Source organism: Synechococcus sp. PCC 7336 (assembly GCF_000332275.1).
In the GTDB taxonomy this organism is placed as follows: Bacteria; Cyanobacteriota; Cyanobacteriia; order Thermostichales; family PCC-7336; genus PCC-7336.
This window is the reverse complement of the sequence record NZ_CM001776.1, coordinates 2,432,043-2,489,713: the sequence shown is the minus strand read 5'-3', so window position 1 is coordinate 2,489,713 and position 57,671 is coordinate 2,432,043. Positions and strand designations below refer to the sequence as shown.

General features: G+C 54.6%; 52 protein-coding genes (2 of these 52 cut by a window edge). 24 read left to right on the top strand and 28 right to left on the bottom strand.

Annotated features, from left to right (window positions below):
* Window positions 1-726 carry the 5' portion of a hypothetical protein gene (locus SYN7336_RS11850; protein WP_017326160.1) on the bottom strand. Its footprint begins 45 nt before the window's first position, so the window shows 726 of its 771 coding nt (coding positions 1-726); its start codon is at window positions 724-726; the stop codon falls past the left edge of the window.
* A 118-nt stretch (window positions 727-844) separates the two neighbouring features.
* Here SYN7336_RS11850 and SYN7336_RS11845 point away from each other — a divergent pair, with 118 nt between their 5' ends.
* Window positions 845-1,315, top strand: coding sequence for a bis(5'-nucleosyl)-tetraphosphatase (locus tag SYN7336_RS11845; protein WP_017326159.1), 471 nt, complete (start codon window positions 845-847; stop codon window positions 1,313-1,315).
* On the opposite strand, the gene SYN7336_RS11840 is transcribed toward SYN7336_RS11845, so the two are convergent.
* A complete protein-coding gene (locus SYN7336_RS11840; RefSeq protein ID WP_017326158.1) occupies window positions 1,302-1,616 on the bottom strand; it encodes a hypothetical protein in 315 nt (104 codons plus the stop codon). The two genes, SYN7336_RS11845 and SYN7336_RS11840, sit on opposite strands and share 14 nt — an antisense overlap.
* A 169-nt stretch (window positions 1,617-1,785) precedes the next feature.
* Between SYN7336_RS11840 and pglW the strand changes: the two genes are divergently transcribed.
* The 7 genes from pglW to pglZ are packed head-to-tail and all read left to right on the top strand — an operon-like array spanning window position 1,786 to window position 16,641.
* A complete protein-coding gene (gene pglW, locus SYN7336_RS11830; RefSeq protein ID WP_017326156.1) occupies window positions 1,786-5,973 on the top strand; it encodes a BREX system serine/threonine kinase PglW in 4,188 nt (1,395 codons plus the stop codon).
* Between the two features lie 12 nt (window positions 5,974-5,985).
* A complete protein-coding gene (gene pglX / locus SYN7336_RS11825; protein ID WP_017326155.1) occupies window positions 5,986-9,624 on the top strand; it encodes a BREX-2 system adenine-specific DNA-methyltransferase PglX in 3,639 nt (1,212 codons plus the stop codon).
* Between the two features lie 34 nt (window positions 9,625-9,658).
* Window positions 9,659-9,958, top strand: a complete 300-nt coding sequence (locus SYN7336_RS11820) for a nucleotidyltransferase family protein (RefSeq protein ID WP_017326154.1) — start codon at window positions 9,659-9,661, stop codon at window positions 9,956-9,958.
* Window positions 9,955-10,326: a DUF86 domain-containing protein gene (locus SYN7336_RS11815; RefSeq protein WP_017326153.1), complete on the top strand. Its 372-nt coding sequence runs from the start codon at window positions 9,955-9,957 to the stop codon at window positions 10,324-10,326. The genes SYN7336_RS11820 and SYN7336_RS11815 overlap by 4 nt, the downstream gene beginning before the upstream one ends.
* Window positions 10,323-10,490 carry a hypothetical protein gene (locus SYN7336_RS30830; protein WP_017326152.1) on the top strand — a complete coding sequence of 56 codons (168 nt, stop codon included), beginning with the start codon at window positions 10,323-10,325 and terminating at the stop codon, window positions 10,488-10,490. The genes SYN7336_RS11815 and SYN7336_RS30830 overlap by 4 nt, the downstream gene beginning before the upstream one ends.
* 44 nt (window positions 10,491-10,534) lie before the next feature.
* On the top strand, window positions 10,535-14,275 hold the full coding sequence (locus tag SYN7336_RS11805; RefSeq protein ID WP_017326151.1) for a hypothetical protein: 3,741 nt from the start codon (window positions 10,535-10,537) through the stop codon (window positions 14,273-14,275).
* On the top strand, window positions 14,272-16,641 hold the full coding sequence (pglZ, locus tag SYN7336_RS11800; protein ID WP_017326150.1) for a BREX-2 system phosphatase PglZ: 2,370 nt from the start codon (window positions 14,272-14,274) through the stop codon (window positions 16,639-16,641). The genes SYN7336_RS11805 and pglZ overlap by 4 nt, the downstream gene beginning before the upstream one ends.
* Window positions 16,642-16,705: 64 nt before the next feature.
* Here the strand turns inward: pglZ and SYN7336_RS11795 are convergent, their stop codons facing one another.
* The 3 genes from SYN7336_RS11795 to SYN7336_RS11785 all read right to left on the bottom strand — a co-directional run bounded on the left by SYN7336_RS11795 (window position 16,706) and on the right by SYN7336_RS11785 (window position 20,191).
* Window positions 16,706-17,905: a ZIP family metal transporter gene (locus SYN7336_RS11795; protein WP_017326149.1), complete on the bottom strand. Its 1,200-nt coding sequence runs from the start codon at window positions 17,903-17,905 to the stop codon at window positions 16,706-16,708.
* Window positions 17,902-18,996 (bottom strand): multicopper oxidase domain-containing protein, encoded by a 1,095-nt coding sequence (locus SYN7336_RS11790; protein ID WP_017326148.1) that lies wholly within the window; start codon window positions 18,994-18,996, stop codon window positions 17,902-17,904. Before SYN7336_RS11790 ends, SYN7336_RS11795 begins: the two co-directional genes overlap by 4 nt.
* Window positions 18,997-19,294: 298 nt before the next feature.
* On the bottom strand, window positions 19,295-20,191 hold the full coding sequence (locus tag SYN7336_RS11785; RefSeq protein ID WP_017326147.1) for a LysR family transcriptional regulator: 897 nt from the start codon (window positions 20,189-20,191) through the stop codon (window positions 19,295-19,297).
* Window positions 20,192-20,333: 142 nt separating this feature from the next.
* Between SYN7336_RS11785 and SYN7336_RS11780 the strand changes: the two genes are divergently transcribed.
* Window positions 20,334-21,068: an SDR family oxidoreductase gene (locus SYN7336_RS11780; RefSeq protein ID WP_026100933.1), complete on the top strand. Its 735-nt coding sequence runs from the start codon at window positions 20,334-20,336 to the stop codon at window positions 21,066-21,068.
* A gap of 246 nt (window positions 21,069-21,314) precedes the next feature.
* Here the strand turns inward: SYN7336_RS11780 and frr are convergent, their stop codons facing one another.
* Window positions 21,315-21,863, bottom strand: a complete 549-nt coding sequence (frr, locus tag SYN7336_RS11775; protein WP_017326145.1) for a ribosome recycling factor — start codon at window positions 21,861-21,863, stop codon at window positions 21,315-21,317.
* Window positions 21,864-22,010: 147 nt separating this feature from the next.
* Between frr and SYN7336_RS11770 the strand changes: the two genes are divergently transcribed.
* Window positions 22,011-22,352 carry a hypothetical protein gene (locus SYN7336_RS11770; RefSeq protein WP_017326144.1) on the top strand — a complete coding sequence of 114 codons (342 nt, stop codon included), beginning with the start codon at window positions 22,011-22,013 and terminating at the stop codon, window positions 22,350-22,352.
* Between the two features lie 109 nt (window positions 22,353-22,461).
* Here SYN7336_RS11770 and SYN7336_RS25570 read toward each other — a convergent pair whose 3' ends face one another.
* The 9 genes from SYN7336_RS25570 to SYN7336_RS11720 all read right to left on the bottom strand — a co-directional run bounded on the left by SYN7336_RS25570 (window position 22,462) and on the right by SYN7336_RS11720 (window position 30,298).
* Window positions 22,462-23,448: a glycosyltransferase family 2 protein gene (locus SYN7336_RS25570; protein ID WP_017326143.1), complete on the bottom strand. Its 987-nt coding sequence runs from the start codon at window positions 23,446-23,448 to the stop codon at window positions 22,462-22,464.
* Window positions 23,449-23,702: 254 nt separating this feature from the next.
* A complete protein-coding gene (locus SYN7336_RS11755; protein ID WP_017326141.1) occupies window positions 23,703-24,341 on the bottom strand; it encodes a hypothetical protein in 639 nt (212 codons plus the stop codon).
* The gene (locus SYN7336_RS25565; RefSeq protein WP_017326140.1) at window positions 24,338-25,981 is read right to left on the bottom strand and encodes a glycosyltransferase family 39 protein; all 1,644 of its coding nucleotides are present in this window, start codon (window positions 25,979-25,981) and stop codon (window positions 24,338-24,340) included. Before SYN7336_RS25565 ends, SYN7336_RS11755 begins: the two co-directional genes overlap by 4 nt.
* Entirely contained in the window at window positions 25,978-26,145 is a 168-nt protein-coding gene (locus tag SYN7336_RS30825) for a hypothetical protein (RefSeq protein ID WP_017326139.1), read from the bottom strand. Before SYN7336_RS30825 ends, SYN7336_RS25565 begins: the two co-directional genes overlap by 4 nt.
* 15 nt (window positions 26,146-26,160) lie before the next feature.
* Window positions 26,161-27,549 carry a DUF4157 domain-containing protein gene (locus SYN7336_RS27970; protein ID WP_017326138.1) on the bottom strand — a complete coding sequence of 463 codons (1,389 nt, stop codon included), beginning with the start codon at window positions 27,547-27,549 and terminating at the stop codon, window positions 26,161-26,163.
* 84 nt (window positions 27,550-27,633) lie between these two features.
* A complete protein-coding gene (locus SYN7336_RS11735) occupies window positions 27,634-28,044 on the bottom strand; it encodes a DUF309 domain-containing protein (RefSeq protein ID WP_017326137.1) in 411 nt (136 codons plus the stop codon).
* Window positions 28,044-28,394: a ferredoxin-thioredoxin reductase catalytic domain-containing protein gene (locus SYN7336_RS11730; RefSeq protein WP_026100932.1), complete on the bottom strand. Its 351-nt coding sequence runs from the start codon at window positions 28,392-28,394 to the stop codon at window positions 28,044-28,046. Before SYN7336_RS11730 ends, SYN7336_RS11735 begins: the two co-directional genes overlap by 1 nt.
* 150 nt (window positions 28,395-28,544) lie before the next feature.
* Window positions 28,545-29,501 carry an NAD(P)/FAD-dependent oxidoreductase gene (locus SYN7336_RS11725; RefSeq protein ID WP_017326135.1) on the bottom strand — a complete coding sequence of 319 codons (957 nt, stop codon included), beginning with the start codon at window positions 29,499-29,501 and terminating at the stop codon, window positions 28,545-28,547.
* 170 nt (window positions 29,502-29,671) lie between these two features.
* On the bottom strand, window positions 29,672-30,298 hold the full coding sequence (locus SYN7336_RS11720; protein ID WP_017326134.1) for a Uma2 family endonuclease: 627 nt from the start codon (window positions 30,296-30,298) through the stop codon (window positions 29,672-29,674).
* Between the two features lie 129 nt (window positions 30,299-30,427).
* Between SYN7336_RS11720 and SYN7336_RS11715 the strand changes: the two genes are divergently transcribed.
* Together SYN7336_RS11715 and SYN7336_RS25555 are read left to right on the top strand one after the other, a co-directional pair.
* The gene (locus SYN7336_RS11715; RefSeq protein WP_017326133.1) at window positions 30,428-31,294 is read left to right on the top strand and encodes a DUF72 domain-containing protein; all 867 of its coding nucleotides are present in this window, start codon (window positions 30,428-30,430) and stop codon (window positions 31,292-31,294) included.
* 111 nt (window positions 31,295-31,405) lie between these two features.
* Window positions 31,406-32,308, top strand: a complete 903-nt coding sequence (locus SYN7336_RS25555; protein ID WP_017326132.1) for a TraB/GumN family protein — start codon at window positions 31,406-31,408, stop codon at window positions 32,306-32,308.
* Window positions 32,309-32,365: 57 nt separating this feature from the next.
* On the opposite strand, the gene SYN7336_RS11705 is transcribed toward SYN7336_RS25555, so the two are convergent.
* Complete coding sequence (locus tag SYN7336_RS11705; RefSeq protein ID WP_026100931.1) at window positions 32,366-35,215, bottom strand: cyclic nucleotide-binding domain-containing protein; 2,850 nt, start codon at window positions 35,213-35,215, stop codon at window positions 32,366-32,368.
* A 739-nt stretch (window positions 35,216-35,954) separates the two neighbouring features.
* On the opposite strand from SYN7336_RS11705, the gene SYN7336_RS11700 reads away from it, so the two are divergent.
* A complete protein-coding gene (locus SYN7336_RS11700; protein WP_017326130.1) occupies window positions 35,955-36,788 on the top strand; it encodes a hypothetical protein in 834 nt (277 codons plus the stop codon).
* On the opposite strand, the gene SYN7336_RS11695 is transcribed toward SYN7336_RS11700, so the two are convergent.
* Window positions 36,785-37,996: an NAD(P)/FAD-dependent oxidoreductase gene (locus tag SYN7336_RS11695; protein ID WP_017326129.1), complete on the bottom strand. Its 1,212-nt coding sequence runs from the start codon at window positions 37,994-37,996 to the stop codon at window positions 36,785-36,787. The genes SYN7336_RS11700 and SYN7336_RS11695 overlap by 4 nt on opposite strands.
* Window positions 37,997-38,062: 66 nt before the next feature.
* Window positions 38,063-38,806 carry a 3-oxoacyl-[acyl-carrier-protein] reductase gene (gene fabG, locus SYN7336_RS11690; protein WP_017326128.1) on the bottom strand — a complete coding sequence of 248 codons (744 nt, stop codon included), beginning with the start codon at window positions 38,804-38,806 and terminating at the stop codon, window positions 38,063-38,065.
* Between the two features lie 112 nt (window positions 38,807-38,918).
* Here fabG and SYN7336_RS11685 point away from each other — a divergent pair, with 112 nt between their 5' ends.
* Both SYN7336_RS11685 and SYN7336_RS11675 read left to right on the top strand, forming a co-directional pair.
* On the top strand, window positions 38,919-39,416 hold the full coding sequence (locus tag SYN7336_RS11685) for a gluconokinase (protein WP_202951157.1): 498 nt from the start codon (window positions 38,919-38,921) through the stop codon (window positions 39,414-39,416).
* A 306-nt stretch (window positions 39,417-39,722) separates the two neighbouring features.
* Window positions 39,723-40,640, top strand: coding sequence for a histone deacetylase (locus SYN7336_RS11675; protein WP_017326125.1), 918 nt, complete (start codon window positions 39,723-39,725; stop codon window positions 40,638-40,640).
* Here the strand turns inward: SYN7336_RS11675 and SYN7336_RS11670 are convergent.
* Both SYN7336_RS11670 and sodN read right to left on the bottom strand, forming a co-directional pair.
* Window positions 40,620-41,033, bottom strand: a complete 414-nt coding sequence (locus SYN7336_RS11670) for a S26 family signal peptidase (RefSeq protein WP_227498646.1) — start codon at window positions 41,031-41,033, stop codon at window positions 40,620-40,622. The two genes, SYN7336_RS11675 and SYN7336_RS11670, sit on opposite strands and share 21 nt — an antisense overlap.
* A complete protein-coding gene (sodN, locus tag SYN7336_RS11665; RefSeq protein ID WP_369791874.1) occupies window positions 40,999-41,466 on the bottom strand; it encodes a superoxide dismutase, Ni in 468 nt (155 codons plus the stop codon). The genes SYN7336_RS11670 and sodN overlap by 35 nt, the downstream gene beginning before the upstream one ends.
* A 98-nt stretch (window positions 41,467-41,564) precedes the next feature.
* On the opposite strand from sodN, the gene SYN7336_RS32690 reads away from it, so the two are divergent.
* The 3 genes from SYN7336_RS32690 to SYN7336_RS32685 all read left to right on the top strand — a co-directional run bounded on the left by SYN7336_RS32690 (window position 41,565) and on the right by SYN7336_RS32685 (window position 42,893).
* Entirely contained in the window at window positions 41,565-41,696 is a 132-nt protein-coding gene (locus SYN7336_RS32690; protein WP_255346716.1) for a hypothetical protein, read from the top strand.
* A 43-nt stretch (window positions 41,697-41,739) separates the two neighbouring features.
* On the top strand, window positions 41,740-42,414 hold the full coding sequence (locus SYN7336_RS11655; protein WP_017326121.1) for a hypothetical protein: 675 nt from the start codon (window positions 41,740-41,742) through the stop codon (window positions 42,412-42,414).
* A gap of 344 nt (window positions 42,415-42,758) precedes the next feature.
* Window positions 42,759-42,893 (top strand): hypothetical protein, encoded by a 135-nt coding sequence (locus SYN7336_RS32685; protein WP_017326119.1) that lies wholly within the window; start codon window positions 42,759-42,761, stop codon window positions 42,891-42,893.
* Here SYN7336_RS32685 and SYN7336_RS11640 read toward each other — a convergent pair.
* The 3 genes from SYN7336_RS11640 to SYN7336_RS27965 form a co-directional block, all read right to left on the bottom strand.
* Window positions 42,890-43,156, bottom strand: coding sequence for a BolA family protein (locus SYN7336_RS11640; RefSeq protein WP_017326118.1), 267 nt, complete (start codon window positions 43,154-43,156; stop codon window positions 42,890-42,892). The genes SYN7336_RS32685 and SYN7336_RS11640 overlap by 4 nt on opposite strands.
* A 73-nt stretch (window positions 43,157-43,229) precedes the next feature.
* Window positions 43,230-43,646: a DUF1818 family protein gene (locus SYN7336_RS25545; RefSeq protein WP_017326117.1), complete on the bottom strand. Its 417-nt coding sequence runs from the start codon at window positions 43,644-43,646 to the stop codon at window positions 43,230-43,232.
* 11 nt (window positions 43,647-43,657) lie between these two features.
* Entirely contained in the window at window positions 43,658-44,272 is a 615-nt protein-coding gene (locus SYN7336_RS27965; RefSeq protein ID WP_051039806.1) for a hypothetical protein, read from the bottom strand.
* Window positions 44,273-44,676: 404 nt separating this feature from the next.
* On the opposite strand from SYN7336_RS27965, the gene psbD reads away from it, so the two are divergent.
* The 3 genes from psbD to SYN7336_RS25535 all read left to right on the top strand — a co-directional run bounded on the left by psbD (window position 44,677) and on the right by SYN7336_RS25535 (window position 48,985).
* Entirely contained in the window at window positions 44,677-45,735 is a 1,059-nt protein-coding gene (gene psbD, locus SYN7336_RS11620; RefSeq protein ID WP_017326114.1) for a photosystem II D2 protein (photosystem q(a) protein), read from the top strand.
* A 95-nt stretch (window positions 45,736-45,830) separates the two neighbouring features.
* Window positions 45,831-47,207 carry a photosystem II reaction center protein CP43 gene (gene psbC, locus SYN7336_RS11615; RefSeq protein ID WP_017326113.1) on the top strand — a complete coding sequence of 459 codons (1,377 nt, stop codon included), beginning with the start codon at window positions 45,831-45,833 and terminating at the stop codon, window positions 47,205-47,207.
* 257 nt (window positions 47,208-47,464) lie between these two features.
* Window positions 47,465-48,985 carry a hypothetical protein gene (locus SYN7336_RS25535; protein ID WP_017326111.1) on the top strand — a complete coding sequence of 507 codons (1,521 nt, stop codon included), beginning with the start codon at window positions 47,465-47,467 and terminating at the stop codon, window positions 48,983-48,985.
* A 113-nt stretch (window positions 48,986-49,098) separates the two neighbouring features.
* Here the strand turns inward: SYN7336_RS25535 and groL are convergent, their stop codons facing one another.
* The 4 genes from groL to dapA all read right to left on the bottom strand — a co-directional run bounded on the left by groL (window position 49,099) and on the right by dapA (window position 54,445).
* Entirely contained in the window at window positions 49,099-50,727 is a 1,629-nt protein-coding gene (groL, locus tag SYN7336_RS11600) for a chaperonin GroEL (protein ID WP_017326110.1), read from the bottom strand.
* A 93-nt stretch (window positions 50,728-50,820) separates the two neighbouring features.
* Entirely contained in the window at window positions 50,821-51,132 is a 312-nt protein-coding gene (gene groES / locus SYN7336_RS11595) for a co-chaperone GroES (protein ID WP_017326109.1), read from the bottom strand.
* Window positions 51,133-51,473: 341 nt separating this feature from the next.
* Window positions 51,474-53,315, bottom strand: a complete 1,842-nt coding sequence (locus SYN7336_RS25530; RefSeq protein WP_038025917.1) for a ribonuclease J — start codon at window positions 53,313-53,315, stop codon at window positions 51,474-51,476.
* A gap of 212 nt (window positions 53,316-53,527) precedes the next feature.
* On the bottom strand, window positions 53,528-54,445 hold the full coding sequence (dapA, locus tag SYN7336_RS11585; protein WP_017326107.1) for a 4-hydroxy-tetrahydrodipicolinate synthase: 918 nt from the start codon (window positions 54,443-54,445) through the stop codon (window positions 53,528-53,530).
* A gap of 456 nt (window positions 54,446-54,901) precedes the next feature.
* Here dapA and SYN7336_RS11580 point away from each other — a divergent pair, with 456 nt between their 5' ends.
* Window positions 54,902-55,552, top strand: coding sequence for a pseudouridine synthase (locus tag SYN7336_RS11580; RefSeq protein WP_017326106.1), 651 nt, complete (start codon window positions 54,902-54,904; stop codon window positions 55,550-55,552).
* A gap of 67 nt (window positions 55,553-55,619) precedes the next feature.
* Window positions 55,620-55,790, top strand: coding sequence for a hypothetical protein (locus tag SYN7336_RS30820; protein WP_017326105.1), 171 nt, complete (start codon window positions 55,620-55,622; stop codon window positions 55,788-55,790).
* Here the strand turns inward: SYN7336_RS30820 and purF are convergent.
* The gene (purF, locus tag SYN7336_RS11570) at window positions 55,787-57,277 is read right to left on the bottom strand and encodes an amidophosphoribosyltransferase (protein WP_017326104.1); all 1,491 of its coding nucleotides are present in this window, start codon (window positions 57,275-57,277) and stop codon (window positions 55,787-55,789) included. The genes SYN7336_RS30820 and purF overlap by 4 nt on opposite strands.
* A gap of 292 nt (window positions 57,278-57,569) precedes the next feature.
* Here purF and patD point away from each other — a divergent pair, with 292 nt between their 5' ends.
* A protein-coding gene (gene patD / locus SYN7336_RS11565) for a heterocyst frequency control protein PatD (RefSeq protein WP_017326103.1) crosses the window boundary here: on the top strand, window positions 57,570-57,671 show its 5' portion. Its footprint extends 237 nt past the window's final position; the window shows 102 of its 339 coding nt (coding positions 1-102); the start codon lies at window positions 57,570-57,572; its stop codon lies beyond the right edge, outside the window.

The window sequence follows — 57,671 nt, the reverse complement described above, 5'->3', positions numbered from 1 at the left end:
ATACTCCGGCTGCGACGGATCGAGCAACACTGCCACCTCCAAACTTTGCAATGCTCCCTGCAGATCGCCACTTTCCAACAGCCGCAACCCATTCGTAAACTTCTGCTGTGCCCGCCCCTGAAAAACCTCAATATTTTCAGCATAGATGGCGGGATAGTTTGCCCGAATGAACTGGGCTTCCAATTCAGAGGTGCGATTGCCGGGGGAGGCTCGAAATCGCCGCAACGCAATCCAGCCCTCGATCTCTTCAAAAAACCGCAAATTGCTACTGCTATCCAACTGCAACTGCACGGCTTCATCTGCCTCTAAGGCAGTCGACAGATAGTTTGCCAGCCATTGCACGGTTTGACCTAGGCGGCGCGCCCGCGCATATTGTCGCTCTTCGATAAATTGTTTGGCGGCGTCGATCGGAACTGCGCTTTGCAACTCAAACGCTAATTCTCGCTGTTCCTGTGCCAACTGCACGCCCAAGGTCTGTTTTGCTGCCTGCGAGGTCAAGCGATCGCGCAACTGATTGGCCTGCCGCAGCGCATCGCCAATCGGCGTTAAGTCATCTCCCGTCAGGGCTGTATCCAATCGCCGCACGACAGCGTCCACCTGTCGCAGCTCGGCAAAATCCAATGCCACGCGCACGGTTGCCCCAATTGAAAGAGCGATCGCCCCTAATGTCAGTACGATCCGAGCGACTTGGCGGGGTTGGGAGGGCCACAAGCGCAGGTGCTGCATCGCATCCGGTTGCAAAAAAGTTGTATCGATAAGCTAAGCTTAGCCCTGTCTCGCTATCCTCGCGAGCGATCGCCCCTCGCAGGATCTCTGCCATTCCTCCCATCCATTGATTGCCACTATGCTAGCCATCCAAGACACCGCCTACGGTCTCGTGCCCATTTGTGCCACCCCCGACGGCCTGCGCTATCTGCTGATTTTGCACAACAAAGGCCACTGGGGCTTTCCGAAAGGCCATAAAGACGAAGGAGAGAGCGATCTGGAAACCGCCTGCCGCGAGTTTCGCGAAGAAGTTGGAATTGACGTTTACGAGATCTTGAGCGAAAAGGTGTCTTTCTCGGAGACCTACCGGTTTGTCAGCAAATCGGGGAATGAAGTGCATAAAACGGTGAAATACTTTTTGGCCCGCATTCCCATCGGACCCGAGGGAGCGCTACCCAACGTCACTATTCAGCCCGAGGAGCTAGCCGACTCTCGCTGGTGTCTGTTTGAGGAGGCAGAGGCATTGATTAGCTTCGATGCAGCAAGGGGGGTACTGCAAGACTGTCAGCGCTATTTGCAGGACAATCCGCTAGAGCTCAAAACGGCGTGATCGCCCGCAGCAGCTTGCGTAGTTTGAGCAGTAGGATCAAGCGCTGCAGTTTGGGGGAAACGCGGGGCCGCGTGGCTTGAGCCTCAATTAGGGTTGCCCGCAGCTCTTCGTATTCACTCGGGGACAAGGCCGTATTGTCGAGGGGCGATCGCCCCCCCCAGATGGGCTGGTTGCGCAACACCTCTTCGGGGATGTCGTCGGGGGGAGGCAGGGCTCTGGCGATGCCCGTCCAGACGCAGGTCATGGCGATCGCCACTGCAGGCAACAGTAGTTTGGGAATGGGACGGCGATCGCGTTGCATAGCAGAATCCTCGCTCTAGCACTAGTGTATAGCTGGATTTGGATGCCAATTATACTCTGGAAACTGCTCTATGACAGCGAAAAAATTGGGCAGCTTATGAAAAGCTGCCCATCAGAATTTAAGATCGGGATTGCGCCTAGCGAAACCCTCCTTTGATTAAACATCTCTTATGCCTGCCCCCTCAAACTGGATTACGGTTGCCGAATCAAATTTCGATCATGAGCGGGAAGCGCTTGAGTTTGTGCGTAGCCAGTTTCCGAGCCATGAGCCCTATCGAGCCTGGTCCAATTTTGAATTTATTGCGTCCGATGGCAGCATCAATGAGGTGGACCTATTGGTCTTTACACCTCAGGGATTTTTTTTGATTGAGATCAAGAGTTGGCCGGGGAAGCTTTCTGGGGATGCGGGTACCTGGATTTTGGAAAGGCTAGATGGGAGGCGTCGCACCTACGATAATCCGATCAAACTGACAAATCTGAAAGCTAAACGGTTGAAGTCTTTGTTAGGACGGCAACGCGCATTTAAGGGCAGAAAAGGGTTACCTTTTATTGAACCATTGGTGTTTCTATCGTCAGATCGATTAACGCTAAGTTTACCGGTTGAATCACGTCATGGAGTTTGCTTGAAGGATCGCCCCAGAGAAGGAAAAAAACCGGCTCGAACTGGTATTATGTCGGCGATTATGCGGCGAGAATGTCAGGGCTTAAGACCGCTGAGAGATACCTATAGCCGCCCGATTGCCAAGCTGATCGGTCAGGCGATGGAGCAGGCGGGGATTCGTCCATCCCAGAAATTGCGGCAGGTTAGCGACTATGTGCTGGAGAAAATTATTGATAGTGGACCCGGGTATCAAGATTGGTCGGCAACCCACACACAAATAGAGAAAACGAAACGACGAATTCGATTTTATCTGGTGCGGCGCGAGGCGTCTGCAGATGATAAGGCGATGATTGAACGGGCGGCGAAGCGGGAATTTCAGTTGCTGGAGTCGTTGCAGCATCCAGGCATTTTACGGGCCTACGGTTTGAGTGAGCACGAGCTGGGACCAGCACTGGTACTGGAACATGACCCTACGGCAATTCGCTTAGACCATTACCTGGCGCAACGGCAAGAGCCTTTGGGTATTGATGTGCAGCTAGATCTGATGCGTCAGATTGCTGAGGCCATGCGGTTCGCCCATGAGCAGCGGGTGATTCACCGGGGGATAAATCCTAGAAGCATTTTGGTCAGAGAGTCTCGGGCGGGCTACCCCAAGACTCAGATTATCAACTGGCAACTGGGCTATCGGGCGGGATCGGCCTCGATGGGGGCAAGTCATGAAGTCACGGCGACAGACCATGTGGATCGGCTGGTGGAGGATGTGAATACGGCCTATTTGGCACCAGAAGCCCTGAATGATGCGGACTTTATTGGCGAGCATCTGGATATTTTTTCCCTAGGGGCGATCGCCTTTTACTTATTCTCGGGTCTGCCGCCAGCCGCCAATGGCTTAGAGCTGAGCCAAAAACTGCGAGAAACCAACGGCTTACAAATTAGTTCGGTGTTGAATGGTGCGCCGGAAAGTTTGCAGCATTTGATTTTGGATAGCACCCATCCGAATGTGGACTACCGGACAGAGACGGTGGCTGATTTCCTGGCGAAGTTAGATGAGGTGGAGGAAGCCCTGACTGAGCCAGAGAATTCTTTAGTAAACAACCCGAATGATGCACGGCAGGGGGATGTTCTGGCTGGTCATTTTAAGGTGCTGAAACGGTTAGGCCAGGGGGCCTGCTCGGTGGGCTTCTTGGTTACTAAGGATGGCAAAGAAAACGTTCTGAAGGTGGCCAATGACCCAGAGCATAATGGGCGGATTCAGGATGAGGCGGAAGTGTTGGCTCAGTTACGGCACTCTCACATTGTAGATTTTGAACACAGGGTGGAAGTCGGGAATCGGCTAGGGATTTTAATGCAACCGGTACTGGTGGAGCGCGACAAGTACCGAATTGAGACCCTGGGACAACGCTTGCGCAAGGAAGGCCCCCTGCGGATCGATCTGCTCCAGCGGTTTGGCGAAGACCTGTTAGATGTGGTGAAATTTTTAGACGAGCAGGGTATCAGTCACCGAGATATTAAACCGGACAATATTGCCATTGGACAGGTGGGGCGCGGAGATAAGCTGCACCTGGTACTGTTTGACTTTTCCCTGTCTCGTGCTCCTAGAGACAATATCAAGGCAGGCACCCCAGGTTATCTAGACCCGCTGTTGATTTTGCGGCAGCCACCCCAATGGGACTCTTACGGAGAACGGTATGCGGCGGCGGTGACCCTCTACGAAATGACCACGGGGACGCTGCCAGTGTGGGGCGATGGGGTCACCGATCCGTCTTTTGTGGAGGGTGAGATTACGCTGGAGCCAGAGCGGTTTGAGGCAACCCTGCGGGAGCGACTGACAGCGTTTTTTGAAACTGCCTTTAGGCGCAAAATCGAGGAGCGGTTTGACAATGCTGAGGAAATGCTACGAGCTTGGCGACAATGCTTTGAAGGGATTGAAGAACCTGGGGCGTTGCTGGAAACAGAGGATGAATCGGCCCTAAAGACATTGTTGGCAGGAGCAACCTTTGACACCCCGATTTTAGAGCTAGCACTAGGCACCCGCTCGACCAATGCTCTGGATCTGGCCAATATTTTAACGGTGAAGGATTTGCTGAAAACGCCGCCTCGCAAATTGCAGCGGCTCCGGGGGGTAGGCCATAAAACCCGCCGGGAAATTTTGGCGGTGACCAGGGTGCTGCGGGCAGAGTTGGGTACCCCAACTCTGAGCGATCTGGGTAGCGACACGGCAGAAGCTGACTTAGCAGCTCAGGAAGCTTCGGGTAGCCTCAGTGTCGATCGGTTAGTCCAGCAAATTGCCAAGCCTAGTAGTAAGGATGGAGCGTCGGCCCAACGGACTTTGGAGGCCCTGTTGGGACTCAATGACACGTTTGATGACTGGCCCAGCCAGACGGATATGGGCCGATCGCGGGGACGCATTGGCCAGTTGACCAGCAAGTTTCAAAAGCGGTGGTCAAAGATGCCAGCGGTGACCCAACTACGAAACGATGTGCTGGATATTCTGAAGCAGGCCGGAAGAGTCATGACGGCTGGGGAAGTTGCGCTGGCTTTGCTGATTGCCCGAGGGTCTTTGACGGACGATCCCCAGTTGCGGACGCGGCAAGCGATGGCTCTGCTGCGGGCTGCAGTCGAAGTAGAACGCTGTATGGTTAACCCGCGATTTGTGGTGCAGCGAGGGGGGAAAAGTATTGTGGTGGCGGTAGATGTGGACTGGGCGACCTATGGCAGTAAGCTCGGCGAAGAGGCGGATCGGTTGGCCCAAGAAGATCCGCTGGTTTCTCCAGATCGGGCCATTCAAGCATTACAGGAGATTGCTCCACCAGCCGAGGCTACCCCCTTACCCGAGCGACGCTTGTTGCAACTAGCGGCAGCGGCTTCTCAGGGGGCGGCGCTATCGAGTCGTCAGGAGTTATATCCCAGGGATATGGAGGCTGAGCGGGCCTTACGGCTATCTCAGGGGGCGTTGTATGGGGTGCCGTCATTGACGGTGCAGCAGGTGAAGGCTCGCGTTAGTGGCCGCTACCCGGAGGCCGCTAAATTACCCGAACGGCCAGATCTGGATGGGCTCTTGCAGCAGTTTATCCCTGCCCTGACCTGGGATGCTAGGGCGGGGTGTTATGTGAACCGAGCTAGGGAACATCTGTCTCTGAGTAGCAGCACCAGTTTTGCTCGGCTGCCTACTGGTGCTTTTTCTGAGGATGGGCAGGAGATGACACCGGAGGAAGCTGATGCCCGATTGCTGGAGGATAGACTCAAGCGGGGAATTAAGGAGGGCTCGTTCCTGGCGTTGTTGGTCAACCCCAAGTGCTATCAGCGGGCTCAGCAGGAGCTATGCGATCGCTTCCCGGTGCAGTTGGTGGACTATGAAGCATTGTTTCTTGACGCCTTGAAGCGGGTGGCGGATCGGGCCAAGGTGAAGTGGGATCTGGTGTTGCAGGCGGATGCCAATCCGAATGAAGGGGATTGGGACAAGCTAATGCTATTGGTGAGGAGGGCGATGCCTTTGGTGGAGGCGGAACTGCTGAAGGCAACCCAGACGATTGTGCTGATCTATCCGGGGTTGTTGGCGCGGTATGACCAGATGACGTTGCTGGAGCGGCTGCGGGAGAAGGTGGGCCGGGAGGATGGCATACCGGGGGTGTGGTTGCTGTTGCCCAATCAGCAGCAGGCCACGATTGATGGCAAGGCTGTGCCGTTGTTGAGTCCGGGGCAGCGGGCAAAGATTACGGATGAGTGGTTAGAGAATCGCCATCGGGCAAAGATTTAAGGGGATAACATCATGGTCGATCGCGGACTGTTGCTGAGTGGCTTGCAAAGGGTTGTGTCACTGCTAGAAAAGGATTTAGCAGAGCGGAGTGACTTAGCGGAGGTGCCGGAGGTCGGTGAAACTCTGAGGGTGGAGTATGACAGGGCACAGAGGGCTGAGCGGACTGCGCTGAGCTATGGGCAGTGGCGTGCGGATTATGCCACTCAAGTGGCGGTGGCCTGGGTGTTGGGGGCGGTGTTTGCTCGGTTTTTGGAAGATAACGGCTTGGTGGAGTCACCTCGACTGGCTGGACCTGGCGACGGTTTGCAACGGGCTCGGGACGAGCATGAGCTGTACTTTCGGGCACATCCGACGGAGACGGATCGGGACTATCTGCTGGCGGTGTTTCGGGAGCTGGGTCGGTTGCCGGGGATGGGGGCAATTTTTCTGGATCGTAACCCGCTGTTTGAGTTGCCTAACTGGTTGAGTGGGGATGCGGCTGGGGTATTGCTACGGTTTTTTCAGACGATTGATTCAGCAACGGGCACTCTGGTTCATGATTTCACTGACTCGGCTTGGGATACGCGGTTTTTAGGGGATTTGTATCAGGACTTGTCGAAGGCGGCGCGGAAGAAGTATGCGCTGTTGCAGACGCCAATTTTTGTGGAGGAGTTTATTCTAGATCGCACTCTGGACCCAGCCATTGAGGAGTTTGGGTTGCAGGATTTTCGCACGATCGACCCGGCTTGTGGGAGTGGTCACTTTTTGTTGGGGGCGTTTGAGCGGATTTTGGATCGGTGGCAAAGGAAAGAGCCTGGGACTTATGTGCGGGCGTTGGCGCAGCGGGCGTTGGATGCTGTGCATGGGGTGGATGTGAATCCTTATGCGATCGCCATTGCTCGGTTTCGGTTGTTGTTGGCGGCGATGAGGGCGAGTGGAATTACGAAGCTGAAGAATGCGCCGGGGTTTAAGTTTAATTTAGCTTGCGGGGATTCGTTGTTGCATGGGGAGGGGAGTCAGTTGGTGCTGGGGGATTGGGCACCGATGTCGCATCATTTTCAGACGGAGGATATTGCGGCGCTGAATGGGATTTTGCGAGGGGAATATTACCATGCAGTGGTGGCCAATCCGCCGTATATTGTGCCGAGGGATAAGGCATTAAATGCGGCCTATCGGGAGCGGTATGAGGCTTGCCATCGTCAGTACTCACTGGCTGTGCCGTTTATGGAGCGGATTTTTGGTTTGGCGGTGAAGGGTGGGTTTACGGGGCAGATTACGGCGAACTCGTTTATGAAACGAGAGTTTGGTAAGAAGTTGATTGAGACATTTTTTCCTAAGGTGGATTTGACCCATGTGATTGATACGAGTGGGGCTTATATTCCAGGGCATGGGACACCAACTGTAATTTTGTTTGGGCGGAATCGGGCTCCGGTGGCGAGTGTGATTCGCACGGTGATGGGAATACGGGGGGAGCCGAGTACACCGGAGGATGCGGCGCAGGGGTTAGTGTGGTCTGCGATTACTGAGCAAGTAGATGTAGAGGGTTCGGAGAGTGAGTTTGTGAGTGTGGCAGATTCGCAGCGGGAGTTGTTTCATAAGCACCCGTGGAGTATTGGAGGTGGAGGAGCAACTGAGTTAAAAACTGCCATTGAGAAATTAAACATCAAAAGACTAAAAGATGTGATTGAGACTATATGTTCTTTATGCCTCACTCGTGCTGATGACACTTACTTGATGCCGAATGGCGTACTTCCTCGACGAGGAATTAAACCTGAGCATCAATTAGTAATGATTCAAGGTGAGCACGTCCGAGACTGGGGCATCTATGAACCAGAGCATGTCTTATTTCCATACAATGAGGAATTGAAGCCTGTATCTGAAGAAGATGGTCTAGCCGTTCATCATTTCCTGTGGCCTCATAAGGAAAATCTCTGGAGAAGACGTGAACTTGGTGGGGATCATCGAGAATTGAATCGAACTTGGTGGGAGTGGAATCGTTTTCTAACTCATCGGTTTAGAAATCCAAGATCGATCGCATTTGCCTTTGTCGCTACCCACAACCACTTCGTCCTAGATCGCGGTGGCAAAGTCTTCAAGCAATCAGCGCCTGTGATCAAGCTGCCGGAGGGGGCTACTGAGGATGAGCATTTGGGGTTGTTGGGGTTGCTCAATAGTGCGATCGGCTGCTTTTGGATGCAGCAGGTCTTTCATAATAAAGGTGGACCTGGTGGCGCATCCTCTAAAGATGAAAAATGGCATGATTTCTATGAATTTGATGGAACAAAACTAAAACAGTTTCCTATTCCTAAGCAATATTCTTTAAGGATATCAAGTCAAATAAATGAACTTGCAGGTCTTCTTGATTGTTATACTCCTGCTCAAGCCTTAGGCTTGTATAGTAAGCATAAGGATCTATTGAAGGATTATCGAGAAAAAAGAATTCTCATACTCCAGAAGATGATTTCACTCCAAGAGGAACTGGATTGGGAAAGCTATCAGTCATATGGACTATTGCAAGAATCGCCCACTAGTCGATCAGAACCACCTCCAATTGATATTGGACAAAGAGCCTTTGAAATTGTTATGGCTCGACAAATGCGAGATGGAAAATTACAAACTAAATGGTTTGAGCGACTAAATGCGGTATCAATTATAGAGCTGCCAATTGATTGGCCTGAGAGCTATAAAAAAGTTGTTCAGGAGCGTATCAGTCTCATTGAGAAAAACAAGAATATTCGGCTAATCGAACAAACAAATTATAAGCGCCGCTGGAACACCGAACCCTGGGACTCCCAACTCGAAAGAGCCCTCCAAACCTGGCTTCTCAATCGCATCGAAAGCTACTTCGACTTCGATGGCCGCATGAACGATGACGGCATCCCCACCGCCAAACTCCCCGATCCCACCCTCATCTCCACCGCCAAACTCGCCGACATCACCCGCCAAGACCCCGACCTCCTGCAAGTCGGCGAACTCTACCGCAACGACCCCGCCTTCAACCTCCAAAAACTCATCGACGAACTCATCGACAAACAAACCGTCCCCCTCCTCCCCATCCTGCGCTACAAAGACTCCGGCCTGCGCAAACGCCAAGACTGGCAACACACCTGGGCACTGCAACGCCAAGAAGACACGATCGACGCCCGCACCCACCTGTCCAAAAACGACCCCAACCACCTCGACAGCACCGCCGCCAAACGCCAAAAAGAGCAAGACATCGGCACCATCCCCGTCCCTCCCAAATACGCCACCAAAGACTTCACCAAAACCCACTACTGGAAACTGCGCGGCAAACTCGACGTCCCCAAAGAACGCTGGGTCAGCTTCCCCCACTGCGAAGGCCCCGACAGTTTCCCCGTCATCGCCTGGGCAGGCTATAACCACCTTCAACTCACCCAGGCCATCAGCATTTACTACATCGAAGTCAAAGAAAACTTCGGTGGTCGCGACGACCCGCGCCTACTCCCCCTGCTCAGCTGCCTGCTCGAACTGCTACCCTGGCTCAAACAATGGCACAACGACCTAGACCCCACCTATAACCTCAAAATGGGCGACTACTACGAAGGCTTCATCCAAGACGAAGCCCGCCAAATGGACAAAACCCTAGATGAGCTCCGCGCCTGGAAGCCACCTAAAACCCAAGGCAAACAGAAGCGTAAAAGACAAAAGTAATTCTGCTCCACAATGGAAAATAAAATCGACCCCTATGGACCCCCTGGAAACCCTCAAAACCCAACTCACTCAACTGAAGCCAACCCTTCAGAAGGACTACCATATTAGCCAGCTCGGTATTTTTGGCTCCTATGTACGGGGCGAGCAAACCGACGACAGCGATGTCGATGTCTTAGTCGAATTCGATCCCAACTTTCGATTTGGGCTATTTACCTTCTGCCATCTCGAAAACCAACTCAGCGATACCCTCGGCAAAAAAGTCGATCTAGTGATGAAAGATGCCCTCAAAGCCAACATCGGCCAAAGGATTTTGCAGGAGGTTATCTATCTATGACTAGACGAGATAGTCGCGACTATCTGCAAGATATCTTGACGCATATTGCCGCAGCCGAACGATTCGTAGACGGTATGGCCTTCGACGAATTTGAAGCCGATGAAAAAACCATCTTTGCACTCACCCGCGCCATTGAAGTCATCGGCGAGGCCACCAAGAAGCTTCCGACCTCCCTCACAGAGCCGTACCCAGACATTCCCTGGAAAGGCATCACTGGTATGCGAGATAAGCTAATCCATGCCTACTTCGGCGTCAAGCTAGACGTCCTATGGACCACCTGCCAGCAAGATTTACAACGACTAAAACCTATCATTCAGGCCATGCTCAACCAGGCAGAAAACGACGCTCAGGAGTCAGACAAATCATGACATTAGAGCCATTCATTCAAAACGTTCAACCCTTGAGCCGTACCGAAAAACTACTGCCGATGCAAGTGTTAGTCAATCAACCGCTTGCGGAGGAAAGCATTGCCCAGTCCCCAGAAGAATACCTGACACAGCAGGATATCAATAAGCCAGAACAGAGTCCATAGACTTACATCACCTTTTATCCTAAACGACTAGCTGTAGCCCTCCCATGACACTCATCAAAGACCTGATCGACATTCCCGAGCGCGTCCAAAAAGGCGACTTCGTTCTCAAACTCACCGAAGGCGTCATCCACCCCGAAGCCACCTTGCGGGACTACGTCGTCACCCCCGAACTCAAAGACTGCTTCGATAACGCCCTCAGCTTTATTCAAAGCGCCATCCAAAGCAACAGCAGCAAAGCTAGCTACCTCCACGGCAGCTTCGGCAGCGGTAAAAGCCACTTCATGGCCGTCCTCAACCTAATCTTAAAAGGCATTCCCGAAGCCAAAAGCATCAGAGAACTAGCCCCGGCTATTACCAAACACAACGACTGGATTACCGGCAAGAAATTCCTACTGGTGTCCTACCACGCGATCGGTGCCCGCGATATGGAGTCGTGCATCCTGGGTGGCTATGTAGACTTCATTCGCCGCAACCATCCCGATGCCCCTATCCCCGGCGTCTATCTGGCCGAAGGGCTCTTTCGGGATGCCCAAAACCTGCGGGTAAGCATTGGCGACGAAGCCTTCTTCAGCCAACTTAACGAAGGGTCCAGTAGCGACAGCGGCTGGGGGGAGTTAACCGATGGCTGGAATGCCGATCGCTTTGAATCTGCCACGATCGCGGGTCCTGGCGATGAAGAACGGTCTCAACTCATCAGTGCCCTAGTCAAGCAATTCTTTAGCTCCTACGACGTACAAGCCGGTGCCCAGGGCGAAGCCTTTGTCTCCCTCGATCGGGGATTATCGGTCATTAGCAAACATGCCAAAGCCCTTGGCTACGATGCCTTAATCCTGTTTCTGGATGAACTCATCCTCTGGCTGGCCAGCCGCGCTACCGACCTGGCATTCATTCACCAGGAAGGCCAAAAACTCTCCAAACTGGTTGAAGCCCAGCTAGCCGATCGCCCCATCCCCATCATCAGCTTTGTAGCCCGTCAGCGCGACCTCAGCGAACTGATCGGCGACTCTATCCCCGGTGCCGAAAAGCTTAACTTTAGCGATGCCCTCAAACATTGGGAAGGCCGCTTCCATCGCATCACCTTGGAAGACCGTAACCTGCCTGCGATCGCCGAAAAACGAGTCCTCAAATGCAAAAGCAAAGCGGCCCGCGAAGAACTCGATGCCGCCTTCGCACAAACTGCTAAGGTGCGCGAATCGGTGATGAATACCCTGCTTACCAGCACAGGCGATCGGGAAATGTTCCGCAAGGTGTATCCCTTCAGCCCCGCCCTGGTGCAGACCCTAATTGCCGTCTCCAGTGTGCTGCAACGAGAACGCACCGCCCTAAAGGTGATGATGCAGCTCCTAGTCGATCGTCGCGAGAACTTAGCCGTTGGCGATATCGTCCCGGTAGGCGACTTGTTTGACGTGGTGGCCCACGGTGACGAAGCCTTTAGTCCCGAAATGGCGATTCACTTTAACAACGCCAAACGGCTCTATCAGCAAAAGCTACTGCCCGAGCTAGAGAAAACCCACGGTCGTCTGGAAAACCTTGAAAAACTGCCCCTCAACGCTCCTAAATGGCTCGCCTTTCGCAATGACGATCGCCTGGTGAAAACCCTCCTGCTGTCAGCCCTAGTCCCTGAAGTAGAGTCCCTACGAGGGCTCAACGCCGAACGGCTGGCCAACCTCAACCACGGTACGATTAAATCCCCCATTCCCGGACGAGAAAGCCATGAAGTGCTGCGACGTTGCCAAAGCTGGGCTGCCAGCATCGGCGAGATTCGCATTGGCGAAGAACTGTCTAACCCCAGCATTTCGGTGCAGCTTTCTGGGGTAGATACCGACACCATCCTCAAGCAAGCCGAACGGGAAGATAATCGAGGCAACCGCGTGCGCCTGGTTCGAGACCTGGTCTATGCCCAGCTCAACATTCAGGGAGAATCTCAGTTCGAGCAATACCACGAGTTCACCTGGAAACATACCAAGCGCTCCTGTGTGGCGATCTTTGGCAATATTCGGGAACTGCCCGAAGCCTCTCTAGAAAACCTGGACGAATGCTGGAAGATCGTCATCGACTATCCCTTTGATGAACCAACCTTTTCCCCCAAGGATGACCGCCAAAAGTGTGAATCCTTCAAAGAGAGCCATCCCGAAGGAGCCAAAACCCTCTGCTGGATTCCCTCATTCTTTAGCGAAGATGCCCAGAAAGATCTCGGTACCCTGTTGATTCTGGAATATGTGCTCGCGGGGGAACGGTTCTCAGGATATGCCAACCATCTCTCTCCCCAGGATCGACAAACCGCTAAATCCCTGCTTGCAAACCAGCGCAGTGTACTGCGACAGCGGGTCAAGAACCACCTGGATGCTGCCTATGGCATTAGCAAAGTTCATGAGTCTTTAGATACTTCCGCCAGTCTGGAATTGCATGAGCAGTTTGTCTCTTTACAGGTAGGGTTCGACCTGCAACCCCCAATGGCAGCTAACCTAGCCGCTGGCATGCACCATCTGCTAAAGCAGGCCCTCACCCACGAGTTCCCAGCAGCACCGGACTTTGAAGCAGATGTTAAGACCAGCAACCTACAAAAGATTTACCCGTACTTGATTCAGGCTGCTCAAACCGCCGATGGTCGTGTGGAGGTCGATCGGCCAGTGCGTCCCCTGCTACGCCAGATCGCCAATCCTCTGATGCTCGGTGAAATGGGCACCGACGCCACCCATTTTGTGCTGGGGCAGCATTGGAAGCATCACTTTACGAAAAAGATCGCTGAATTAGGGGGCATTCCACAAGTGAGCCAGCTTCGCCAGTGGATGGACCAACCCAAACCCATGGGCCTTGCCAAGGAGTTGCAAAACCTGGTGATTCTCACCTATGCAGAGCAAACCGGACGCAGCTTTTTCCGCCACAATACCCCTATAGATGTCACCCTCAAAGAGATTCTCAACGACTGCGAACTGCGGGAGCAAAAGCTCCCGGACGAGGCCGATTGGACCGTTGCTATCCAACGGGCAAAGGAGATCTTTGGCATCTCTGTCGCCACCTTGCGCAAGGCCAGTACAGTCTCTGAGCTAGAGACTAAAGTGCAAGCTAAGTCCGCAGCTGCTTTGGACAATTGTCAGGGCTATGTGCAAGCCTTGCAAGATAGTCTGGATACCCTAAATTTCGATAAGACCTGTGACCGAATGTCCACCGCGAATACCACCCTAGCGATGCTGGAACGTCTTCATGCAGCAAAGCCTGAGGATGTGATAGAGGCGTTGGCCGAAGCGGCGATCGCCACTTCGGCATCCGCTATGGCTGAATGTCTGAAAAAAGCCGCCACCCTCACCGGCACCTTAGAGAGCGTAAGCTGGGATATTTTCCAAGGCATTGACGCCCTCACGGACGAGCGTCAGACTCAAGCGCAAACCATTCTAGATAATCTAGCTAAGGCTCTCAGCAGCGACGAGCATGCAATGGGATTAGGGCTACAACTCAAGCAATCCCAAAACCAGGCCGTTAGGCTGCTGACCCAGCAGCCCTCAAAACCACAGCCGCCAACACCTCAACCAGTCTCCCCCCAACCCGTAGCACCACCGCCAGTGCTGCCAGTAACCCCATCCAAGCCTCAACCCATAGAGGGTAATCAAGGCGCGACCCATCCGGTAGAACCCATTCCCCGGATAGTCAGTGAGGAGAGTCAAACGGATCTGGGGCTTAAAGCAGCGGAAGAACTCTTGATCGAATTAGGCACAAAACTCAAAGCAGGTCAAACTGTGCGATTGAGTATCAGTTGGATGATTGAGGAGGGCGATCGCAACGCATGATATCTGCTCCTACCTTCAGCCAAATCAAAGCCCAGGTCACCGCCATTTTGCAACGGTCACCGAATAGTCAGGTCATCGGCATCCATGCCCAAGGCCGCTGGACGGGCGATCGCCAGCAATTTGACGGCGATCGATGCTATTCGATCGATCGATGCGACTCCCCTCTGGCAATGCGCATCGCCCTCCAAAAAGGACACCGAGAACGAGAAGCGGACGGCACTTGTAAGCACGCCGTCCAAGTTTTAGTCACTCCACTGGCAGAGCAAGATCTAGCAGAAGATATCCTCATGCGCTTAGCCAAACAGCGCCTGTTTGCGATCGACCCCTGGCAAATCGTCAAATCCCTCTTCCGCGCCACCAATATCGACCCCCGCCTCATCCCGCATCAGTGGATTCCTGAAGCTCTAATGGAGTGGATGCCCGCCAACCGCTATTCCCCTGTTATGGGAGGCTTCCTCGATGCCGAAATCGTTTGGCCCCTCCTGCTTCAACAGAGCCTTCACCTGCAAGCTAATCGGCCTGACCTGGTGGCTATTCTGCAATGGTCAGCCAATCCAGACCATGTGGCACGATATCAGCAGGCTTCTGAAGAATTTCAGAGCGCTGCCTGTAAATGGCTGATCGGCTTGGCAGGCTCCACCACTGAGACGATCCTTCACTGCGTGGCCCACAACCCAAGACCAGACGCCCTCCCTCTGGGACTGGCCGCTGAGGTGATGTATCACCCCGCCACCCAAAATAAGCTAGATAAAGCCATTGGCAAACTCGAAGAACGGTTCCTGGCGGGGCTTGCCCCTCAGCCTAGTGCTATGCAAATTTGGAGCACCGCTGCCCAGAAAGCCCTGAAATTATTGCCTACCGATGCCCAACAGGCCGCGATCCAACGTAGCGATGCTATTCTCACAGAAATTGGAGCAGAGGACTTTGCCTATCTGAGTACTGTCTCTGAGCAAGGGCTTAATCAACACCTAACAAACCTGAGTCAATATCTGTTCGCGCTGATCGAAAGGCCCACCCAAGCAACTCTGGATAAGCTGAGCCAGACGTATCACACGATCAAGAGCCATCAACGAGCCATTGAAGATCTCAATAGTCGTCGGTTACAGCGCCTCGATATGGCTCTGCGTCTAGCTCAGTGGATAGTTAATGCCAAAGCATCACCTCCAAGCGAGCCAAAATCTCTAGAAGATGCGATCGCCTATCACCTTAGAGAAGGTGGCTTCATCGATTGGGCCAGATTAACCTTGCCTTTAGCCGAAACCCACCGAGAACTCTCCACAGCCTACGGCAAACTGTTTGACACCGTCACCACGATTCGAGAAACCCAATCCCAACGATTTGCCAAACTGCTTAAAGATTGGACAGCCATCGGCTCCACCCGCAAGTCGGTCTTACCCGTTGAACAGGTTCTTGAAACGATTGTCGCTCCCTTAGCTGAGACAAATCCCGTCCTATTCATTGTGATTGACGGTATGAGTCTCGCCGTTGGTTATGAGTTATTGTCTGACCTCACCCAACGGAACTGGAACCTGATTCACCCTGAAGCTCAAGACACCCCCATACAAGCAGGGTTAGCCACCATCCCCTCTGTAACAGCTGTATCCCGCACCAGTCTTTTTTGCGGTCAACTACAACAAGGGCAAGCCAACCAGGAAAAACAAGGCTTCACCAAACATGCCACCTTGCTTAAACATTGCAAACGCAGTGCCCCCCCACTCCTGTTTCATAAAGCTGCTCTCCGGGCAAGCGACAATCCTATCCTCTCTGAGGAGCTACATAGCGCAGTGGAGTCCGATAAGCATCAGATTGTAGGCGTGGTCATCAACGCCGTCGATGACCTGCTGAGCAAAGGCGATCAGGTCGATACTGCCTGGACGTTTGCTCGTATCAAAGTACTGCAACCCCTTTTGCAGGCAGCCCAGAATGCTAAGCGACTGGTCATCTTAACCAGCGATCACGGCCATGTGTTGGACAATGGAGCCCAGTACCAATCAGCTAAGGGCGGTGAACGCTGGCGTATCGATAACGGTAACCCTAGCGACCAAGAGCTTCAGCTCGCGGGAGAGCGTGTCATCGCCTCAGATACCACTTCGGTAATCGTGCCCTGGACAGAAAAACTCCGCTACTGCCGCGAAAAGAAAAATGGTTATCACGGCGGAATTACTCCCCAAGAAACGATCGTCCCCATTGCAGTGTTAGCTCCTACAGGCACTTGCCCTCAAGATTGGCGAGAAACAACCATACTCCCACCATGCTGGTGGGACACTACTCCGATCGATACACCGGAGCCAACACTGTTTAAGGACTCACAATCAACACAAAAAAATGCTGACCTTGGGCCTCTATTTAACGTGAATTTGGTTTAAGGTTGAGATCCGAAAGAGAGCGTATCAAATCATTGTGATAATCTGCTCTCGCACGAGTTCGCCATCAAACGCTGACTAATAAGGCCGTGCCGTACATGACCGCTAACCCCATCGTAAAGCCTGCCAAGCTCGCCCCCGACAGCCAAGCATTGTTGGATTTTCGAGCCGATCGCCCCAGATAAGCCCCTACTTCCAGCATGACCTGAAGAATGGCCCCGGCACCAATGCCGAAGAACAGAGCTGCCCAATGGGGAGAAAACGCAAAGACACCAATCCAAGTGCCCAAAATGGCGGGTCCGCCCGCCAGCGCTGTCAGACCGAGAAAGCTACCCAGACGAGTTTGCAACTGAGCTAGAGGCGCAACAATGCCGATCCCTTCCGACACATTATGGAGGGTAAAACCAATCACCAATAAAGAGCCTAACGCCGCTTCGCCCGAGGCGAATGCGGCCCCAATTGCCAGCCCTTCGCCAAAATTGTGCAAGCCGATGCTAAAGGCTAAGTAAGTCGCCATGGGCATCCCTGTCGGCGGCTGACCGCGCCTTCTGCCCAAGGCAATCAGCCCTAAAAAGGTTACCCCTGCTGAGAGCCACACTAGGGCACTGCCCTGAAAAACACTGGCGGCCTCTGTTGCCAGCTCTAACCCCTCTGCCAGCGTGTCCAAGAGCAGAAAAGACAGCAATCCCACCGTCAAAGCCAGAATGAACTGCATTCCCCGAGCCCCCAAGGTACGGAGGTAGGGGTAAAACAGCATCCCCAGACCGACGGGGACAATGCCGACATAGATGCCGAGCAGGGCATAGTTCGCCAACTGGTTCAGAGAAATTGAGGGAGTCGGGACTGCCACCTCAATCTCGTAGTCGAAGGTGACTCCCGAGGCTGTGACGAGGAGGATGTGATGGGTTTCGTCCTGCACCCACGGATAAGGAATCTCGACGTTGACTTTAGACAAGCGAGAGATTGGCCCTGCCGGATCTTGCTGAAACTCCCAGTACGCTCCGTCCACCTGGACTTGAGCAATCTGCATGGGTTCGGAACCGGCAGCTCTGACATTGAGCGAAATACCGTCGTCGTGCAGGATGGCAGTTTCGATCGCCAGTTCCTCAATCGGCGGCGCAGAAACATTCAAAGGTCCCAATGGGTCCGTTATGCCAAACAGCCCTACGACAGCCGCGAGCAAGAGCAGGGGTAAAACCAAGCCCAACAGAATGCGACGCCAATCGAACTTCGTCCAGATGTTCTCGCGCAATGGTTCGGAATTCATGCGACTACCTCAAAAAGACTCATCCAGCCCAGCTCGGCAAACTCTGCTTGGTGGGCGTGAAACATGTAACGACCCGGTTCGTGCTCGGCAAACGAGAGTTCTATAATTCCCCTCTGGGCTTGGCATTGGGTGATGACATCCACCGTTTGGGAGGTGGGGGTGAGGGTGGTGCCGTGGTCGTAGTAGTTGAAAAAGTTGCCGTGCAGGTGAAAGGAATTAATTGGGTCGAACTCGGTGACGTTGACGAGATAAATCCGCACGGGGCGATCGCGTTCGATCCGGATGGGACGTTTGGTGTAGGCATGGGCGATCGTGTTGACGGCATAGAATTCATTCTCTTCGTCAAAGTTGGTGTCGAAACCATTCATGACCATGAACAGCTCTTGCCAGCGATTGTTTTCAGGCGTGCCCAACTGTCGCGATCGCGCTACATCGGCGGCTTCGGGATGGCGATTGGGGTCTGGATCGATAATGAAGCCGCCGTAGAGCCCCTTGTGCATGTGGCGCTTGAGGGGCAGCGAGTGGCAGTGATACAGGTGGCAGCCGAAGGGTTTGGCTTCGAACTCGTAGACGAACTCCCCCCCCGGTACTGCTTCCCCAGCTCCCGGGATGCCGTCCATGCGGGCGGCGTGGATGCCGTGGAAGTGCATGCTGTGGATATGGCCGGTGCGATTGACAAAGCGAATGCGCAAGACATCCCCTTCAGTGGCTCTAAGTGTGGGACCGGGAACGCGCCCGTTATAGGTCCAGGCGGGATAGAACACCCCCGGAGCAATCTCGATCTCTTTATTTTCCGCTGCCACTTCGTATTCCCGCAGCGTACGACCGTCCGGGAGCTGCGACACTCGTCCCGTATCCCAATCGGTCAGGATGGCGTGGGGATCGAAGCCATTGCGATCGCTATCCACATCCCCCACGGTGGTCATTCCCCTCGACCTGCTGTGGGTCGAGAGAGAAAACTCGTCCTGCTGGGCCATTGCCGGTCGAGCCAGCAAGGGGGTCAGCAAACTGCCAATGCCTCCCCACAAGCCCCCTTGGAGGAGCGATCGCCGCGTGACGCCGCCACGCGCCCCTTCCGGCCTGTCAAACATTCGAAATCTAAACAGAGTCATAAGCTAATTGATGCTCCCGATTCAAGCTGCCACTTCAGGCCCAGCGACGCTTGTAATGCCCCAAGGCTCTGGCCCCAAATCTGCCCGATTGGCGCTTTCACTTTCTTTTCATAATTCGGCCCTATAGTAGCACGTAAATTGAGCCAGAAAATTTTTCTTCGCCTCATTTAGCCGCGTTTGGTAGGGGAGGCAGGCCGATAGTGCAGTTCCTCAGACGCTTTGGATCCATAACCGACATATTGCACTCGTCGCTCCACTGCAGTGTGTCAGACAGTTTTCAGACATTCACTAAAACTTTCTTCAAGCACTGTCTCGCCAAGTCTACAAAGGCACGGACGGCAGGCGATAAATCCTTGTAGGACGGGTAAAGGGCATTGATATCCACCCGTTTTACATGCCAGCCGGGGAGAACAGATTTTAGCTGCTCGTTTTGAACTGCATGAAGCGCTGTGAATTTGGGCAAAACAGCAATCCCTTGGTGGGCGATCGCCGTCTCTACAAGAATGTCTACATCATTACAAACCAAGCGGGGCAGGACTTTGATTTCAGCACGCTCAGAACCCTGGCTGAGGGTCCAGGAAGTCGCCAGAGCACTAGCATTATCCAACAGAGTATGGCCGCAAAGATCGGTTGGGATTTGAGGGATGCCGTGCTGCTCGAGATAAGTGGGACTGGCAAAGAGTCCGGCGCTTGCCCGTCCCAAATGAGTCATTATCAGCGAACTATCTGGCAACGTGCCCACTCGAATTGCTAGATCCAATCCCTCTTCAATCATGTCGATACAGCGATTAGATAGTTCGACTTGACACTGGACATTGGGGTGGAATGATAAAAAATTTACTAAAATTGGTCCGAGAAATGCTTGCCCCAATACATAGGGAGCGGTAATGCGGAGCAGCCCCGACGGTTGAGATTGGTAGTTTTCCACGATGCCATTGGCTTCTTCCAATTCCTGCACAATCCGACGGCAACGATCGTAGTAGCGTCGTCCGATTTCCGTGAGATGAAGGCGACGGGTTGACCGTTGCAGCAGTCGAGTGCGCAGGCGCGTTTCGAGCCGAGATACTCCTCTGCTGACAGAAGACTTGGGTAACCCTAGGAGCTCTGCCGCAGCGGTAAAGCTCCCCTGTTCCACGACCTTTGTAAAAGTCAGGATGTCATTGAGGTTGTCCATTGCACCTTTGCCTATCGTGACGAGTGGCGTTCTCGATTGTTGCTACAGCGGAACAGTGTATTGCTAAAAATCATCTTAATCTTTCTAAAGCAACAATATACAGTAGAACCGTTGCGAGGTAACTCTACTGAGGATCGAGATAATGACATCATTAACTGGAAAAGTTGCGATTGTGACGGCTTCATCTAGGGGGATTGGGCAAGCGATCGCCAAACGGCTGAGCCGAGATGGCGCAGTCGTTGCGGTTAACTATGTCTCTTCGACCGATAAGGCTGAGGCCGTGGTGCAGGAGATCGAAGCACAAGGCGGACGGGCGATCGCAATTCAAGGCAGTGTGGCAAACAAAGCGGACGTGCTGCGCTTGTTTGCCGAGACGAAGCAACAGTTGGGCGCGATCGACATTGTTGTGAATGTGGCAGGGGCATCGGTGTTCAAACCGCATCTCGAATTGACTGATGACGACTTTGAGAAAGTCTTTGCAGTCAATGCCAAGGGAGCGATGTACGTGTTGCAAGAAGCCGCACAGCACATCAAAGATGGCGGGCGCATTGTACAGTTTTCCACTGGGGGTACGATGATGCCTGTACCCACTGGTGGCATTTATGCGGCAAGTAAGGCGGCAGGCGAACGATTGGCCTTCGCCCTTGCCAAAGAGATCGGACATCGTCAGGTGACAGTGAATGTGGTGTCCCCAGGTGTCACCGATACGGACGGGTTAATTATGCCGAAAGCAGCCGTGAATCAATTAATTCAGCAAACACCCCTCGGACGGCTGGGACAACCAGAGGACGTGGCAGATGTGGTGGCCTTTTTGGTCGGCGATGATGCCCATTGGGTAACAGGCCAGAACATCCAAGCCAACGGTGGCATTTTATAGCTTGTTCCTCGAAAACCCGCGAGTATCACTCGTAAAAAGAGATGTTGAAGCAGCTCTAGCCATTGCAAACAGCAGTTCTCGCGTTCGGGATGGACTGTTAGCTGACTCTGCTAGAGTTGTGGGGTGAGAGGTGCATATTGAACGCGATCGCCTTTAGACTTGCCAATCGAAGGTTCGGGACTTGCCAGTCGGAGATTCGGGATTTGGGTGAAGGTGCAGGATCTGGAGGAAGCGCCGCTGCGTATGCTAAACGCTAAGGATCTCTTTCTCTTTTTCTTTGGTAATTTCGTCGATTTTTTTGACGTAATTGTCTGTTAGCTTTTGAATATTGTCTTGGCGATCGCTCGCTTCGTCTTCAGAAATTTCCGAATTTTTCTCCAGCTTACGCACACTGTCGATGCCATCACGACGAATATTGCGGATGGAGACTTTGCCTTCTTCAGCCATTTTGCCCACCATCTTGACTAGCTGCTTGCGGCGTTCTTCAGTCAAGGGGGGAATATTGAGACGCACGAGTTTGCCATCGTTGTTGGGGGTAAGCCCCAAATCGGACATGCCGATCGCCCTTTCGATATCCCCGAGAGAACTGGCGTCAAACGGCTGGATGGTAATGGTGCTGCTATCGGGAGTGCTGACGTTTGCGATCGATTTGAGAGGAGTGGGGGTGCCGTAATACTCCACCTGAATGCGATCGAGCAGACTGGTGCTGGCGCGACCGGTACGGACGGTGTTGAAGTTGCGCTGAGTCGCCTGAACGGCTTTTTGCATGTATTCTTCGACTTCCGATAGTTCCACAGTTTACCTCTTCTTTGTCGCTAGCAAGGAGCGTCGCCCCATCCAGTTTTCTATTGTACGCTTGACTGCGGCGGGTTTCGGACAATCTCTCATGACGATTTGTGCGATGCGCTCCCTATCCCCAACCATCCAAACGTCACGACCTCCATGGCATCCAAGCATCCATCCGAACGGGACCTCCGCCAGCGCGAAGCGGAACTGAAACAAAGAGAGTTGGCCCTGCGCTTGCGAGAACTAGAAGTGGATCTGGCTCGCGGCAATGAAGGTCGCAGGCAAACAGTGGCTCCTGCCAAACGGCCCAACAAAATTCGCCGCTGGTGGCAGATGGCGGTTAATGGGCTCAAGTTTTTTGCTGTGGTTGTAGCTGTCGTTGCTGCTGTTCGCGTGGCTTTTTGGCTGGCCGGCGCCCTCATGGTTCTCACAGTCTCGTGGTTGATTTACAAGCTGTTTTTTGAAAGCAGCTTCCGAGGTGACAATTTCGATGACTAGTCCTTTGCCAATGACGAAGCCGCTGGCATCCTTCGTCCCTCGCTAGAGCTCTGGTAACCCCGGTTTTTCCCCGCCAGACCAGCCGCATGGCCTGTGGGACGTAAACTCCTTAACTCCGATTGCTACTGTCGCGATCGCGACCGCTGGTCCCCTCGATCTCCAATCGCCGCAACCGCAACTGCGTATCTTCCAGTAGTTTCCGATTGGCAGCCAAGAGATCGGCAACCAGACCCAACACCCACAACTGAAAGCCGATCGAGATGAGGATGGCCGCCAAGATCAAACTGGGGATGCGGGTGCGATCGCTGCCCGCGAAGAAGAAAATCAGCCAGCGGATGCCCAACAGCGTTCCCACTCCTAATGGCAAGCTGCCCAGCATGAAAAAGAAGCGCAGCGGCTGATACAGCATGAAGATGCGCAGGATAGTCGTACCCGATCGCCATACGTAAGAAGCAATACTGCGCACCAGCCGAGAGGGACGCAGATCGGCGTTGGTGCGAATGGGTACAGAGGCGATCGCCATTCCTTTGCTACCCGCTTGAATAATTGTTTCGAGGGTGTAGGTATATCGGTTGAAGACATTCAGCCGCAGTGCCGCTTCTCGACTGAACGCCCGAAAGCCACTGGGGGCATCCAGCGGCGCATCCCCCTGCATCGCCGCCGCTCGCACCACTCGACTGCCGAAATTTTGTAACACCTTTTTGAGCGGAGAAAAATGCTCTGTCTGCCAAATGGGGCGAGCACCGATAACCATTTCGGCCTGCCCGGTCAAAATCGGCTGCACTAATTTGGGGATATCGTCGGCGCAATATTGGTTGTCGGCATCGGTGTTGACGATAATGTCCGCCCCCGCCTTGAGACTAGCTTCCAAACCAGCCATAAAGGCTTTCGCCAGCCCTTGGTTGGCGGGAAAATTGACAATGTGCTCGACGCCACGAGCTTTAGCCACTTCGACAGTGCGATCGGTGCTGCCGTCGTTGATAATGAGCCATTCGACACAATCGATCCCGGGGATCTCTCGCGGCAAGGCACTGAGGGTAATGCCGAGGGATTCCTCCTCGTTGTAGCAGGGGATTTGAACGATCAGTTTGGTCATCGGGGGAAATGTCAGTACAGTCGCTCTCGGCTGGGCTTCAAATCGCGATCGCGCAGGGGATCGCGCAGTCTACACAGGTTTCTTTCCATTCCGCCAGTTATCCTATCAAAGAGCATCCCACTACTCCGCTGTTTGACCCTGCGCAGATCGCTTTAGAGCATTTTCCAGGTTGGTGGTATACCCTCTGTACCGAAAGGAGATTGGAGATTCTAGGTTTGAAAATTAGAGCGTACGTTGTCCACCTGAAAATTGCTCTAAGTTGACTTTGCGTTCGCTTCTGTTTGGGAAGAGCTTGGCTGGCGCAGCAGCCACACCAGAGCTCCGCCTTTAATCGAGCCACCCGCCAATCCCCCGATCGCCAGCCACAGCGGCCAGTTGTTGGCACTGTAGAGGGTGATACCCAGGCACAAGTTCGGACCGCCGCCGACCCCCACGGCGATCGCGCTCGCCAGCAGCCACCATGCCGCCCGCCGCAGGTGACGGCGCAGGTAGACCCATTGCACAAACCCGATCGCCAAGCCTCCTGCACCCGCCAACCCTCCGCAAAAAACGATCTCCGGCACCGAGGGCAGGTTGGAGCCTCCCACCAGATCGACAAAGTAAGCTCCGAGAAAGAACGCGCCCGCCGAACTCAACCACCCCAGGACACCGCCAATGATGGTTACAATCACCCATAGATAAGCTTTTGGCAGTAGCCAGCGCAGCACTAACCACTGCATTAGACCGAGTAAGAACGGACTGCCGACTAGCGGGATCCATAGGCTGAGAGAAGAGTTGTCTAGCGCCCGCAGGGCGAGGTTAGAGAGAACTAGGGCGATGGCAGTGGAAACAGCCCATGCTGTGACGATCGCAGCGGATCTGGACCATCTCTGGAGTTGAGCGGGAATATTCATTGGTCTTGCTTGGTGGAGTATGGGGTAGGGGAACGATCGCTCGTTCGATCTGGGGGAGTGTATTGCAATTGCCACAGCTCGATATCCAGATCTTCCACCAGTTCGGCCCGAACGCCATACTCCCGCTCCACTGCGGCCACAAATTCGGGCACGGCCTCAAACAGAAACACCCGACTCCAGTCGTCGGTGGCTGGCGGTAAATAGCTGCCTTTAACTAAAACGATCTCGGTCTCCGGATCGACTAAATAGGCTAAGGAGATCGGATGTCCCGGCGAGTCCAAAGCTGCGAACGAAGTCCAAACAACCGGGCGATCGATCGCCTCCAGATACCGAGCTACTGCTGGAATGTTATAGCTCGGCACCTTATTCCACCAAGTATCGGCCTGCGCGATCGCCGCGCAAGACCCGATCCCCGCAGCCAGCAACACCCCCAACAGAACTGCCCCCAGCCGCCGCGTCTCGCCGCCATCGCTCGCCAGCCAACGGGCCACACAATTCGCCACCACCACCAGCACGATCGCCAGTGCTGGGACAAAATATCGCGTAATCAACGATCGCCGACCCCCCAATACCAAATCTGCCGCCACCAGCGGCAGCGCTGTCGCGCATAGCAGCGAGATGGGGAACAGCCAAATTTGCCGAGGCGATCGCCGCCAGAGGGACCAGAGGGCATACACGACCAGCTCGATTGTGACAACTGGCACCGCAAACGTGAAAGGGTGTTCGAAGTCCACCACCCCATCGATAAATACGCAGTTGATATGCAACCCCCACAGCGTCACTAAATCTGACAGAGGGACATCTACAGCGATCCAAGCGGTGTGGTCTTGCACCCGTTCCCACTGCTCGTACAGCACCCAGACCCAAGGGAGAAACGTTGCCAGACTTGCCCCCACAGACAGTAGGAATACCCTGACTGTCCGCGTTCCCTGGAATCGCTCTCGTCCCAACACGTAACAGGCATGAGCAATCGCCACCAACAGAGAGAGCAGGGAGGTGTAGAGATTCGCGATCGCCGCCAGTGTGTAGAACCACCAACTCCGGGCCGTATGGAGTCGCATTGCCCGCAGCAAAGCCGCACTGGCGAGGAGGGTTGTGACGGTCCACAAGCTGTATTGACGGGCTTCTTGGGCAAACAGGACATGAAAGGGAGAAACCGCTAGGAGGGCGATCGCCACCCATGCCGCCATCGGCGCGGCAAACAGTTCTAGGCACAGCCAATACATGGCTGGAAAAGCCAGCAGGCTCAGTACCGCAGGCAAGCTGCGCACGGCTGCTACCGATGTGCCAAAGGTTTGCATCCAAGCCCGCACGAGCAAGAAAAACAGCGGTGGATGTTCGGGGTGTTCGCGCAGGGAATCCCAGGTATCGGTCCAATCGCGAGCGGGGGTTAGGTGCTGAAATTCCAGTAGGTCGCTGGCGGTAATGGGGCAGTTGGTGACGGTAGAGAAGATATCTTCGGAGGTATGGCCGCTGGCGCGCAGGGAGGTGTAGACCTCATCGTGGGAGTAGACTTTGCGATCGAGGTTGACGAAGCGGAAGGCGATGCCGATGGCGATCGCAGCGATGGCCAGCCAGCGCAAACTGGCAGGGGGAACGGCGAAATATTGGGGAGTGGGTTTGTCAGGTTCGAGTTTCACAATTGACGGGCGGCCACCTGCAACTCACTGGAGTATGGATGCTCGTTAACCCGAAATTGTTCCTCAAATTCTATACTGTAGGGCTGTAGCACTTGAAAATCTCTAGCACCCTCTACCGGGGAGATCTCCTGCTGAATGGTGCCAGCCAAAATGCTGCTGTGCATTAAGTAATGTGTTGATTACTGTTGTGGATCTGGGATATCTTTGGGCAGAATTCCTAGATCGCGTGCTTCTTGCGGAGTCACATCGTTTGCACCAGGCCCGGTCTTCTGTGACGAGGGTTGCCATGTGCCTGTTTGGTCCTGTTGATATCGAGTGACTTTCAACGCGGTTCCACTCATGTCAATCTTTGCAGCCGGACCTTTACCCGTAACTGGGAAAGTCTCGTAGGCGGGGATGTCGAAACTCATCGCTTCTCCTCTCCAATTTCCCATGGCTGTTGCCTTGTGACCCATTAGCACGGTACATCCACCAGACCAAATTCCATCGGTTGGGTAAGTATTCGACTTATAGTTATTCGATGCTTGAGAAATGATCTGAGCGTTCCGATGGGAGCTAGATCCCCCTAAGTTAGCAGGATAAATGTGATCGACCTGAGCAACAACAGCTGGATCTCGAGTCAGCATCGTTTCATCATCGTCGTCGTCGATGTGGGTTAATTCATGCATTTCAGAAGTCACCCCATTTGCATTGAGATCGTAGATATCGTCTTTTAACTGCTGGCCAAATCCTGCGCCAGCAGTGCTTGCTCCATCAGTGAAATTATGTCCGTAGGGGCCATCTCCTGTAGGAATATACCCCCCTTGCCTTTGAATCGTAGATTTCTTTAAACCGGCCGCGACCTGCTGTAGCTGAGCAGCCCTTCCCCCCTGTTGCTGTAAGACATGGGTTAATTCGTGGGCAATCAACTCTCGACCGTCCCGAGTGGCAGGATTGTAGGCCCCTGCTCGAAAAAACACATCTCGATTCGTGGTAAATGCTTTGGCTTGAATTGAGCGATTTAACTGGTTCGATCGCCCATCCGTATGAACCCTAACCCCACTAAAGTCAGCACCAAATGCCTGTTCCATAGGCGTCCGAATTACTTCTGAGAGCGGGTGTCCGCCCCCGCGCGATCGCTCGATCTCGCGTTCTAGCTCGGGAGAGATCGCGCCCTCAGCTCCGAGCTGACGCTGCAGGGGCTTCATCCTCAACTCGTCATCGTCTTCGAGGGTTTCTCGTTGAATAGAGCCACCCTGCTGCGATATTTGGGTTTGAGGGGAGTGGATGCTCGATACCACTTGCTTGGCAACGCGATCGGCTTCCCGTTCGTATTTGTCGCCAGGTACCCCAATCGACAGTTTGGTTTGAAGGGGAGGAGCTAACTCGTAAGGGCCGAGATTTAAGGTCGATACGCTATATCCAAACCCTGCTGGGGATTTGCGATCGCCTTTGATTGACTGAGCAGATGCTGTCCTGCCCTCAGGTTGGGGTTGAGGCGCAAACGGCCTGGTTGCGAGTGGATTCGATTGGGGGGTCGCAGTTGATTTAGGAGTGGCCTCCCGTTGCCAATATTGCCGGACACGCATAGTGACCCCCAAACAAAACGATCGATAAGAGCCTATATTGTCTCACGCTCTCTCAGTCAGGCAAACTCTACAAACAAGCTGGCTTTATGGTTCGTGACACTGAATGTCGAATTCCACCCAAGTCGCCTTGGGAATGTCAGCGGTTGAGAATTCAGATAGGCGATCGGCCCCCAGCATTTGCAGTCGGCGTTGATTCCTGCGACTGGCATTGGCCAAAGCAGCTACATCGAGCTCTAGATAGTCGGGGCAATACCGCTCCAAACGAGATAACCCCTCGCCCAGTAGAATCACCGCTCCGCGCCAGTTACCGTTCAGCAGGTGGTAATAGCCAACCGCCAGTTGCAGGATGCCCTGATAGAAGGTTCTCTGGGGCTCCATCGCTTCGATCCACAAGGCTTCGAGCGTATCGTGGCAAGCATAAAATTCGCGAGCATTAAATTGGTCGATCGCCGTTTGAAAGGCCGCGATATCCTCAGCAGAAAGGGGCTCTAGCATCAATCGCGATAGCTCAAGTCCACGGCTTCCAAAGTTTGAGAGGTGCCGGCAAAACTGTTGTCGGGGGTCAAAAACAACATGCAGTGGCATTCCTTGCGCTCTCGCATCGGCACGCAAGGGCAATTCCAATAGCCCCGCTTTACTTCCGCTTGCTTATCCTCGTAATGGCGGCAGGGGCACAGCGGCGCCCCCAGTTCTTGTTTGTGAACGGCCAATCCTTCAATTACCGCAGTGGTCACCGTGGGGTCGGAGCAAAAATAGGTGTCGGTTCGTTTGGCGTAAGTCTCGGCAAACTTACGCATGATGGTAAACGTCTTTTGATTGGACTTGTTAGGGCCTCGGTCTGTCATCGCGATAAGACAACTCTAGTAACACCATCTCAGTCAATCGGGATCTCAGTCAATCAGGCTGGAAGGATCGATCGCGACCGAGACTCGTTCACGCTATCACCCTTTGAGGCGATCGCCGCGGGACCGTAATGGAATGTTGTTACCCGCCCCCTACGAGTGATCCCAGTCGGGCTTGATGGCCTTGCGACTGTTGAGATAGCGATCGATAGACATGGCTGCAATACAGCCATCCCCCGCTGCCACCACCGCCTGCTTGAAGGGGGTATTGCGAATATCGCCGATCGCCCACACCCCTTCGACTGTTGTCGCCATCATGTCATTCACCTTGACGCCGCCATCGGGGTTAAATTCCACTCGATCGTCGACAAAATCGGTAATGGGCTTGGAGCCATGTTGGTAGACAAAGACCCCGTCAATCGCTAACTCTTCTTGCTCTTCTCGACCTTTGCGCTTGAGCTTGACTCCAGTGACCCCCATATCGTCACCCTGAATGGACATCAGCCGGGTGCGGTTCCAATGTTTGATGTTGGGAAGTTCCAATAACTCTGTGGCATGTTCCCCTTCAGACTGGGGATCTTTGAGCGTCACCCAATGGACGGTGGAAGCAAATTTAGTCAGCACCATCGCTTCCTCGACGGCTTCTGGGTTGAGGCCGACCACGGCCACTTCGCGATCGCGATAAAACGCCCCATCGCAGGTGGCGCAATAGCTGACACCGCGTCCCAAATATTCTGCTTCCCCTTCATTTGAGGCGGTGCGGCCCATAGATCCGGTGGCTAAGACCAGCGATCGCCCCACAAAGGTGCCTTCGGGGGTGTAGACCTTTTTGAGCGGTTCGTTGACATCAATGCCGAAGACTTGTGCTCGCTGGTAGGAAGTCCCGAAAGAAACGGCTTGATCCCGCATGATCTGGAGGAGCTCGTCGCCGCTCATTTCTCCGGGGACGCCGGGATAGTTGGCAATTTTATGGGTGATGGCTAGTGCGCCCACGGCAGGATTTTTATCGAGGATGACGGTTTTGAGATTGGCACGGGAGGTGTAAAGCGCGCAGGTACACCCGGCAGGGCCGCCACCAATAATGACAACATCAAACTCATATGTATCCACTTTGCCACTCTCCGAGGATCGCTAGAATCATCCTCAGGATACATCTGCATTGAGATCTAGTTGCAGATTCAATCGCGATGCCCTTGAAGTTGGTGCCTAGTGGGGGCGATTGGGAGCGGTGTGGCGCTAGAGGGTTTTGGCTGTGGGGAATGGCACGATCGCTTTGCGAGTTACCGTTGCGATCGCACCCATGCTCGCACCGCTTTGCGAATCGCCCGTTGTCCTCGGGAACGATGTTCTTCCATCAGGCGAGGGAGTGCTTGAATTTCCAGCCCCGGAAACACTGAACTGTGCTGGCTTTCCAAATAACCTGACTCTTGCAACTGATAAACCGTTAAGCTGTCCGCCTCGTAGCACCACAGTTCAGGCACGCCTAGGCGGGCATAGATCTCGAAGCGGTTGAGAGATTTATGGGTGAGATCGATTTCAAGAGCAAGATCGGGTGGGGGATCGCGATCTAGACGAAGATCGACTCGACCCCGAATGTCGGGTTCGTGTTGAAAGTAATAGGAATTGTCGGGTTCGAGCCCTGCTTGTTTAGCTTCCCTGCGCCAGGTGGTGGAGCCAAAGCTGGCATAGTTCATGTCTAGCTCCTCGGCGATGTCTAGTACCGCAAGGCCAAGCGCTTCTTTGTAATATTCATGTTCGGGCAGGGGGCTCATAATTTCTACAGTGCCGCGATCGTAGGCAACTCGGGCGGAACGGGTTTCGCCTAAGCCTTCCAAGAGATCTTCCCATTGTTGCCAGCTCATGTTGTAGAGCAAGACGCGATCGGCCTGTTTGGGGGTGGCTATCATGGCAGGTGGCAGAGCGGCTCGGGATGCTTCTAGTTTAGTGGAGCTTTGGTTGCACTGGTTTGATGGGACTCAACCCGCAATGGCAGGAGTATTCGATCGGTTGCTAACTGGCTGCGAGGTATTGCTGCGATGCATGTGGGTCGATTTTATTTGGGCTGTGCGGTGTGGGCCTATCGCGGCTGGGTGAGGGGATTTTATCCCGAGGGCAGCCGTTCGAGCGACTTCTTGAGTCTTTATGGCGATCGCCTCACAGCGGTGGAAGGCAATACAACATTTTACTCAGTCCCCGACGTAGAAACAGTCCGCCGCTGGGCGGCAGCCACCCCCTCGGGATTTCGCTTTTGCCCGAAACTGCCCCGCACGATAACTCACCAAGGGCAGCTGGAACCACTTGCACGCGAGGGTTTGGCGTTTCTAGAACGAATGCAAGGGTTGGGCGATCGCCTCGGACCCATGTTTGCGCAACTGCCCCCCAGCTACAGCCCCGTCCAACTGGAGGATCTAGAGGCATTTTTGGCCGTCTGGCCCTGCCGCACAGCTCCGTTGGCGATCGAAGTGCGCCATCCTGACTGGTTTGAGCCCACACACACCGGCAAGCTCGATCGCCTGTTAGCGCAAGCAGGCGTGGGTCGCGTGCTGCTCGATACCCGTCCCATTTACAGTGGCTCTGACGATCCGCAGGTCAATTCCCAGCGGCGCAAACCCAATCTGCCGCTGCAACCCAGAGTGACCGCGTCGTTTGCGATCGTGCGGTTGATTAGCCATCCCGATCGCGATCGCAATACCAATTATCTCGATGAATGGGCACAGCGAGTCTCTGTTTGGTTGCAACAAGGGATTGACGTCTTTTTCTTTGTCCACTGCCCCCAAGAGCAGTTTTCTCCAGGCACGGCAAAGCAATTTCAACAGCGCCTCGAAAACGAAAGCGCGCCGGTCCCCCCTCTACCCTGGGATGGAGTAGCTGGGAAAACCTCTGGCCAGTTGAGTTTGTTTTAGCCCCCATCTAGTGAGAGAGCTCAATCTTGCAGGAGAGGCGATGCTGATTGGGCACCCTGAAGAAGTGTCCATTTTTACGGCTAGTACAATCCCGAGGCACTCATTTCAATCATGAAAATCATCCAGCGGTTGGAGAAAGCAACGCTCCTGTCGATCGCGGCGATCGCCATCCAGAGCGGCACCCCCCAACCAGCCAGCAGCCAATCCGAAAGAGCCTTTTTATGGGAAATTGAAACGCCGACAAACACGGTCTATTTGTTAGGTTCGATTCATTATTTGAGGCCGACAGATTACCCCCTATCCCCGGCGGTGCAAGCGGCTTTTGAAGATGCAGAAAACTTAGTATTTGAGGTTCATCCCGCCGAATTGACCGATCCGACAGTTGCAGGAGCATTCCTGCGAGGAGCTGTTCCCGATCGCGGTGACGAGACCCTTCAAATTGCCCTGAGTCCGGAAACGTACGCTCTAGCCAGTGAAGCTGCGTTAGAGGTGGGATTGCCCATCGAACCCTTCAATCAATTCGAGCCGTGGTTTTTAGCCGTTACACTATCGGCCAGAAAACTGGCTCAGCTCGGTTTTACTCCAGAGAGCGGAGTGGAGCTCTATTTATACGATGAAGCTCTCTTCGCGGGCAAAGGCATATCGGGTCTAGAGACTGTGGAAGAACAACTGGGCTTTCTTGACGATCTCTCCGCGTCAGCTCAACAGGATTTCGTCACCCAAACCGTTCTAACGTTAGATCTCTGGGAGGCTTCGCTCGATACTCTTGTGGATCTTTGGAAAGCGGGAGATGTGGAGCAGTTCGAATCATTCACGCTGGCTAGTTTTGGTGATTCATCCGAATTTCAAGACAAGTTGCTCACTCAACGCAATCTCAATTGGCTGCCGCAGATTGAAGCTCTGCTCGATCGCCCCGAAGATTATCTTGTGGTAGTGGGTTCAGCTCATCTGGTGACCGACAATGGACTCGTGCGCCTGCTAGAGCAAAAAGGTTATAGCGTTCGGCAGCGATAAATATACCGCAGGTGGAGCCTCCACCTGCGGCACAGCTAAACTCTAAACCCGTTGCCGTTACTGGACTGAGTTCGGTAGCCCTTGAACCGTTAGGCTGGTATGCAGCAACTGCTGCAGGCGACGACTCTCCATTTCCAGCACGCGCTTGGAGAACTCGGTATCGCAATCCATCAATTCATCAAAGGTGGCAACCGGTACTGCCAGAATACGCGTGTTATTAGCGATCGCCTCGATCTTGCCCGGTCGATTGGGATCGGCCAAAATCTCGAGCTCGTCAATCGTTTCGCCCGGAACGAGACGGCGAGTGGTGGTTTGGCCATCCGGACTGTGGGTGGTGACCTGAGCATCTCCCTCCATCAGCAGGATCAACTCGCGGCTGGCTTCCCCTTCCCCAACAATGTCTTCTCCGGCGGAGTGAGTCAGGACGCTAGCCTGATAGCTCAACTCGATCGCTGTTTCGCTCTTCATGCCACCGAAGAAATCGCTGTTGCTCAAGCAGATCAGCTTTTCCACGGTGCGGAAAGTCATGGGGCAAGCGTTCAGCGGACAAGCGTTCATTGCCTCCTGCTCTAGAATAGTCTCGATCATTTCGGCAACCAGGCGGTTGAGTTTCTCACCCCGCTTCTCGAGACGGTGGGAAACTGCCTGAGTGAGGATCAGATCGATATCTGACAAGAGATAAAGGCTTACAGCTTGAGTCAGGGGATCGAGATCGTAGGCAAATTTGGCCAGACTCTCGGCGATCGCCCCAGGTTCCATGCTGGTTAAAGGATGGAGATCGTTAACAGGGGCCGCTGCTGCAAGAGTTTCCACCCGCTCCAACACGTCTGGGTCGAGTTTTCGCTGCAGCATGGGGCGGCGTTTAGCCAATATGCTCTGCAAGAGGACAGGGGTCAAGTCAGCCAGCGATTGCACGATCGACTCAATTGAGTCTGTCAGCTCCGCAGCGTCGGCCAGACTGTCCAGGATTGCGGCCACAATGCGGCGCTCTTTGACCTCCAAAGACCCTTTCAGTAGGGTGACGGCACCAAACTGCTCCTGCAGCAACGGTTGATTTAATATGCGGTAGCGTTGGGCCAAGACTTCCAGTTGCTCTAGCAAAATCTGAGTGGTTGCCAAACTGCTATCGGTGCTGTGGCTTTCGGATAGGCGCTTGCGATCGGTGGCGGTGAGGGCATAAGCCTCGTGCTCGTTACCCGTCTTATTGGTGGACCGAGGCCGCTGGCTTCGCTGTAACCGAGCAAATGCTTGACGGAAGCCGATCGCCCGCATGACATCCTCTTGGCGAGAGGCTGCTGGAGCTGCAGTGGCTTGGAGACTATCCTCGCTCACTCCGATCGTTGCTAAAGCCTCACTGTGGTCGCGATCGCTAATATCCAGTTCGCGCCGCATTTGGGCCAACATCGCTTGGCTGCGGGGGGAGTCGAGATGTCCTTCCGCAATCATGTCCCGCAGCACCCCCTGATAGGCAAAGATTCGCTTTTCCTGGGTAAAACCGGGCAAGACTTTGGCCAGAACGTAGACCTCACTGGAACTGAGATCTTCGAGTGTGCGTCCGTCCAAAAATTGCTTTACATCCAGCTTGAGCTTGACCAGTTGTTTGCGGAAGCGGTTGGCCAACTTCTCGCGGGAGTAGGTGTTGGGGTTGCGCAGCCAGGTTTTGATTAACCAGGCAGTACTCAGGATAACAATGCCTCCTTCGTACAGGTATAGCGCTGCTGGCGGCATGGCGTTAATAATCTGGCGACCGCCAAAGATAAAGAAAAAGTTGAAGCAGAAAAAGGTGACGAGGCTGAAAATCTCGTGCTGGCGGGTTTCGGCATCCACCGGACGAAGGCGCTCGCGGATGCTCTGATAGAACCCCTCGAACCAGCGACCGAGGGCAATAAAGAGAATCGCACTGCCGCCAATGGTGAGGGGCACAGCCACCAACTTAGGGATGGGAATGGGGGTACCAAATAAATAAAAGCCAGGATTGAGCAACTGGGACAACTGCGCGGGATCGGCAGCCCAGACCCCCGACATGTAATATTCCCAGTTCCCAGCATAGAGATAGTAGTAGCCGAAGTAGCCCACCATCAGACCCAGATAGCCGTAGTAGAGCACCTTGCGATCGGGCTTGGTGATGTTCTCCCAGTAGGAACGCTCGGAATCGATATCGATACAGGGGGTTTGGCAGGCCACACAAGCGCTCTCTTCTTTCCCTTCAGGGGTAATCGTGCGGCACATCGACTGGGTGATGTTGGTGGGAGACGTGTGGGCTGGAGAGGTGAACAGTCCCCCCGGTTCGCTATAGATTCTTTGTACGGGCGACATGGGGCAGAAGTAGTTACACCAAGACTTCCCGCCGTAGTACCAGCCCACGCCAACGGCAGCAACGATGGTGGTCAACAGCCAAATGCTGAGGGCGGTGCGATCGGCGTTGACAAACAAAATGCGGCAGCTCAACCCGATGAAAAACAAGCCCAACTGCAGGTAGAGATAGTTGCGGGCCAGCCAGGAGTTCTTATCGACCTTGGCCAACTCGTAACGGACATTGCCCTTCTTGTCGGTGCGCTTAATGCGCCGTTGCGAATTCAAGGCGCGGGGCAGTTGCGACAGGAAGGATAGCGGACAAATGCGCCGCCAGAGCTCGTGGCCGAACACCAAGAGGATAAAGATGGCGATGGGCACAATGGCTCCCCAAAAGATGGGTGCGCCCAGTTGGTAGGAAGACAGGTTGAGACATTTCCCTTGAACTGCAATGCAATGGTCTGGATTGACCCGGAACAGACTGAACGTTTGCTCGGGTAGAGTAAACCAAGCGGAGATAGGATCGTACAAGAGAGAGACAATCAACAGCAGCCAGAGGACCACCAATATCCATCGGACTCGATGGGCCACCCTCTCAGAAACTTTTCCGTACATCGTTGACTCCACTTCTTCAAACGGGTTGGACTAAAACGGGTTGGACTAACGGCATAACGAGATTTATCTCATCCAGCCAAATCGCTATGCACTCTGCAAGGTTTATGTTTCTGGAATTATCCGTTCATGATAAATCAATAAGTTGAAATGGGTACTGCGATCGTTGATACATTCATGACAGAGATTAACAGGTGAATTCCGCACAGAAAATCGAGGCTCGATGAATTGTTGCATAGATAACTCCATCACTGGAAAGCTATGCCTCGATCGACATTGCGTTCGAGCGAAGGTCCGGCAAGGGATAGCTCGTGACAGCCTTTCGGAAGAGCGCTACCCATGAGGAAATACTTAGAGGCTATTGGCCATTCTCATGATTTTAGATTGTGAGATTCACGTTATGAGATTTCACGATCGAGCCGCGCTGAGTGATTGAAATTTCTAATGAATGTAATAAATCTCATCACCCTAATGATTGGATTGGGCAGACAGATATTTCTAATCGAGCTAGCTTGAAAATGGTTACTTGATTTTTAAGTGTTTCCACGGTTGTTTTTTGTTTCTTGGCGAAATGCAACTTCGCCAGATTCGGTAAATGTGTCAGCGGCTACTGCTGCAGGGGTAGGAAAGCACTCTCCTCTAGAGCAACTCTTTGGTTTTTGGTAGGTTGTTGAGAGCGTAACGATCTGTGCGATCGCGCTGCAGGTACTGCAGTGGCGCTCTATTGGGCTAACGGGATCGAATGCGAGTTGTTTTTTCAGACTTAGATGGCAGCTTTGTGGCTGCGGAAAACGGCAGGTATGCGGCTGTCCGCCCTGCCCTGGATGCGCTAGAGCGGCGCAGCATACCTCTGATCTCGATCGGCAAGGGTACCCGTGCAGAGTTGGAGGCAATTAGTCGCGGGCTCAATGTGGCTCATCCAATGGCGATCGAGGATGGGGGGGCGGTGTTGGTGCCGGAGCAGTATTTCCCTAGTAGCATTTTAGACGAGACTTGGCAGCGCGAGTCCACCTACTACGTGCATAGTTTTGGCTTGCCTTACTCCCATCTGCGGCGGGTGCTACAAGATGTGCGGGTACAAATGCAGGCCGATATCGTTGGGTTTGGGGATTGGACGGAGGCAGAACTGGCTCTAGCCCTAGGGTTATCGCCAGAGGCAGCTCATTTAGCCCATCAGCGGGAGTTTAGCGAGATCTTCACCTATACGGGAAAGCGTGCGTTGTTAGAGGAAGAGATTGAGCGACATCACTTACAGGTGCAGCAGTTGCAGACGCCAACGCTGCAAGGGCTGTGGTATCTGACGGGGAATGTGGAGCGCAAGGGGGCGGTGCAGTCGCTGTTGGACTGCTATCAGCGGCATGTGGGGCAGGTGAGATCTCTGGGTTTGGGCAGTTATCCGCACGATCTAGACTGGCTGCGGCTGATGGATCGGGCCATTGTCGTGCCCAGTTCCACCGCGAGCGATTTAGTACCGAAACGGGAGTTCGACTGGCTTGAGGCTCCGCTGCCGGGACCGGAGGGCTGGAATGAGGCGGTGTTGGATTGGTTGGCGAAGACGGACGATGCTGAGGGTTAGGGGCGATCGCCCTGCATCCACCGTTGGACTTCGGCAAACAAGGGCTTGGTCACCCAGTTCCAACCCACCTCGAGCTGATGGTTCAGCGTTGGCAGGCGCATCAGGTAGATGGTGCGTCGGGCCAGATATGCCAGCGGACCGTCGAAGGCCAGCCCCAACCCGCTGAGGGAGGCCGAATCAGTGCCGAGGCTAAGCATTTCCCCTAGGGGCAAATAGCGAAAGGGCAGCAGGGGTCGAGCAGCTTTTCCCTCTCCGGCAGTGGCGAGAGCCCATAGATTCCAGGCGCAGTAGCTAGCCTGTTGAAAGGCAGACTGGGCAGTGGCAGGAATAGTTTGCCCTACTGCATCTCGGCCCTCTGCGAGATCTCCTAAGGCAAAAATTTCGGGATGCTCCAAGGTTTGCAATGTCGGCGAGATCGAGACACGATCGCGATCGCTTTTCGCCAGCGACAGCTTTTCCACTGCCGGATTGACTGTCACCCCAGCCGTCCACAACACCCGCGCCACGGGCAGCGTTTCAATCGCATCTCCGGTTTGAGTCAAAATAAAGTCTTCCCCCACCTGCAACACTGAGGTGTCGAGCTGCACGACTACCCCCCGTTGCTGCAGTGCTTTGCGGGCAGCTTGGCGGCTATCTGGTTGAAACCCCTTCAAAATGTCATCGCTGCGATCGATCAGCCGAACCTCCACCCGATCGCCCAAACAATCGACCAACTTACAGGCCAACTCGACACCACTTGCCCCCGCCCCGGCGATCGCCACCGCAAACCGGTCGGTTCTGCGCTGCCACTTTTCCAGATCGGCCTTTAGCGCCTCTGCATCGGCCAATTCGCGAAAGGGCAAGGCATACTCTCGGGCTCCAGGCACCCCTGCAAACAAGGTGTCGCCCCCCAAGGCCAAGACGAGATAGTCGTAGTTCAAGTGCGAGCCATCTTGCAGGGTAACGCGGCGAGTCGAAATCTCGATTTGCTCCACCTCCCCCTGTCTAAACTGGACGGAGGTGGAACTCAGCAGGGAGTCAAAGCTGGGCGCAATTTCCCACGCTTCCATCTCCCCCGTAACTAACTCGTACAGCAGAGGGGTAAATAAAAACTGGCGATCGCGATCCACTACTACAATCTCTGGAGGGTCCGGCCATTCCTTATCGGCCAATTCCAAGGCGGTGTAGAGGCCGCCAAATCCGCCCCCCAGAATGAAAATTCGTTTCATGAAGTTTCGTAACGCGATCGCGTCCACTCTAGCAAATTTGGCACGGTCTCCGAATCCAGGCTCACTTCAAGCCATCACCATACCGCCATCCACATTCAACACCTGACCGGTAATGTAAGCTGCTGCCGGATCGGCAGCTAAAAAGCGCACGGCCCCAGCCACATCCTCCGGGTTGCCCATGCGCCCGAGGGGAATGTTGGCCAGAATGGGCTCGGCATCCAGATCGGCGGTCATGGTTGTGGCGATAAATCCGGGAGCCACAGCATTGACGGTGATGTTGCGAGCGGCCAGCTCGCGCGCGGCGGTCTTGGTCAAGCCAATCACCCCCGCTTTTGCCGCACTGTAGTTTGCCTGTCCGGGATTGCCCGAAATCCCCACCACAGAGGTGATGTTTACGATCCGCCCCTGACGCTGCTTCATCATGATTTTGGTGGCCGCCTTGAGGCACCAGAACACCCCCGACAGGTTCAGATCGATCACCTCTTGCCAGTCTTGGGGCTTCATCCGCAAAATGAGCGTGTCGCGGGTAATGCCAGCATTGTTGACCAGGACATCAATACGGCCCCACTTTTCCATTACAGTGGCAAACATCTTGGTTACCGCGTCGGCATCCCCCACATTTGCCCCCACGGCGATCGCCTCTCCCCCCTTATCTGCAATCTCTTGCACCACTGCTTCCGCCGCATCGGCGGAACTGGCATAATTCACCGCCACCGAGGCACCCTCCGCCGCTAGCGCCAGCGCGATCGCTTTGCCAATTCCGCGCGAAGCCCCCGTCACTAACGCCACTCGACCGGATAGAGATGCCATCTTTAAACCTCCGCTGGATTCATTCGGATCGAGACCGCCCCAGGGGCGATCCTGCCTTCGATTAGACTATCGAGTTTGGGGGACTTTCCTGCAGAAAAATAGAGGGCCAGTCGTGACGGTTGTGTTGATAATGGGCGTTTCGGGGTCGGGAAAAACGACGGTCGGTCAACTGCTTGCCCGAGAACTCGGCTGGACATTCTACGATGCTGACGATTTTCATTTGCCCGAGAATCTTGCCAAAATGTCGCGGGGCATCGCCCTCGACGATCGCGATCGCGCCCCTTGGCTCGACAGTTTGCGCCAACTCATCCAAACTCAACTCCAGCAGCACCGTTCCATCGTCCTAGCTTGCTCGGCACTCAAAGCAAGCTATCGCGATCGCCTCCTCCAAAATTGTCCGAACGTCCATCTGGTTTATCTGCAGGGTTCTTACGACACAATTAAAGCCCGCCTCAAACAGCGTCAGGGCCATTATGCGAAAGCAGATCTGCTCGACAGTCAATTTGCAGCTCTAGAAGTCCCGGATAATGCGATCGCAGTTCCGATCGATCGTCCCCCTGACGCCATTGTCCGGGAGGTCGCTGACGAACTGAAACGGCGATCGGGTTAATTCTGTTGCGTCACGATCTAGGGTGCAGCTATCCGAATGCGATGTAGCATGGCACAAACCCCAAGCAACGTCAGTTCGACAAGCATCTCGTCCCCATCCCCTAGCCCCTTCCCCCAAAATTGGCCCAAGGGGAGCCGAACAGGAGATTTCAAAAGGGTTTCAGACTGTTTCTCCCCTCTCCCTCGGGAGAGGGGTCGGGGGTGAGGGCAATGCAGAGCCATCGAATTCAGACCCAAGCAAAATAACCGCTTCGCCTCCTGTCCCAGGACGATAGTCCCGAACTTTGTAGAACTTAACCCCTGCGCCATGTTGCCCGTCTACTACACTGACACCTTCCTCGAACATCTCACCGGTCCCGATCACTACGAGCGCCCCGCCCGCCTCACCACGATCGTCCAAGCCTTGAAAACTGCCCCTTTCTGCGATCTACTCGAATGGCGGGAACCTCCGGCAGGCAGCCTCGCAGATATTGCCCGCGTCCACCCGCCCGCATACATCGAGACCGTCAAAACCCTAGCCGAATCCGGCGGCGGCATGCTCGACCCCGATACCCCCGTCTCTCCCAAGAGCTACGCAGCCGCTCTTCTGGCCGTCGGTGCCTGGATCGAAGGCACGCGCGCTGCCATCGCCACCAACCAACCGGCGTTTGTCCTCTGTCGTCCCCCCGGTCACCACGCCGAACCCAGCCAAGGAATGGGATTTTGTCTGTTTGCCAACGCGGCGATCGCCGCCCTGAATGCCCTGGACAGAGACGATATTCACCGAGTCGCCGTCTTTGACTGGGACGTTCACCACGGCAACGGCACCCAAGCAATTTTCTGGGACAATCCCAACACCGCCTACGCCTCCATCCACCAATCCCCCCTCTACCCCGGCACGGGCAAAGCCGAGGAAACCGGTGCCCACAACAATATCTGCAACGTTCCCATGCCTGCTGGGTCCACCTGGGCTGATTACAAGGTCGCTGTCGAAACTCGGATTGTGCCCTTCATCAAGAGCTTCAATCCCGACGTCTTATTGGTTAGTGCCGGATTTGACTGCGGTGAAGGAGATCCCCTCGCGGAAATCAAACTCCCCCCCTCTGCTTTTGGCGCAATGGCTGCCCTGTGTTTGGACGTTACCCCTCGCTGCATGTTCGGTTTAGAAGGCGGCTATTTACTGGAGAATCTCGAACGGGGATGGCTTAGCGTGACCGAAGCCTGCCTAAAACGAGTTCCCGTCTGACATCTGCGATCGCGATTCAATCCAGGCGATGGTCGGGAAATACTTCAAAATTGCCCGCCCCACAATGCGATCGGCCGAGATTGGGCCAAACTGACGACTGTCGGTACTCTCTGCAAGATTGTCCCCCAGCACGCAATACTCGCCAGCATCGAGGGGAATGGCGGTCCCCCAGCACATTCCCATTTGCCCGGGGAGCGCAGACACGCGCTTGAGATAATGGCGGCGATCGCCTCGAAACACGATGACATCCCCCAGGCGAACCCTGCGAGTTTTGAGCAGGAGAAGGCGATCGCCCTCAGCCAAAAGGGGCAGCATGCTGCCCCCCTTGACGACATATCTCGCGATCGGCCAGTTAGACTCAAGCAGCCTTTGTAGCGCGGAAGATATTGCCAATGTCAGTCACCATTGCCTTCAACGATTCAGCCGCCGCCACATCAATGCCGCGCTTGACGGTCGAGCACTGCTTGGTGGCCTTGAGAATCTTGTCGGTCAGATCGGAATACTTCGCAAAATGCTCGGGCTTGAAGTAATCCGTCCACAGGATGAGCAACTCCTTTTTGCACTTTTGGGCGTACTCTTCCTTCACGGCGGTCATGCGGCTGACGGTTTGGTCGTAAGCCACCTTGCCAGCCGCGTCGCCAGCCGCAGGCGGTTCCAGCGCTGATAGCTTCTCGTGCATTTTCAGCACCGTTTCAGCTGCCCAGAACATCGTGTCGGGCTCGTACACGCCACAGGGAATGTCGCAGTGGGCGCTGGTCACCGGTAAGGTGGACACATCTTCAAGCAGGTTTACAATCGCCTTCCAGCTCTTGGAAACAATACTCACGGGCAATACCCTCGCTTCGATAGGACTTTGGTTGAGTGAGTTGAGTGTTCGATTAAACTCAGACCGCTGCCCGCCCAATCTCCAAACCGATTGACGAGATGGGGAGAACAAGCGCTGTCACGATCGGCATTCTACCGCTCTCTCAGGAGAACAGCAATTTCACCGGTGGTTCCCAGCGATCCGCTGCGGTCCGCGCTCGGTTGCAAGCCTCCCGCACCGATGGCAGCTAGGCTGGGGAGAACGCCCGCCAGATTTCTTAACCTGCTCGAAGCCATGCGAGTTCCGCTGCCTGCCACCTCCGTACCGCGATCGCCCGAACACTTGGGCGAAGTGATTGAAACCAGCACCACCGAGTATGTCGCCCAATGCTTTGCCCCCGAGGATCTGAGCTTCCCCACTATGCCTGCTCTGGGCAGTTGGCTGCGTGCCTCAGATGAAGCAGCCCATAACGATATTTATGGCGTCGTCTGCCACACCACCACCTTGCCTATCGATACCGTCCATCGCACCCGCCCGTTAGGGCTGACGACCGAGCAACTGCAAGCGCAGCAGCCCCAAATCTTCGCTATGTTGCGCACCGAGTTTCGGGTGGTCGTGCTCGGCTTCGAACCCTCCGAACGGCGAGGCGGTTTGCTGCCCCCTTTTCAATATTTGCCCCCCCGTCCCCCTCAAATTCATCAGGGGGTGTTCCGCTGCGACGACATCGAGATTGCCCGTTTCTGTCGCAACACCGACTTTTTGCGCACTCTGCTGCAGGTTCAGAGGGCACCCACCGACGAGCTAATCGCCGCTGTATTGCGATGCAGTGCTGCTGCTTGTGCCGCAACTAGTCAGTCCGATCTCGCCCGCCGTCAATGGCTTTTAGGGGCCGGGCGATCGCTAGCCATTCTGCTGCGAGATGACTACGAGCGGCTCAAATCCATCTCGAGCAAGCTGCAAATCCATTAGAGTTCTGGTGGCGCAGAGCGATCGCCCCCGCTCGGCCTAGGCAAACCCTGAAGAATTGTGTCGGCATTGTGCCCTTGGATTGAAGAATTGTTGAGACTCTCCAGTACTGCTAGGTAACCGGTGATACGTTGAGCCAGTTCACTGCATGACTAGCTTTGCTTGCTGCACGAGCGATTGGCCAGTTGGCGAGCGACCCGTTGGCGAGCGACCCGTTGGCGAGCGATTGGCTGCGAGCGAGTCATGCTCGATCTCCCTTCAAAACTCTTGAATTTCACACATACACATTTTTACACATGTATAACAACACCGATCCTGGCAAAAACTCATCCTTCAAAAACCGCGTTATGTCTGCCAGTGTAGGCGCGGGCTTGGCAGGTGCCTACTCTGCCGCACGCGGCCATTCTTTGCCAAACTGTTTGCTTATTATGACGGCTGCTGTCGTGTTTACATTAGTGCTCGACGAGCTGGGCTGGGTCTAAGGGCCTTCGATTTGCACTCGCGTTTGCTGCCATTGCTGGGGCGAATAGGTTTTGAGCTGCAGAGCGTGAAGCTCGCCACTGTCGATGTACGCTTGCAGGGCACCGTATACCAAGCGATGCTGCTTAATCGTATTGAGGCCCGTGAAGCGATCGCTCACCACCTCTGCCTGAAAGTGATCGCCCGTACCAGTCAAATCCCCCACGTAAATCTTGGCGTCGGGAAATGTCTGGGCGAGAAGCTCTCGGACTTGTGCGGGGTTCATGGCTGACTATTTTGCTCGAACAACACCAACGCTAAGATAGACGACCCCTCGGGATTGGTCAAAAAGGAATTGCTCAAACAGAATCTGTCGACGTTGCTGCACTCTCCTCAAATAATTGCTCGACAGCAGCCACTAACGACGGTACAGCCTCACTCCGCCAAAATCCTTCTGCGCCCCTGCGGCGGTGTAGCTGCAAGTACAAATCCAACTGGGGGGGAATGCCTGTTGCAATCAAGGTCAACTCTTGAGTCTGTTGCTCGATCGTGACACTTTCTGCCTCCATCAATGTCTCTCGCGCAGCGGCGATCGCCATTTGAATCGCCCGCAATGCCCGACCCAATGCCTGCCATTCCGATTGCGTCAGTTCCAGCGCCCAAGTATCGGCTCCGACCAGAGCACAAAACTCCCCCCGCTGCGGCTGCCAACCCACGCGCCAACCTGCCCCCGAGAGGAAGGTCGTGTCGTGCAGTTGACTGAAGAATTGACTCACGCCCGCCCGCTCTACCGAGGTCTTAATAATTCAGCGCCACCGGGCTCCACCACTTCAAGGGTGCGAGTGGGCGAGCGCTCCTCCGCTGGGCCTTCATTCGACTCGTCCTCTATGGGAGTTGAGCCTGCTGAGGTATCAATTGCCGCTGTTGTAGCACCGGTTACCGCTAATTGGAGGGGATTGATAATATCGGGCGATTCGTAAATGTCCAAAATTGTGGCGAGCAGCCTGTTGCGATCTTGACGGCTCAACGCCTGAAAGCGATCGCGATCGCCGCTGAGAGGATTCGTCAAGAAGCTGTCGGCTCCAGGATATTGCGAGGCATACATAGGCACATTGGCACCTAAATAATCTGCAAAGGTCAAACGCCAATCAAACCGATTCGTTGGCAGCCGTCCCTGAGTGCGAATGTGGTACAAAAACAGCCGCTTGACCCAGGTACTCTCGGGGGCGGATCTGCCCGTCAAGCTGACATAGTTATTTTCTCGAGGCAGATCCGGCAGCCGCTCGTAGATGCGATCGACCATAAACGTCAGATCTCGCAGCCGCTGGGCAGTAGCTGGCAGAGTCAAAAGTGCGATCGTGCAGGCGATCGCGATCGACACTGCAGGTGTGAATTTCAACATTTTGCGCACTCTCGCAGGCATTGAAATCATCACAGCTCAAATCCGCTATCACAGCTTAAATCCCTTGCAGTTTCGGGCAGGTCCAGCCCACTGACTGACGCCATCCTATCGCGAGCTGCAGCTTTACATAAATTCATCTCTACTGTCGGGGAGATTGGTGACAATAATTGAGGAATACCTTAAGAAAACCAAGGTATCTGGACGCGCTATCCCGTACAGGCTCTCTAAAACCCGACCAAGATAAGTAAATCTACTCAATAAGTAAATCGCAGGGGGAAAAGCTTAGGGAAAAGTATTGCCTCTTGATATTTCGTAAGAATCCGGCTATTTATATAAATACCTTATAAGTCTTGCTTTATTGCATTCTTATCTTTTGTTTGACTTGAGCTAAGAGAGGAAATCTTATGACCATCGCAATGGGTCGCGGTCAAGTCAGCCGGGGCTGGTTCGACATCATGGACGACTGGCTCAAGCGTGACCGCTTCGTTTTCGTAGGCTGGTCCGGCTTGCTGCTTTTTCCCTGTGCGTTCCTGTCCATCGGCGGTTGGCTGACCGGTACAACGTTTGTAACTTCTTGGTACACCCACGGATTGGCGAGCTCCTATCTCGAAGGGGCGAACTTCCTGACGGTGGCCGTCTCCACCCCGGCTGAAAGCATGGGTCACTCCCTGCTGCTGCTGTGGGGTCCCGAAGCCCAAGGGGACTTCACCCGCTGGTGCCAAATCGGCGGTCTGTGGACCTTCGTCGCCTTGCACGGTGCTTTTGCCCTGATCGGCTTCATGCTGCGTCAGTTCGAGGTGGCTCGTTTGGTGGGGATTCGTCCCTATAACGCGATCGCCTTCTCCGCGCCGATTGCGGTGTTTGTGTCGGTGTTTTTGATGTACCCCTTGGGGCAAGCGGGCTGGTTTTTTGCCCCCAGCTTTGGGGTGGCGGCAATTTTCCGCTTCTTGCTGTTTTTGCAAGGGTTCCACAACTGGACGCTCAATCCCTTCCACATGATGGGGGTGGCCGGCGTGCTGGGGGGTGCGCTGCTGTGTGCCATTCACGGCGCGACGGTGGAGAACACCTTGTACGAAGATGAAGATTCGGCCAACACCTTCCGCGCCTTCGAGCCCACGCAGGCGGAAGAGACCTACTCGATGGTGACGGCGAACCGATTCTGGAGTCAGATTTTCGGGATTGCCTTTTCCAACAAGCGCTGGCTGCACTTTTTCATGCTGTTTGTGCCGGTGATGGGGTTGTGGATGGCGTCGATTGGCATTGTGGGTGTGGCCTTGAATCTGCGGGCATACGACTTTGTCAGCCAGGAGATTCGGGCGGCAGAAGACCCCGAGTTCGAGACGTTCTACACCAAGAACATCCTGCTCAATGAAGGGATTCGCGCTTGGATGGCTCCTCAGGACCAGCCTCAGCGCAACTATGTTTTCCCCGAAGAGGTTCTGCCTCGCGGTAACGCTCTGTAAGTAGAGCCCACCATCAGGGCAAGCCCCGACCGGGTTTGCCCTATTCTTAATTTAAGACTTGATTGTTTGTACTTCTTCCGTGGAGGTTCTCTCCTGTGACTGTCGCGTTTGACTCGGCGGCGTTGCGAGATCGTACCCAAGGCGGTTTCGCCTGGTGGTCCGGTAATGCACGCCTGATTAATCTCTCTGGCCGTTTGCTGGGGGCACACGTCGCCCATGCGGGTCTGATTGTGTTCTGGACGGGCGCAATGACCCTATTTGAAGTGGCTCACTTTGTGCCCAACAAGCCCATGTACGAACAGGGCGCCATTTTGATTCCCCACCTGGCATCTTTGGGTTGGGGCGTCGGCCCCGGCGGCGAAGTGGTGAGTGTCTTCCCCTACTTTGTTGTGGGTGTCTTGCACCTAGTTTCTTCTGCCGTTCTGGGTGTTGGCGGCATTTACCACGCTCTGCGCGGTCCCGAAACCCTCGAACAATATTCTTCCTTCTTCGGCTACGACTGGAAAGATAAGAACAAGATGACCACCATCATCGGCATTCACCTGATCCTGCTGGGATTGGGTGCCTTGTTGCTGGTGGCTAAGGCGATGTGGTTTGGCGGTCTCTACGACACCAATGCACCGGGTGGCGGTGACGTTCGCCTGATTACTAATCCAACTCTCGATCCGACGACGATCTTTGGCTATCTCGTCAAATCTCCGTTTGGTGGCGAAGGCTGGATTGTCAGCGTCAACAACCTAGAGGATGTAGTTGGCGGCCACATCTACATCGCCCTAATCTGTATCGGTGGTGGCGTCTGGCATATTTTGACCAAGCCTTTTGGTTGGGCCCGTCGTGCCTTTGTCTGGTCGGGTGAAGCCTATCTGTCCTACAGCTTGGCGGCTGTTTCTTTGATGAGCTTTATTTCTGTGTGCTTCGTGTGGTTTAACAACACTGTCTATCCCAGCGAGTTCTACGGTCCGACTGAACCCGAGGCATCTCAAGCTCAAGCCTTTACCTTCTTGGTCCGCGACCAACGTTTGGGGGCAAACATTTCTCAGGCTCAAGGCCCGACCGGTCTGGGTAAATATCTGATGCGCTCTCCCACAGGCGAAATCATCATGGGTGGCGAGACCATGCGCTTCTGGGACGTTGAAGCTCCTTGGTTAGAGCCCCTGCGCGGCCCCAATGGTTTGGATATCGGCAAGCTCAAGAATGACATTCAACCTTGGCAAGCTCGCCGTGCGGCAGAGTACATGACTCACCCTGCTATTGGTTCTCTGAACTCTGTGGGTGGCATTATTACCGAGATCAATACGGTGAACTACGTGAGCCCTCGATCTTGGCTGGCTGCGCATAACTTTATTCTGGGCTTCTTCTTCTTTGTCGGTCACCTGTGGCATGCCGGTCGTGCCCGCGCTGCTGTGGCTGGTTTTGAGAAAGGCATCGAGCGCGAGAGCGAACCCGCTTTGCGCATGAAGCAACTGCGTTAACGGCAGTCTGTTTCCAGGATCTAACGATCCAAACAAGCTCGATCGAAGCCCCCAAAGCTTTTTGGGGGCTTTTTTATCTGGCCGCTCTCAATCGCGATCGCGCAACTGCCTGCTTCCTCTGTTGCCATAGCGTAACTGCCTGCTTCCTCTGTTGCCATAGCGTAACTGCCTGCTTCCTCTGTTGCCATAGCGTAAAGGAAGTGAGGGGCACGGGCAGCATTAAAATAAGCAGCAGTGTGAGAGGTCGCAGAAAAACAGTGAGTCAAACTGGAGATCGGGTGCGGGGCAATCGTTTGAAAGCAAGGAACAACTTTCCGCCGCCGCTGCGGTTTTATCTATTTGTATTGCTGGCGATCGCCCATCTCGTGTTGGGGGTTGCCTATCTGTCTTGGCGCATCAGTCGCGGCATGTCGACCGATCGTGTTGTCTTTTCCTGGATCTTTTTAGCGGCAGAAGCTCTAACCCTGTTAGGGGCAATTGGGTTCAGCCTGAGCCAGCTAGGCTGGTTTCGCGCTCCCGATACCCTGTTTCCAGCGTTAGAGCGATCGCTGGCGGAGCTGCCCTATGTCGATATCTTTATCCTGCGGCAGAAGGAATCTGTGGAAGCCACTACCCAAACGGCTCGCGAGGCCACCCAGCTCGACTATCCCTGGCATCGACTGTTTGTCCGCATTGTCGACTGCGGGGCCGATCCTGCATTACAGCAGGGGGCCAGCTCGGTGCCCTGCGACTACATTGCCCACACTGGCGATCGCTCTACTGCGCTCGCATTCGTACTCGCAGAGAACTCCACCTTTGGGGACTACCTTTTGCTGTTAGAGCCCGGTCAAAGTCCAGATCGGCAATTACTGAAGCGATCGCTGCCCTACTTTTTCGACAGCATCGAACGTGCTCCCATCGCCAACAAGACAGGATTTGTGCAAACCCTATTGCGGCAAGCGAGCCAGCCTCGCGCGATCCACCCCCTCCAGCACCTAATTCCGATTGGGGAAACAGGGGGGGAGTCTGCACCGCTATTGGGCAGTGGCGCGATCTTCCGCCGCCGCGCTTTAGCTGAGTTACCTGCCATCGATCTGGACTATCCCGTTCGGTTGGGGACGGAATTACACATACGCGGTTGGAAATCCTATATTTGCCGCGCCAGTGGCGTTGTGGGAGGACTATTGCCGCTGCGGAATCGCTTAATGATGTTACTGGCGGTGTTACACTCGCTGCGATTGCTGCCTTGGTGGCAGGTGTCCGTGTCGCAGGCTCAGCGATTTCAGTATGTGTGGCTGGGGCTGTGGAGTGGTGGGGGCCTAGCAGCACTGCTGTACTTTTTCGTGCCCATCTGGTTTTTATGGACCGGTCAAACACCGGTTCCAGCCTTCGATCGCAGCTTCTTTGCCTGGTTTTTGCCCTATGCGATCGTCGGTCGGCTGGCGTGGCTGGCCTCCTTCAGTCCAGCTCGATGGCGATCGGCATGGCAAGCGGAGCGCCAGACAGGAGCGCAATTTTTTCAATCCATTCAAGCACTGGTTCTGTCTTTGAAAGGCACGCTGCCATTGGCTCGCAGGTCTTCTCAACTCTCGTTTGGACCGCAAGCACTAGTGATTCTGCTGACGATCGGCGCGATCGTCATCGGTATCGTCAAGTACTTTGTCAGTCAGGCACCAGAATCGACGATGTCGCTTGCCTTTGGCTTAGCCTGGGCTGGATATAATTTGGCATTATTGAGTGTGCCGCCCTCCGATTTTAGTCGTTCAATCCATACAGTTTCTGCCGAGCGGCATTCCTAAGCATAGGGGCACGCACGAATCGGAAAATTTCCAACCCAAAAAGCTCCCGGCCACTAACAGCCGGGAGTATGAAGGTTTAGCGAGATTGGCGAAAATGCCAACCATCGCGGGCTTTAGTAGTCGAAGTCGCCGCCCATGCCGCCAGCAGGAGCTGCTTGCTTGGGTTCGGGCTTGTCAACCACGATCGCTTCGGTAGTCAGAACCATGCCAGCGATGGAAGCTGCGTTCTGCAGTGCAGAACGGGTCACTTTCGCGGGATCGACAATACCGGCGTCGAACATGTTGGTGTAACGATTATCCTGAGCGTCGTAGCCGGTTTCAAAGTCCTTCTCCTTGACTCGCTCCAGGACAATCGCCCCATTTTGACCGGCGTTATCGGCAATGCGACGCAAGGGCGATCCCAGGGCGCGGACGACTAACATCGCACCGCTCAGCTCTTCACCCGACAGATTGGTATTGGCCCAATCCGTCAGATCGGGGGCTAAGTGAGCCAAAGTGGTGCCGCCGCCAGGTACGATGCCCTCTTCCACGGCTGCCTTGGTGGCATTGATGGCATCTTCCAGGCGCAGCTTGCGGTCTTTCATCTCGGTTTCAGTGGCAGCGCCGACCTTGACCACGGCAACTCCCCCCGCCAGTTTGGCCAAACGCTCCTGCAACTTCTCCTTGTCGTAGGAAGACTCGGTCTCCTCAGCTTGACGGTGGATCTGCTCGCAGCGAGCTTTCACAGCGGCTTCGTTGCCGTCAGCCACAATCGTGGTGTTGTCTTTGGTGACGGTGATGCGGCGCGCTGTACCGAATTGTTCCAGCTTGGCGCTTTCTAGCTTGAGGCCAGCATCTTCGGTGATGACCTGACCGCCAGTTAACACGGCGATGTCTTCCAGCATGGCCTTGCGGCGATCGCCGAAACCAGGGGCCTTGACGGCGCAGATGTTGAGCACGCCGCGCAGGCGATTGACCACCAAGGTGGCCAATGCTTCTTTCTCGATGTCCTCAGCAATAATCATCAGGGGCTTGCCAGCGCGAGCCACCTGTTCCAGCACGGGCACTAGATCCTGGACGAGGGTAATCTTCTTGTCGGTAATCAGGATATAGGGTTCTTCCAACACGGCTTCCATGCGCTCGGTGTCGGTGGCGAAGTAAGGAGAAACATAGCCCTTATCGAAGCGCATCCCCTCGGTGACTTCCAGTTCGGTGGTCATGGACTTGCCTTCTTCTAGGGAGATAACCCCCTCGCGGCCTACTTTGTCCATGGCCTCGGCAATCATCGCCCCCACTTCTTCATCGTTGCCAGCAGAGATCGTGGCCACTTGAGCGATCGCCTTGGAATCTTCCACTGAACGGGCGTGCTCGGCAATAAGGCCGACCAAGTAAGTGGTGGCCTTATCGATGCCGCGCTTGAGGGAAATGGGATTGCTGCCAGCCGCCACATTGCGCAGACCTTCTTTGACCATGGCCTGGGCTAGCACGGTTGCAGTGGTGGTGCCGTCACCAGCCGCATCGTTAGTTTTGGAAGCTGCTTGGCGAATGAGGGAAACGCCCGTATTTTCGATGTGGTCTTCCAGTTCGATTTCTTTGGCGATGGTGACGCCGTCGTTAATAATTTGAGGTGCGCCGAACTTCTTCTCCAGCACGACGTTGCGCCCTTTCGGACCGAGGGTAACCGCAACAGCCTCCGCCAGGACGTCGATCCCGGCTTCGAGGGCGCGGCGGGCGTCTTCGTTGAAAATAATCGATTTAGCCATGATGAGATGCCTCGAGTGACTCTAAGTGAACAGATTCAGTCGTGAAATGAGCGCGCTCGAATGCGCGAGGAGCAGAATGACTCCACGATCGCATTACTCCACAATCGCCAAGATGTCGCGTTCTGCCAGCAGCACGCACTCATCGTCGCCGAGTTTGACTTCGGTTCCGGCGTACTTGGAATAGAGCACCTTATCCCCCGTCTTGACATCGAGAGGCACGAGCTCGCCGCTGTCATTACGCTTACCGGGGCCAACTGCCACGATTTCCCCCACTTGGGGCTTCTCTTGGGCGGCGTCGGGCAAGTAAATGCCGCCAGTCGTCCTTTCATCCCGCTCTGCGATCTTGATGAAGACGCGATCGCCCAAGGGTTTGAGTGAAGATACATTCAGTGTGATTGTTGCCATAAGAATCCCCTTCGCGAGTAGTCACGAAGCTCGATATAGTGTGGTTTCTGCCAAATTAGAGAAGGGCAAGGAATACCTTTAGCACTCTCGCCCACCGAGTGCTAGTCTACCAGCGCTCAAATTTAGCTGACAAGACAACTGGCTTGGCGACTTTCCCCACAATGAGGTAGTAGTAACCGAACTCCTCTATGGGGAATGTTTTGTCTTTTGCCCATCAATTGCCCCAATCGCGACGGTCTTGAGGCTGAGAAGGTTGCGTAAAAGCACTCCAAGCTCCAGAAAGACAGAACTTGAAGTGCAATGTCTGAAAGGCGATCGAGGATCGCCCTAAGCAGTCACCGCTAAGCAGTTGCTGCTGCAGTCGAACGACGTTTGCGGCTGCGTCGACCATCGGCAGGAGTCACCGCTCCTTCCGGAGCAACGGCGGGAATTGCAGTCGCAGTTGTCTTGCCTTGGGCGGTTTCGCTATCTGCCGGTGTCTGCAGCATCAGCACCACCATGGGCCGGCCCTGCAACCGACTGCGGAGCATTTTCACCACAGACCGCTCGATCGCATTCTTCAGCCCAGCCCAATCCACATCATCGAGGCTGACCGCACCCGATGTGGGGATGCGGGCGAATTGGCCCCAAGCTGCCAATAACGTCTCTGCAATGGTTTGGCGAATCTGCTGCTCTAGCGTTTTACCGGCGGCGGCCACAGCCACGATGTTGATGCTGGGGGGGGCCTGCAGCTTGCCCGTTTCGGTCAAGCTGCAGGCGATCGCGATCAAACCATCGATCGCCACCTGCTGGCGCTCTTGCAAGACTTTGTCTTCTACGATGCCAGAGCGGCTTTGGTCCACTAGCTGCAATCCACAAGGAACTTTACCGACAGCGGCGATCGAATCGGGCGTCACTTCCACCACATCGCCGTTATCGATAATGACAATGTTTTCTTGGGGTACCCCCATCTTCATCGCGGTTTCAGCATGCTTGACCAACATGCGGTATTCGCCGTGGGTGGGTACAAAGAACTTCGGCTTGGTCAGAGCCAGCATCAGCTTCTGATCCTCCTGACAGCCGTGACCGGAGACGTGCAACCCTTTATCCTTGCCGTAAATCACGTGGGCTCCCTGAGCCACCAACTTATCGATAGTACGCACCACAGGGATCGTGTTGCCAGGAATGGGGTTGGCCGACCAGACCACCGTGTCGCCAGGACGGATGGAAAGTTGGCGGTGTTCTTTATTGGCAATTCGCGTCAGGGCAGAAAACGGCTCCCCTTGAGAACCGGTGGTCAGGATAACCACATTCTCGTCCGGCATTTTATCCACTACGTTCATGCGCTGCAGCGTGTCGTCTTTGCAGCGGATGTAACCCAAGCGACGAGCGTGATCGACCACATTCAGCATCGAGCGTCCCAACAAGGAGACAACTCGACCTTGGGCCTCCGCCTCCTGTAAAATCAGGTTGACGCGGTGAACTGACGAGGCAAAGGTGGTGATGATGATTCGACCTTTCGCCCCAGAAAAGGCCCGCGACAGACCGGCCCGTACAGCAGCTTCAGAAGGGGTGAAGCCGGGAACTTCGGCATTGGTGGAATCGCTGATCAAACACAGCACTCCCTTTTCGCCATGCTCGGCCAATCGCTGGATATCGAAAGTCTCGCCATCGACGGGGGTGTGATCGAACTTAAAGTCACCCGTTTGCACGATCACCCCAGCAGGAGTATGCAATGCCACGGTGTAGCTATCGGCAAAAGAGTGGGTGTTGCGAATGAACTCGGCAAAGAAATTCTGGCTCAAGGGGACTAAATCGCGAGGCTCGACCGTGCGCAATTCAGTGCGGTTGAGAACGCCCGCTTCCTTGAGCTTGCCCGCCAAAATCGCCAGCGCCAGCTTGGGGCCGTAAATGACGGGAATGTCGAATTCTTTGAGGTGATAGGCAATCCCGCCGATGTGATCTTCGTGGCCGTGGGTGACTACCATGCCGCGAATTTTGTCGCGATTTTGCTTCAGGTAAGTGACGTCAGGTAAGACGATATTCACCCCGTGCATATTGGCATCAGGGAAACTGAGGCCAGCGTCGAGCAAGACGATATCGTCTTCGCAACGAAAGACCCAGGTATTCTTACCAATCTCCTGTTCGCCCCCCAGGGGGATCATTTGAACGGGAGGAACTTGAGTCTTCGATTGGGTTGGCATATGGATGGTCCTTTGTAACTGAACAATGTGGTTGAAAGCTAGTAGGTTGCGCGGCCCCCTCAGAGGTGCGGGTTGGGGCCACCTCGCTGTAGCAGGTCGGGGCGGGCCTCAAAGGCGCGATCTCCGCAGGAGAAGTCGATTGTCTTGGCTACTCGCAGGCGCAACCGCGCAGATCGAGACGAGCAATAGATAGCTTGGCTGACTAGCCGGATTTAGCAGGAGGCATAGACGGGATCGGATGGGGTAGAGAGATCGAGTAAGTCGAGCTGTTGCAGAGTAGATTTTAAAGTTTCGAGCGAGGCAGGCGAAAGCGGGGCGAGAGGTAGGCGGACGGAACCAACATCCCATCCTTGCAATTGGAGCGCTGTTTTGACCGGTGTGGGGTTTGTCTCGACAAACAAATGCTCGAACAGAGGGAATAGGCGAAGGTGAGTTTTTAATGCAAGTTCGAGACGACCGGCGAAAAAATCTTGGATCATTTGCTGGAGCTGAGGTCCGATGAGGTGACTGGCGACACTCACGACTCCAGAAGCCCCTAGAGCTAACATCGGCAGCGTTAGGGAATCATCTCCAGAATAGATGGCAAACTCGGGGGGGGTGAGTTTCCGAATGGCACTGACGGTGTCCATGCTACCGCTGGCTTCTTTGATGCCAACCACTGTAGGTAGCTGGGCAAGCTTAGCAACCGTTTCTGGGTGTAATGAAACCCCAGACCGCCCAGGTATATTGTACAGCAGAACTGGCAGATCCGAACAGGCGGCGATCGCGCGAAAATGTTCGTACAGCCCTGTTTGCGTGGGTTTGTTGTAATAGGGAACCACTTGCAACGTACCGTCCAAATCGAGGGCGGCAGCTTGACGGGTGGCGGCGATCGCCTCTTCTGTGGAATTGGAACCAGTACCGGCAATCACTTTTGCGTTTCCGGCAACAGCCTGTTTCATGACTTTAAACAGTTCGAATTCCTCATCCCAAGTCAGGGTGGGAGACTCGCCAGTGGTTCCGCAGACCACCAGTGTATCGGTACCGTTGTCGGCTAGATACTTGGCTAGTCGCTCAGCTTCGGGAACATTGAGCTTCCCGGATGGGGTAAAAGGGCTGATCGTAGCTGTCAGGACTCTACCAAAGACCAAAACTATCGACTCCTATTCGTAGTACATTTGGGTCTGTTCGTACATTTGGGCCTAGGGTTAGCGCTATCGCATCACCGGCATCATAACTGTTCGAGCGCCGATCGAGGGAAACTTGCGTGACTGGCACTGCTTTATTGAGTGAGGCTGTATTGCTCGATCTCGCGACAACTCCAAATAGTGTTCGCAGGCATTCTCTTGCAGTGCTGGAGGGGGTTCGTTTTTGCTGTTTGTTCTCGGTGTTAATGTTTGTTTTTCAGATGAATGAAAGCTAGTTTACCTTTTTATGGCGTCAGCTTATCACCTCCATCGTCATCTGACTCGCCTCCAGAAGGAAATTTCTACGAATGGAGTCCCAGCTCTCCATACGCAAGACTCTTTCAACCATGGCCCGGGCAAACCCAAATCTTTGGAGCGGCGTGGCAATCGAGCGAGCTGCTAACATCCTACACTGGTTGAGTGCGGTATCTTCTGTTTTACAAGCCCTATGGCGTTCTGACCCAGTTCACCGATCGCGCAGCAGATCGACAGACTGGAGGAGAGAGACGTCTGACGCTCAAAGCCTTTATAGACGTTGCCAACGTCTATCCCGTGGGACGGCTCGATCGCGATAGCGAGGGGTTGCTGCTGCTGACGGATGATGGCGTGCTGGCATCGCGGTTGATTCAGCCTCGCTACGGCCACCAGCGCACCTATTGGGCGCAAGTGGAAGGAGTACCTACGGAGGAGGCGATCGCCCAACTGTGCCGAGGAGTGATAATTAAGGGATACCAGACCCGTCCAGCATTAGCTCGGGCGATCGAGGAGCCTCAATTACCGCCACGATCGAGCCCGATTCGGTATCGCAAATCGGTGCCCACCCAATGGCTTGAATTAGTGCTGACAGAGGGGCGCAATCGTCAGGTGCGCCGCATGACAGCGGCTGTAGGCTATCCGACGTTGCGTCTCGTGCGGGTGCAACTGGAGCAACTGACGCTCGCAGGCTTGAGACCGGGACAGTGGCGGGAGTTATCGAGATCGGAGATAGAGCAACTGCGACAGCGGGTAGGGGGGAAGATGCCCCGCAGGCGATCGCGACGCCAATCGCGATCGGTCGATTCCCATCGTTGAGGCGTAGAGTCCCATCGTTGAGGCGTAGAGAAGTGGCACGATATCACTGTGAGAATGGAGCGAAATCATGGATGAAAACGACTATCTCGATGAAGACTCTTGTCCGCTCAGACAGGAGTTGGAAGCAATCTATGTCGAACTAGCCAATGGCTGCTGCTCCTTAGAGGAGGACGAACTGGACCGGCTCGACGAACGCCGTCAAGAGTTGGAAGCCCTGTTGCAGCAAGAGGCTCGCTAAACTGTTTCCAGCATCAACTTCCGACGTTTGAGTGGATCGGGAACGGCAATCGGATAGTCGCCGGTAAAGCAAGCAGAGCAGAACGAATCGGGATCGCGTCCAGTTGCTGCCAGCATCCCTTCCCAACTCAGATACTCCAGCGAATCGACCCCAATGTGTTGCTCGATCTCCCGAACGGAGTAGTTAGCGGCGATCAAATGGTCTTGACTGTCGGTATCGATGCCGTAAAAGCAAGGATGGGTGACGGGGGGGCTGGAGATACGCATGTGAACTTCTCGCGCACCAGCATTCCGCAGAGCCTTGACGATTTTGCGACTGGTGGTGCCCCGCACAATTGAGTCGTCCACCAACACAATCCGCTGGCCCCTCAACACATCTTTGAGGGGATTGAGCTTCATGCGGATGCCCCGCTCTCGCATCGCCTGGGTGGGTTGGATGAAGGTGCGACCGACGTAATGGTTTTTGATCAGGCCATCCATGTAGGGGATGTGGAGTTCGTTGGCGTAGCCGATCGCCGCCGGACGTCCCGAATCGGGGACAGCGACCACAAAATCCACCTCTGCCGGAGCCTCGCGCGCTAGTAATTCTCCCAAGCGGGTGCGATAGGCATACAAACTTTCGTCGTGGACCTCGCTATCGGGACGGGCAAAGTAAATCATTTCAAACACGCACAGTTTTGGCGTCGCGGCTGCCAAACGATAGGAGGTGAGTCCTCCGTTGGCAATCCACACCAGTTCTCCTGGCTCTACCGATCGAACGAATTCGGCCCCAATAATATCTAGGGCACAAGTCTCGGAGGCAAGTACGTATTGGGGGCCAGCCACAGGTTGTCCCGCTTCTATATCGCCGTGGGGGAGCAGGCCGATGACCAACGGTCGCACTCCATAGGGATCGCGCACCCCCGCCAAGCCTGCTGGGGTACCGACGGTCAAGCTAAACGCCCCCTGGCAGCGTGCCAAAGCCTGGAGCATTCCATCTACCCAATCAGCACCCTCATCCACCGCCTGGGCAATAGCATGGGCAATACCTTCAGAGTCCGTACTCGACACCAAATTGCGCTTGTCTCGGATGAGCTCGTCCCGCAATTGACTGGCATTGACCAAATTGCCATTGTGGGCGATCGCCACCGAGCCCAGCCGCGTTTCCACCACCACCGGCTGCGCGTTCGCCTCTCGACTGGAGCCCGTGGTGGAATAGCGCGTATGGCCGATCGCCATTACCCCTTGCAGGCGCGAGAAGTGCAGTTCGTCAAACACCTGCGAGACTAAACCCATGCCCTTGTGGGTGTCGCAGTTGCCTCGTTCGTCAAAGACTGAAATCCCCGCCGATTCCTGGCCTCGATGTTGGAGCGCAAACAAGCCAAAATAGGTGAGCTTTGCCACTTCCTCCGCTGGGGCGAGGATACCGAAAACGCCGCAAGCCTCTTGGGGCTTATCGACCTCCATCTCCACATCGAGCCGCTCGGCACTGGTGGGGAGTGTATTCATGTTGAGGCTGTCCTCGCTGGGGTTAACTGGGGAGGCTAAATGAAATGTTAAATCCAGTTTAACGTGAGGATGTGGAGGGTTTTGAAAGGCTTTCTGAAAACTGGGGGATATAAAGTGATGGATCGCTGCCCTGGGATGAAACCAGGCTCCGACACTGTCAGGATAGCAGCTCGTCTCCCTTGTCTCGCTGACCGTCATACTGAAATGTACGGATAGCCCAACCCAACCGATCCCGTGCCTGTTTGGCTGTATTCTCAGATGCTCGCAACCCTGCCGATTCGCAACCCTGCCGATGCTGCCCGAATCCTCGCTCCGCGACTACCGGACTCTGCTTGCTGCCGTGGGCGCGATCGCCCAGGCGATCGCGGCTGGCGATGCTGACGAGGCTAAAGCC

Excerpts from the sequence above, each read along its gene's own strand:
- SYN7336_RS11845 (WP_017326159.1), top strand. The coding sequence starts at position 845 with ATGCTAGCCATCCAAGACACCGCCTACGGTCTCGTGCCCATTTGTGCC.
- SYN7336_RS11840 (WP_017326158.1), bottom strand. The coding sequence starts at position 1,616 with ATGCAACGCGATCGCCGTCCCATTCCCAAACTACTGTTGCCTGCAGTG.
- pglW (WP_017326156.1), top strand. The coding sequence starts at position 1,786 with ATGCCTGCCCCCTCAAACTGGATTACGGTTGCCGAATCAAATTTCGAT.
- pglX (WP_017326155.1), top strand. The coding sequence starts at position 5,986 with ATGGTCGATCGCGGACTGTTGCTGAGTGGCTTGCAAAGGGTTGTGTCA.
- SYN7336_RS11820 (WP_017326154.1), top strand. The coding sequence starts at position 9,659 with ATGGACCCCCTGGAAACCCTCAAAACCCAACTCACTCAACTGAAGCCA.
- SYN7336_RS11815 (WP_017326153.1), top strand. The coding sequence starts at position 9,955 with ATGACTAGACGAGATAGTCGCGACTATCTGCAAGATATCTTGACGCAT.
- SYN7336_RS30830 (WP_017326152.1), top strand. The coding sequence starts at position 10,323 with ATGACATTAGAGCCATTCATTCAAAACGTTCAACCCTTGAGCCGTACC.
- SYN7336_RS11805 (WP_017326151.1), top strand. The coding sequence starts at position 10,535 with ATGACACTCATCAAAGACCTGATCGACATTCCCGAGCGCGTCCAAAAA.
- pglZ (WP_017326150.1), top strand. The coding sequence starts at position 14,272 with ATGATATCTGCTCCTACCTTCAGCCAAATCAAAGCCCAGGTCACCGCC.
- SYN7336_RS11795 (WP_017326149.1), bottom strand. The coding sequence starts at position 17,905 with ATGAATTCCGAACCATTGCGCGAGAACATCTGGACGAAGTTCGATTGG.
- SYN7336_RS11790 (WP_017326148.1), bottom strand. The coding sequence starts at position 18,996 with ATGTTTGACAGGCCGGAAGGGGCGCGTGGCGGCGTCACGCGGCGATCG.
- SYN7336_RS11785 (WP_017326147.1), bottom strand. The coding sequence starts at position 20,191 with ATGGACAACCTCAATGACATCCTGACTTTTACAAAGGTCGTGGAACAG.
- SYN7336_RS11780 (WP_026100933.1), top strand. The coding sequence starts at position 20,334 with ATGACATCATTAACTGGAAAAGTTGCGATTGTGACGGCTTCATCTAGG.
- SYN7336_RS11770 (WP_017326144.1), top strand. The coding sequence starts at position 22,011 with ATGGCATCCAAGCATCCATCCGAACGGGACCTCCGCCAGCGCGAAGCG.
- SYN7336_RS25570 (WP_017326143.1), bottom strand. The coding sequence starts at position 23,448 with ATGACCAAACTGATCGTTCAAATCCCCTGCTACAACGAGGAGGAATCC.
- SYN7336_RS11755 (WP_017326141.1), bottom strand. The coding sequence starts at position 24,341 with ATGAATATTCCCGCTCAACTCCAGAGATGGTCCAGATCCGCTGCGATC.
- SYN7336_RS30825 (WP_017326139.1), bottom strand. The coding sequence starts at position 26,145 with ATGCACAGCAGCATTTTGGCTGGCACCATTCAGCAGGAGATCTCCCCG.
- SYN7336_RS27970 (WP_017326138.1), bottom strand. The coding sequence starts at position 27,549 with ATGCGTGTCCGGCAATATTGGCAACGGGAGGCCACTCCTAAATCAACT.
- SYN7336_RS11735 (WP_017326137.1), bottom strand. The coding sequence starts at position 28,044 with ATGCTAGAGCCCCTTTCTGCTGAGGATATCGCGGCCTTTCAAACGGCG.
- SYN7336_RS11730 (WP_026100932.1), bottom strand. The coding sequence starts at position 28,394 with ATGACAGACCGAGGCCCTAACAAGTCCAATCAAAAGACGTTTACCATC.
- SYN7336_RS11720 (WP_017326134.1), bottom strand. The coding sequence starts at position 30,298 with ATGATAGCCACCCCCAAACAGGCCGATCGCGTCTTGCTCTACAACATG.
- SYN7336_RS11715 (WP_017326133.1), top strand. The coding sequence starts at position 30,428 with ATGCATGTGGGTCGATTTTATTTGGGCTGTGCGGTGTGGGCCTATCGC.
- SYN7336_RS25555 (WP_017326132.1), top strand. The coding sequence starts at position 31,406 with ATGAAAATCATCCAGCGGTTGGAGAAAGCAACGCTCCTGTCGATCGCG.
- SYN7336_RS11705 (WP_026100931.1), bottom strand. The coding sequence starts at position 35,215 with ATGTACGGAAAAGTTTCTGAGAGGGTGGCCCATCGAGTCCGATGGATA.
- SYN7336_RS11700 (WP_017326130.1), top strand. The coding sequence starts at position 35,955 with ATGCGAGTTGTTTTTTCAGACTTAGATGGCAGCTTTGTGGCTGCGGAA.
- SYN7336_RS11695 (WP_017326129.1), bottom strand. The coding sequence starts at position 37,996 with ATGAAACGAATTTTCATTCTGGGGGGCGGATTTGGCGGCCTCTACACC.
- fabG (WP_017326128.1), bottom strand. The coding sequence starts at position 38,806 with ATGGCATCTCTATCCGGTCGAGTGGCGTTAGTGACGGGGGCTTCGCGC.
- SYN7336_RS11675 (WP_017326125.1), top strand. The coding sequence starts at position 39,723 with ATGTTGCCCGTCTACTACACTGACACCTTCCTCGAACATCTCACCGGT.
- SYN7336_RS32690 (WP_255346716.1), top strand. The coding sequence starts at position 41,565 with ATGGGGAGAACAAGCGCTGTCACGATCGGCATTCTACCGCTCTCTCAG.
- SYN7336_RS11655 (WP_017326121.1), top strand. The coding sequence starts at position 41,740 with ATGCGAGTTCCGCTGCCTGCCACCTCCGTACCGCGATCGCCCGAACAC.
- SYN7336_RS32685 (WP_017326119.1), top strand. The coding sequence starts at position 42,759 with ATGTCTGCCAGTGTAGGCGCGGGCTTGGCAGGTGCCTACTCTGCCGCA.
- SYN7336_RS11640 (WP_017326118.1), bottom strand. The coding sequence starts at position 43,156 with ATGAACCCCGCACAAGTCCGAGAGCTTCTCGCCCAGACATTTCCCGAC.
- SYN7336_RS27965 (WP_051039806.1), bottom strand. The coding sequence starts at position 44,272 with ATGTTGAAATTCACACCTGCAGTGTCGATCGCGATCGCCTGCACGATC.
- psbD (WP_017326114.1), top strand. The coding sequence starts at position 44,677 with ATGACCATCGCAATGGGTCGCGGTCAAGTCAGCCGGGGCTGGTTCGAC.
- groL (WP_017326110.1), bottom strand. The coding sequence starts at position 50,727 with ATGGCTAAATCGATTATTTTCAACGAAGACGCCCGCCGCGCCCTCGAA.
- groES (WP_017326109.1), bottom strand. The coding sequence starts at position 51,132 with ATGGCAACAATCACACTGAATGTATCTTCACTCAAACCCTTGGGCGAT.
- SYN7336_RS25530 (WP_038025917.1), bottom strand. The coding sequence starts at position 53,315 with ATGCCAACCCAATCGAAGACTCAAGTTCCTCCCGTTCAAATGATCCCC.
- SYN7336_RS30820 (WP_017326105.1), top strand. The coding sequence starts at position 55,620 with ATGGATGAAAACGACTATCTCGATGAAGACTCTTGTCCGCTCAGACAG.
- purF (WP_017326104.1), bottom strand. The coding sequence starts at position 57,277 with ATGAATACACTCCCCACCAGTGCCGAGCGGCTCGATGTGGAGATGGAG.